Here is a 53,153-nt window from a genome sequence, read left to right as displayed (position 1 = left end):
AAATCCCGTGCTACAGGTTGCTCGCTGGATTGGGTCATTCAACCAAATGATTTAACGAATACAAATCTCGGGTTTGGTTTGATTGCTTTCTTACTTCTTCGAGGGCTCTAGCTTCGCTAATTTCAAATAAAATATTGATCAGGCGATTGAAGTGGTAGTGCATGGCTTGTCGTGCTTCTGCTGAATCGTGCTTTTTTAACGCCAGAAAGATTTTACGATGTTCTTCCAGTCGATCAGCATCGCTGCGATTGCACACATTGTTATACACATTGATGATCTCAGGTTCGGAATCCCGTAATTGCCAGAATTTTTCTACTGACATGGAAATGGCGTTGTTGCGTGTGGCTTTCGAGATGATTAGATGGAATTCGCGATCGGCCTTTTCAGGTTGAATGCCATTCTCCATTGCAATCAGTGTTGCTTCTAGTTGTTCCAATTCATCATCGGTGATTGAAATCGCCGCAAGCGCCGCGGCTTCTCCTTCAACCAATGCTCTTGCTTGGGTTAATTCAAATGCACTTACTTTGGCATCTTTTGAAGAGGTATGAGGATTTTCTAAAACGTAAACGCCAGAGCTGGTTTTAACATCTACCCGTTGTCGCACTTCTAAAGCGATTATGGCTTCTCTAATAGTTGGGCGGCTCACATTAAAAGTTTCAGCCAATTCGCGTTCTGGCGGAAGTCGACTTCCGGGGGGATATTTTCCTGAATCGATCAAAGCTTCAATTTTTTCGACAATTTGCCAAAACATGCGGCGGTTTTTCATCTTTCGACCTCTTACGCAAATATAACTTCTTAGTGCCAATATTTCGCTTTTAGGTTTCTTTTAACTTACACTTTGGATTATAAAACCATGTTGTTTGGATAAACCATTTGCGATGTTTACACTTGTTTAACATTTTTTTGATTTGCCCTAGCATACACCTCCCAAAAATTATTACCAATAAAATTTAAATTGGTAACAACACAAGCCCATTAATGGTTGACAATATTTGATTAAATTGCTTATATACCGGCATAAAATAAAGAGGAAAGACGATCATGAACCACAGCGAAGCATTTATTTACGGTTACAAACAACCAATTGAAGATATCGGTAATGGTATGAAGCGCCAATTAATGGGCTTTAATAACCAAATCATGATGGCTAAAATATGGTTTGAAGAAGGTGCAATTGGTTACGTCCACGCGCATCATCACGCTCAAGTTACTTATATTGAAAGTGGTGAGTTTGAAGTGCAAGTAGGTGAAGAAAAACAATTGTTAAAGACTGGCGATTGCTTTTTTATGTTACCAAACGCTGAGCATGGTGCGGTTTGTAAGAAAGAAGGCATACTTATCGATGTATTCAGTCCTTTGAGAGAAGATTTTTTATAAGCATTGCTTAACTAGAGAAACGATGAATGTCACAACAAACAAGCGCCAGCACTTTGAACACTACTGCTGATATATTCACTAAGATAAACGGCCCGTTAGTGTTTGCCGGTGAGTGCATGCTCGAATTAGTCAACCAGAGTGAAACTCAGCTCGGCAAATCTTTTGCCGGTGACTTGTATAACTCTAGTGTGTATTTAAAACGAGCATTTCCGGCGATTAATGTGGAGTTCATGTCTTGTATTGGCAACGACATGCTTAGCTCTGAATTGTTGGCTCGGTTACATGCTGAAAAGATTAGCACGCAGTTTCTTCCACAAATATCTACTCACCATCTGGGTAGTTATATGGTAGTGACTGACGAGTTTGGTGAGCGTTCATTTATCTACTGGCGCGGTGACTCTGCCGCGAAGCGCATGGTTTCTGCGTTATCTGCTGAACAATCATTGTCGTTAGACGATTCAGGCATGTTTTTCTTTTCAGGCATCAGTATTGCGATCTTATTAGATGAAGAAAGAGAACTGTTTTGGCAAAAGTTAGAACAGATGCAGCAAGCTGGTGTAGTCATCGCGTTTGATCCTAATTACCGGCCTCAATTGTGGCGCTCAGCAGAGATTGCAAAGCTTAATATAGAAAAAGCGTTTCAATTAGCTGACGTTCTTCTGCCCGGTGTGGATGATTTCCAAAAGCTTTATGGAATAAGCGATGTAGAGCAATGTATTGAATTGTGCATGCAATACAATCCACAAGAATTAGTGATGAAGCAAGGCGAAAAGAACGTCTTGATTGTTAATGCTCAAGGTAGAGAAGTCGTTCCCATAGTACCGAATGATAATGTGGTAGACACCACATCAGCGGGTGACGCTTTTAATGGTGTGTACATAGGCGCTCGAGCATCTGGTTTTGCGCCCAAAACAGCCGCATTGGCTGCCAGTGCCGCCGCAAGTAAAGTTATTGAAACACCTGGGGCTATCATGCCTAAAGAGTTGTTTGACAATTTTTGGAAGTCATACAATCTATAGGATGGGCTTTAGCCCATTGATTATCGAAGCATGCCATGGGATAAATCCCATAATACATACTGTCTCAGATTCCCACACGATATCCCCTCTGTAGGTGGGGCTTTAGCCCCGCGAGAATATCAAAACCCACCATGGGTAAATCCATTCCTGCATAATTTAATTCGTGTATTTTTTCAACAATCACGGTTAACCAAAAAAATATAACAAAACCTTAAAATTGGTCTTACATTATTGTTGGAGTATTATTTTTTTTGCACATATAATCCAACTTCATTAGTCACACTATTTTTACATTTTGAGGAAATTCGCATGTATCAAATGCAATCACTGCACCGTTTCAATAACCGCTGGTCTCGCAGCATTGTAGCGGTGTCCATATTGACAGCATTAACTGCATGCGGCGGAGGTGGTGGCGGAACCAGCACGACGCCCCCAGTGCCCCCGCCTGTCGTTGTAGATCCAGGCCCACTTGAATGTGAAAACGAAGTTTATTCAATTGTCTCCGCAACAGATGATGGAAGTTTTGACCCGGGTTTTTCACCTGCCAATGCAATAGACAACGACACGACACCTCTGTCTAGATGGTCTAGCGAAGGGGCGAATAAGGCTCTTACGCTCGATTTAGGGAGCACAAAGACTGTAGGTGCGTTAACCATTAAATGGTTCAACGGCGCTGAAAGAGTGGCGAATTTTTCTGTAGAAACGTCAGAAGATGCAACCACATGGACAAACGTATTAGACAATGCCGAATCAAGCGGAAGACATAGCGGATTTGAACTGGTTAACCTGACTGAATCGGCGGCTCGTTACATAAAGATTATTGGCTTAGGTAACAGTGAAAACGATTTTAATAGTATTGTTGAAGTAGGCGCACACAGTTGTGAAGACGCAACTGGCGAATACGCTGATAAGTTTCCTAATGAGTTGGGAATTGAGCTTGTTGATTGGTATTTGAGTGTTCCCACAGACGAAGACAATAGTGGCACCTCGGACTCAATATCTGAAACGGATTTAGCAAATGGATATACCAATTCTGAGTTTTTCTACGCTTCGGCTGATGATGGTATAGTGATGCGCTCTCCGAGTTACGGATTTAAAACGTCTACGAATACAAGTTATGTGCGCGTTGAACTCAGAGAAATGTTACGTCGAGGCAATCGCTCGATTAGCACACAAGGCGTCAACAAAAATAACTGGGTATTTGGCAGCGCGTCAGCTCAAGGACAAGCTAATGCTGGGGGAGTTGATGGTGATCTTCGAGTTACATTAGCTGTGAATAACGTTACAACTACGGGTGAAAACTTTCAAATAGGTCGGTTGGTAATTGGCCAAATACATGCCAATGATGATGAGCCTATTCGCCTTTACTATCGTAAATTACCTGGCAATGAGCTAGGTTCAATATATTTTGCGCATGAGAGCCGCGTAGAGGACAGTAGCGGCGATAATATCGAGACATGGGTGGAAATGATTGGTTCACGAAGCAATACCGCGAGCAATCCTGCTGATGGCATCGCGCTGGATGAGAAGTTTAGTTATCACATTAGTGTTAACGTGAATTTGCTTACTGTGACGATCAGTCGAGAAGGCAAAAGTGACGTGGTTGCCAACTACGATATGAGTGAAAGTCTATTTGATCAAGACGGGCAATATATGTATTTCAAAGTGGGGGTTTATCACTTGAATAATTCAAGTGATCCCGATGAATATGCCCAAGCCACATTTTATGAAATCAAAAATAGTCACACAGGTTACGCCGCCAGCGAATAAGTTCAGCGGTATTGAATAGGTAGCAGGGGCTCTGGCCCCTGACTCCAACACCCCATCCTGTAGGATGGGCTTTAGCCCATTGATTATCGACGCATGCCATGGGATAAATCCCATGCTACATTCTACTGATTACCGAACAGGCCATGGGATAAATCCCATGCTACATTCTACTGATTACGGAACATGCCATAGGATGAATCCCTTGCTACATCCTACTGACTACGGAACAGGCCATGGGATAAATCCTATGCTACATCCTACTGATTACGGAACATGCCATGGGATGAATCCCATGCTACATTCTGCAGATTACCGAACATGCCATGGGATAGATCCCATGCTACAGATTAAAAAAGAACGGGTAGCAGGGGCTTTAGCCCCTGTATTTTGAGGAGGTGTTTTAGTGCTGATTATCTAAATGATAAAATGTGGCTTGGACGTAATCTTTGGGCTCTCCACCATTATTTTGGTTGTAGACGCCTGCTTTGAAATACATGTATTGGTTATTCTTGTTATAACCACTTTCACTCATATCGTAGGATTTGGTGATGTTGGGCTTGCCTTCACGTATAACCGTGACGATAAGCACATCATTTTCTACACTAATTTTGTAGCTAAACTTTTCGTTTAAGGCAATGCCGTCTTCGGGGTTTTCCAAGGTGTGCGATCGACTACCGATGAGGTTGATCCAAATATCGTCGCCACCATTGATTTCATGGGCAAAATAGATAGCCCCTTTTTCGTTGTTGGGTAACTTGCGGTAGTAAAGACGAATAGGTTCGTCGTCGGTCGCATGGATCTGGCCGATGATAACGCGTCCAACCATCTTTTCATCACCTGTTGTCGACACACGATTGACTGCCAGTGTCGCTTCCAAGCTCCCTTCAATTGCTCCGGCTTTGCGTTTAACGGAACCATGTGCTGAACCAAACACCCAGTTATTCCCAGTAATACCTTGGGTTTTTTCGCGGGTATTACCACGACGCAACATTTCGCGAAGTTCAGTACGAGCATATTTGGTGTTCTTTGACGTTTTGGCTCCAACATTAGGACAAGCGAAGACCATTCCGCCATCTTCCGCAGTATAGAAAAGTGGCTTTAACTCAAAACCTTCACTTAAAGGCTTTTCATAAATCATGTCGGCCTTAAGATCTTTGTTCAAGTCTGTTGGTAGCGTAAGACTCCAATCAATCAGTTCGAAGTTTTCACTTGGCTTTTTAGTGGGGTCGAGCTTTTCTGGGTTTCCCAATAACACGCCATCAGCTAAGGCCCGATGGGATTCAGGAATGGAGCTTTGCTCATCCGCAGCCGCACTATAAGCGTATGGGGCTGCGCAAGCAGCCACTGCAATCAACGAAATAGAAATTGCTTTATAAAAAGGTTTCACCGTACCCCCACTATTAAATTAACAAATTAACGCTTGGCTTGTACCGGTTCAATTTTCGGACACAATACAAGCACGCTTAACATCGCGATAATCGCTAGTGCAGCACCGATTGCAAATACAATAGAATAGTTACCATCAGCCGTTAATGCAGGTACTGCATAAATAAGCATCCCCGCCGCTAATTTAGCCGCCATCCCAGCAAAACCAGACAATGAACCGACTGATTTACCACCAAACAAATCACTTGGAAGTGTTTGCACATTACCGATCGATGTTTGGAATCCAAACAAGATTGTAGCCATGATCAATACTGCCGCTACTTCACCACCTGGGTTAGCTAACAACAACAATGAAGGCAACATAATCAAGCAACCCAGTGATATAACCAACTTACGTGTTTTGTTGACTGTCCAACCTGCTTTTAAACGGTTTTGCGCCAGCAAACCTCCAAACCAAGCACCCAGCATTGCACCTACATAAGGAACCCAACCATAGATAGCCAAGCCTTTAACATCCATTTGATACACTTCAACCAAATAAGTTGGGATCCAGACGATAAACAACCACCAAATTGGGTCGATTGCAGCTGTAGCAATAATTACGCCCCAGCTTTGTTTGTGAGATAACATTTGTCCGGTAGTGGGCGTGTATTCTGCAACGGCGTTAGTACCTTCGCATTTAACTTCATTTTTTTGACCAGTAAGAATATATTCTCTTTCTTCTTGGGTAATCCAAGGGTGATCACCAGGAGGTGACTTAACCACGATTAACCAAGGAATTAGCCAAAGTAACCCGGTACAACCAACAATCACGAAAATCGCCTGCCAGCTAAAGAACAAAGCTAAATAAGCGATAAGTGGAATTGAAATAATCCCGCCGATAGCTGCACCGGAATTAAATATCCCCTGAGCTAGCGCTCTTTCGCGAGTGGGAAACCATTCTGCATTCGCTTTTGCCGCACCAGGCCAGTTACCTGCTTCAGATAAACCCAATATCGCTCTGAAAATACTGAAGGTTAATATACCTTGAGCAAATGCATGTAAGATGGTGGCAAGAGACCAAATACCGATAGAAAGCACGAAGCCGATACGGGTACCAACCCAGTCGAATATTTTACCAAATAATGCCTGGCCAAACGCATAGGCAAAAAGGAAAACAATACTGATAATGCCGTATACTTCTTTGAGCTCTGCGTCGCTTTTTTCTGGATAAATCTCTTTACCCATAAAAGGCCACAGTACACTTAAAGATTGTCTGTCGATATAATTAATGACTGTTGCCAAGGCAACGAGCGCAATTACCCACCATCTTAAATTCTTCATGTTTTGTTTACCTATACCTGATGCGTTTAGTTTTATTCTTTTAGTTACTCACTACGATTGCTCGTAAACTGATAGAACCTTAGTTAAAGACGAAATAGTTGGGCATTACCCTGAATTACATACTCTTTGTCAGAATACATGAATGCTGTTTTGGCATTTTTGTCAGTTGCGTCTTTTGCAATCGCTAACAAATAAGTCACACCTGTTTCAAACGTCGCTTTTATCAACGTGATGGCGTCATCATTAGATTGCGAACTGACATTTTCTAAGCTGCTCAGTTGGCTACCACTATCGATTGTATACTCACGACTGCCATTATACTCACCGTGCACTTCTAACATATTCAAAAATTGAACGTTTCCAGCTGTGTTAACGCGGTTAATCAATGCTTGTTTAGCAATTAGATTAAAGTTCGGGTCATTTGCGCCTATTCGTACCATCAACAGTTCTTGATCAAGTTGTTTATTCGACGAGTTGATAACAGTACTGTGGGTATAAAAGGTATTTTTATTTAACCAAGTTACTTTGGCTAAATTGTCAGTCACTTTCCCTTGAGCTTGCAGCCAAAGGTATTGGTAGCCATTTTTTTCGCCTAACGCACTTTGCGATTTGTTTTTGCCGGTAAACGCTACACTTGATTCGATGAATTGACCGTTAAAATGCACCGGCAAGTCAAGTTGATGTTTTCCTTCTGTTTCGACATCAAGAATATCGATAATAAACACGTGACCTTCATCACTATTTACTAAAGCTTGGGTACGACTAAATACAACATCATCATAAGCATCTTTCATTATTGCCGATGAAATTTGCATCTGTTCATCAAATTCGGAGAAAAGCACTTCAGGATGACGCTGATTACCTACTTTAGTATTGCCTTTAAAGTGAGTGGTTTCGTCTACAATTAAAGTATTGTGAGCGATAGTTTGTTTTGCGTATGCATCATTTTCAAATAAGTAGTGACCGCCATATTTCGCTTCAATGTTTAGAAAACGTGCTGCGCCATAGTCATACACCACTTCTTCACCATCGTTAAAAAACAGCCAATTTAATTTGTCGAAGTGACCATGTCCTAACCCCTGCGAGGTTGCTTTGAATACCAAGGTTTGGTGGTCAGCCGCTTGATTTTGACGCATGACAACTAGAGCACCTTCATCACCTTTTATGCCGTCACCATAAACTTTAGAAACAAACGGATAAGGTTTTGCCAAACCTTCATCAAGAGCGTTCGCTACTTCTAAACCATCACCGGTTAATAATATTTGATTCTGTTCTTTGGCGATTGTTAACAGACCCTTTTCGCCGGTTTTGTTGTACGCAATGGTAACGCCGTGAACAAGTTCCATTGTGTCGATGCCTTTGTCTTTAATCGCATCGTTAATGCCGAAAAATAAACCGTCGTAACTTAATTCAATTGTTGTGGTAATTGCTTTTAACAATATACCGTCGCGGTATTCAAAGATGTTGCGGTCTGGATCGTTAACGTCGATAGCTTTGGCAAATAATGCAAAAGGCAACAAGGCAAAACGCTGATAATAAGGCCCTTCGTTGTAATAGCCTTCTGGAGAAAACAACTCGTCAAGTTGGCGCATAAAGCCACCTTTACCTGATTTGTCTAATCCGTACAATGATTTCTCAACCCATTCAGGCTTATCGATAACGTAACCAGTCATACCCACGGCTGCAACCGCCCAAGTACCGTGATTGTGGATTTTGTCGAAGGTTTCTGGTGATTCATCCGACAAATAAGTAGCCATTGGAATAAACACGCCGTTTTCAATACGCTCACGTTCTTTTTGGGTTAATGCAGACTTAACCGAATCATAACCTTGAATGCTGTAAACCAACCACATAGCTTCGTTTAAGCTCTGCCAAAACAGCTTGCCTGGCGACTGTTCTTTTTGCTTAGGGTGTAAAGGCAAAGTTGGATACATATCGGCATATTCGAACAAAATATCACGTACTAAATTAGCGTATTTTTTGTCCTGCGTGATCATATACAAACGACCCGCATCGCGCATCATTGCATAGTTTCTTTTATGTACTTCGTGTGTATACCCACCTCCAGCATCAGCTGGAAGAGGAACATTAATCTTTTCAGCCATTGCCAAATCGACTTGCGCTTTGCGGCGTTGAAATTCGCGAGCAAAAGAACCTGAGCTATTCGCCGCTGCTTGCATTGCATCGACTTGCTGTTCTGTTTCTAGCAAATTGTTAGCTGTGCAATCGAAGGTCGCGAAAGATACCAATGCTAAAATAATATGCGTTATTTTCATTTTGAATTATTTCCTTTCACCACAGCGGTTGACGGTCCTTTGGCATAAGTCTCAGTTACTTTAGGCATGGGCGTAGCAATAAATGTATTGTCTAGAATTTGCGTTCTAGGCTCGCCCACAGTGTGATCAATCGTCACAACTTTGCTCTGGTTAAACTGATTGTCTTGCAACAAAGTTTGTTGCACACCTAATAGGAATATAGACGATTCTGTCTTATTACGCTTGCCGCCACCCACATTGCTGATTTCACTATTGGACATTCTGAAATGTGGGCCAAAAGTACTCTCATCTGTGCCGCCTCGATAAATTTTAGCTACAGCGCCTTCAATATTGGAGAACGTAGAATTTTTGATAGTGACATATTCAGCATTGTAAATACCCAAGTCATCTTGCTCTTTATCTAAGCGTAAAACGTCGCCCGTGATATTTTCAAATGTGCTATCGGTGATCAATATGTGATCAGCCATTGCACGATAACCAGAGTCAATGACGTGTGCTGAGTGATTCACGTTTAGATCTGTTATTTGCGTATCATTGATGTGTAATTGATAGTTAAACAAGGTTGGTAATTTGGTATTGCGAATCAATACGTTACCCGCGCTATCTGGCGATTTGCTGCCAGAAATATTTAGACCGTCTAGTTTTAAACTACCACCATCTTCAATTTCAAAGGTCAGCGAGCGCATCGGATACAAAGTAACCGAGCGAGGTTCAGCTGCCTTAATAGTAACCACTGTTTTAACTTGTAGTTGCTTATTAAGCGAGTAATCACCAGGTTGAAGTAAAATAACAGAACCCGCAGTCGCATTGGCAACTGCATCTGTTAACTGCGCCGCTGATGACACCTTAACAACATCGCCTGAATCAAATTCAACGCTTGGAGATGCTTTTGGATACCAACTAACACCTGTTTGCTCTTTAGATATAGGGTTTAACGTTGCAGGAGCGCCAACATTTGCTTGTTGTGCACTAGCACTTTGCAGTAAACCATTCTCACCACGTACTAAATCATTAGACGTTTGCGAAAAGCCTGGGGCTATCTCTTGCTGAGTGTCGATATTGGTTAGATTGTTCGCAAACGAAATACCTGACACATCGTCAAAAATTTTGAATGGGTTTTGGTCGCCTGCATTAAACACTAAGTTATTTGAAAAACTACTGTCGATTGGAACTGCGGTACGTTCGCTATCACTTCCTGCTGCCAAATTTATATTATCAACGTTAATGATAGTGTTATTTTCAATTTTACTATTTTTAACCTGATGGTAGCGATTGATTCGAGAGTTAGGAACACCATTTAGGATCGTGAAGCCGCCACCGAAACGAATGCCGGTTAAGCCTTCCATATAGTTATAACGAATAGTCTGGTCAGCATTGATAACACGAATGCCGCCAGTGTGGTCTTTTCCATTACCGAAGAAAACGTTACCTTCGACTAGGTTGCCATTGCCGTGACGCAAAGTCAGGGTGCCGCGACTCTCAAAGAACACATTGTTTAAGAACTGATTTTTACCTGATTTATTAGAAATGATTTCCACTTCACCATTGCAGCGCTCAAAATAATTATTTTCAACAATAGTAAATGAATCACTTAGGGAATATTTGCTGGTACCGATGCGCAGTGTTTCACCGCCGTTTGAACCAAGGATAGGACGAGGTCCAAAATAGTTGTGGTCAATGCGGTGATGATTCTCTTGGCTCGCTTCCGAGTTGAGTCTAACAGCCATAGTAACACCAGCGTTGTTCTTACCCTCTAAATGGTTGTGATCGAAGCGATTATTTTTTCCATAAAGCACGACCCATTTGTCTGAATTAAATTTGTCTGTGTTACTAAAGCCATCAATCACGACTTCTGTCACTCTAGAATTGTTTGCTAGATTTTCGTCATCTTCTCTAAATGATATGACTTCACCTGTTGGGCTATATCCGTCTTTAAATACAAGCCCTTCAACAACTAAATACTCACCAGATAAACGCAGGTTGGATAAGCCAGTCAATATGACTTTACCTTTGGTTTGGGCTTTTAGGGTGATGGGTTTATCTGCTGTTCCTTGACCTTTAAACAGTATTTCAAAATCTTTCCACTGTCCGTCAGCTAAAACTAAGGTGTCACCGGCCTTTAACGAGGCTGATTGGGTTAGAAATTGATCTTGGCTGGTGATTAATATTTCATTTAGAGCAAGCGGTTTGCTGCTAGCTTTGGTGGTATTTTCAGTGGTGTTGGAAGGTGCATTACAGCCCGCTAGTACGAGACTGACTGCAACTACTAGGGGAAAAGAAAAATTTTTAGCAAACATACAACACTACCTAATTCCTTAATAAAAAATAAGTAGAGCTCAATCTCTGTTACTGGAATGAGCCCTGGTTGGCTATCATGCATAAAACCACACATGATATATTAATGACCGATATGAAAACTTGTGCATCAATAAGGTTTTTTTAGCCAAAAACCAATTAAACAATCAATAACGGTGTGACAATGTAACCAATTCAACAACATTGTGTCAACCGAACATTAACATTTATTATTACCAATAGTGGATTCTTTGGTCATACCAAAACATAAGCACTTGTTTTGACGGGGATAATATTTGTTGAAAAAAAGGGCCTCTCAGAAAGAGACCCTCATTATAAATATTTGCGCGTTTAAAAGTTATCTACACAACTGTATTGGTTTGCAGCAATTTGTAGTCAAACTTTAAGCGCACGATTGCGCTACGAGAATAGAAGACCACCATTAATATCGACGTTGTTACCTGTCATATAAGATGATTCATCGTCGGCTAAAAAGCCAACCAATTTAGCCACTTCTTCTGAAGTTCCTTCGCGTTTAATACAGGTTGCACCGGCAACATTGGTACGAACCGCATCTGGCGTAAAGGTGTCATGGAAACCTGTGGAAATCATGCCTGGACATACCGAGTTAACCCGAATGTTTGGTCCCAATTCTTTAGCTAGACCACGAGTGAATGTAGATACCGCTCCTTTAGATGTAGCGTAAGGTATAGCGCCACCGCCACCACCATCGCGTGCGGCTTGTGAAGAGAAAGTAACAATCGTACTACCCGGCTTCATGTGCGGGATAACTGCTTGCGACATTAAAAACAAAGAGGTTAAGTTAACATCCAGTACTTTTTTCCAATGGGCTAGGTCCATCTCAACAATCTTTTTACGCTCCACTAGACCGCCAGACACATGCACCAAACAATCAATTGCACCATATTCGGAAAGCGCTGCATTTACCGTTTTATCGATACCGCTTTGCTCAGTTAGATCCGCTTGAATTGCTTTGGCTTTGCCGCCCGCAGCTTGAATTTTTGCAACGGTTTGTTCTGCTGTAGCTGCACTTGCATGGTAAGTAAGTAGAACACTAGCACCTCGCGCTGCTAATTCTACTGCACACGCAGCTCCAATATCTCTACCGCCACCAGCTACAATAGCTACTTTATCTGTCATTGACATTGTTTATTCTCCAAAAGTACTCGTTGTTGTTTATCAGCTGGTATCTGTGCCCTTTTCAATGTCAAATTCGCTATGTCGAATACCAAAAAGGGAACAAACGCGGCTGCCGTAGTAACTAAAGATTTACGGTAACCAACACAAAACTCATTGTCAACCAATAAAATAAAGAGTCTATTACCAAAAATAATTACCAAAAAAACACGCTGATATTTATGTTCCTTTTTTACCTCGCTAGTGAAATTAAGAGGCAGATAAACGTGAATTGATAGAGGTAATCGTTTAAAAAGTTTAAGCGCAGAGGGGCGCAGTGACAGATGTTATCTTCAATAAAAACAATAAAGTTGTCGAAATTTAATCATTTAATTAACTTCCCGTCTCTGCTAAATCCCAGCTAAGTAGAGTTAAAACGTGTCGTTAAGTGCCATCTTTGAGTCTAGTATTTTCAACATTTTTTCGACTACTTCTGGATGTTCTGATGCAACATTTTTTGTTTCTTGTTCATTACTAGAAAGTTCGTACAGTACATGTCCTTTGTTACTAAAACGGGTTAACCTAAAATTCCCCATGCGTAAAGTCTGGTTTTGCTGGCGATAGGCATAAGCTTCATGACCTTGTTTATCACTATCGTTAATGTATTCAAGTAGTGATCTCCCGTGTGCATGTTTTGGCTCTGACATTCCCGTTAGTTCTACCAAAGTTGGAAAAATATCAACCGTTTCACACTATACATTTTGTCCAGCAACCCATGCGCTACTCCAGGCCCATTGGAAGTTGTAGCCTCCGAGCCAACCAGTAACATCTACCACTTCGCCAATGAAAAATAGGCGTTCGACATCTTTGGCCATCATGGTTTTCGAGGACAGTTGATTGGTATCAACGCCTCCCAATGTCACCTCGGCAGTTCTATATCCTTCGGTACCGTTGGGTTTTAATTGCCATTGATGGAAGGCTGTGGAAACCTGTTCAAGCTGTTTACCTTGGAATTGTTTGAGGGGTTTATTATCGAGTCCTAAATAGGGTAGCGCCGTCTGAACATAGCGTTTGGGAAAGTGTTTAGATAACGCCGTCGCTAACAAGCTGTCTGGTGATTGCTGTTGGCTTTGCGTCAATTCTTCGAGCAAATCACCATTGGGGAATAGGTCAAACTCCACATGTTCACCCGGTTGCCAAAAAGACGATATTTGCAACACCGCAGGACCGCTTAAACCTCTGTGTGTAAACAAGATATTCTCATTGAAGCTCGTGTTATTGCAGCTTGCTCTAGCGTCCAAAGATATACCGCTTAACTCTGCTAATACGGTTTTGTCATGCTCGTGAAGTGTGAAAGGCACTAATCCTGCTCGAGTGGGTTTTATAGTTAGACCAAATTGTTCAGCTATTTTGTAGCCAAACGGTGAGGCTCCCAACTTGGGTATTGATAAACCACCCGTGGCCACAACCAAAGATTCGCATTGATATTCGCCTTTATTGGTTTGCAGGGTGTAACCTGAGGAGACTTTATCGATGTCGATAATTTCGCATTGGCTGGTTATCGCTGCACCGGCTTTTTCACATTCTTTTAGAAGTAGGTTTAGGATATCTTTGGCGGAGTTATCACAAAAAAGTTGGCCCAATGTCTTTTCATGGTAAGCGATGCCATATTCGGCGACCAAACCGATAAAATCCCATTGGGTGTATCGACTTAGCGCAGATTTACAATAATGTGGGTTATCTGAAAGAAAATTTTCAGGGCTGGCATACATGTTCGTGAAGTTACAACGACCACCGCCAGACATTAAAATTTTGCCACCTAAACGTTTGGCGTGATCGAGTACTTGCACTTTGCGACCGCGTTTTGCTGCTTCGGCTGCGCAAAAAAGACCAGCAGCGCCAGCACCGATCACAATCACATCATATTGTTTCAAATTTTTGTTCCGTTTTTAACAAGGGAATTGTTGCATCGTTTCATTGTGCGGTTTCTACGGGCTAAAGCCCGCACTACAGGTATATCACCACCTGTAGCATGGGATTTATCCCATGGAATTGTTCAACGTTTGCTCCGGGCTAAAGCCCGCACTACAGATATATCACCACCTGTAGCATGGGATTTATCCCATGGAACTGCTCAACGTTTGCTCCGGGCTAAAGCCCGCACTACAGATATATCACCACCTGTAGCATGGGATTTATCCCATGGAATTGTTCAACGTTTGTTCCGGGCTAAAGCCCGCACTACAGGTAACTTGGAATCTTTCCGTCATTTTTTCTAAGGGCTTAAGCCCGTACTACTTTTACTCGTGTTGGGCTCTATAATGCGTCTAACATGGTTTGAGCGTCACTGACTTCAAAGGTGCCTGGCTCTTCTTTGTTCACGATTTTAACCACACCGTCATCTACAAACATGCTATATCTAACGGAACGGTCACCACCGAATGAACCCGTATCGATATTCATCCCAATTGCACAGGTGAAACTAGCGTCACCATCAGCTAACATCAAAATTCCGTCAGCATTATGTTGTTTTCCCCATGCGTCCATCACAAAAGCGTCATTCACTGATAGGCAAATAATGCTATCAATGCCTTTGGCTTTAATTTGGTCTGCAAGCGCGACAAAGCCTGGCAAATGTGCTTCTGAACAAGTAGGCGTAAACGCACCTGGCACTGCAAAAAGTACTACTTTTTTATCTTCAAATAGCTGAGTAGTTGTCAATGTTTCCATTTTTCCGTTTATTCTGGCAGTCAATATAGCTTCAGGCAATTTACTGTTTGTACTGATCATCGTACTCTCCTGTAACATTATAAATTGGTAAAATAGACATCGAAACGAAGCTTTTTACCGTTAATAGACATATCTGGATTTTTACCGTTTAGAAAAGGCGCGGAATCTGGTCTTTTTACTACGACTCGCTGCCCAGCTAAGTTCAATGCAGGTCCCAATAAGTCATCCGCATCATTATCAGCGCCTAAAAATGCTTGAAATAGGCGCATTTCTTTTTTAACCAATGCTGATTTTTTACGATGCGGAAACATCGGATCCAAATATACAACATCAGGTTTAGTGCTCTGCCAATTGGCAAGCAGATTACTTGCTGCCCCATGAAAAAGCGCTGTCTGTTGAGGTAACCAATGACCTAACAATGGATGTAAAGCTGCACGCTTTAATCCATCTTCCAACAGAGCTGCAATTTCTTTTGAGCGCTCAATCATATCCACATGACAGCCAAAACTTGCCAAGACGAAAGCATCTCTTCCTAAACCTGCCGTAGCATCCAATATTCTAGGTAAAAATTGCCCTTTAATGCCTACTGCCTTCGCAATTGATTCTTTTTTAACACTCGTTTGTTGACGTCTAAAGGTCAGCGCATCTGAAGCAAAATCAACAAATACTCCACCTAATTTCGGTTCATCTAATTGTTTTAACGATAAATATTCACAATCTAGAACCAACGCTAAGCCAGAACTTAGTTGATTGTCAATCTCAAAACCCCACTTTTCTTGAAGCGCATTGGCTTGCTGTTGGAGTTCCGGATTAGTTGGCTCAGTTAAAATTAATTTAAGCATGACCGTAACGCTCTTTATACCCTAACCAGCGATTAATAATTGCTTGCGACTTTGCCGGAAAGTGCTGCCACATGTGTGACGCGATGTCTTGCACTTGTGGAATCAACTCTGCATCTCTGATTAAATCCGCTATTCGCAAATCTGCTAATCCGGTTTGCTTCGTGCCTAATAGTTCACCGGGACCGCGAATTTCCAAATCTTGTTGGGCAATATAAAAACCATCATGAGATTCACGCAAAACACGCAATCGTTTACTGGCTGTCTTAGATAATGGGCTTTGATACATGAGTACACAATGGCTTTCTACTGAGCCTCGCCCTACTCGTCCGCGAAGTTGATGGAGTTGCGCTAAGCCAAGACGTTCTGGATTTTCAATAATCATTAAACTTGCATTTGGTACATCTACTCCAACCTCAATGACCGTAGTTGCTACCAATAAGTCTAGCTCACCTTGTTTGAACTGATCCATGATGAGTTGTTTTTCTTGTGATTTCAAACGACCATGAACTAAGCCTACACTAAGCTCTGGCAACGCAGTACGTAGTGCAATAGCAGTGTCTTCTGCTGCTTGGCATTGCAACACTTCTGACTCGTCAATCAAGGTACATACCCAGTAAGTTTGGCGCTGTTGATTGACCGCAGCATTCCTGACCCGTTCAATTACCTCACCTCTGCGAGAATCGGGCAAAACAACTGTGGTTATAGGGGTGCGACCTGGTGGTAGTTCATCGATAATTGAAGTATCTAAATCTGCATATGCCGTCATTGCTAACGTGCGCGGAATGGGTGTGGCTGTCATAATTAATTGATGTGGAAACGCACCTTGTTGCTCGCCTTTTTCGCGCAACGCTAAACGTTGGTGAACGCCAAATCTATGCTGCTCATCCACAATCACTAAAGCCAGTTTGTGATACTCCACGGCATCCTGAAATACCGCATGAGTTCCTACCAGCATGTCAATTTGACCGCTTTTTAGATTGCTAAGGACTGCATCTCTGGCTTTGCCTTTTAACTTTCCAGCAAGCCAACCTACTTGAATATTTAAAGGTGTCAGCCATTGACTGAAGTTACTGGCATGTTGTTCTGCTAATAACTCCGTTGGAGCCATCATTACAACCTGAAACCCAGCTCCGATAGCGGATATTGCCGCCATTGCAGCCACTAAGGTTTTTCCAGAGCCAACATCGCCCTGTACCAGACGCATCATCGGTGAGTCTTGTTGCATATCCTGTTGAATATCCTTGACCACCCGAAGTTGCGCGCCAGTGGGTGTAAATGGCAAAGTCGCGAGAAATTGTTCAATGAGGTCTGTGGCCGCATTGATAGAATAGGTTTGTTGGCGCTTACTTTGCTGTCTCACTTTTAAAACGCTGAGATGATGAGCTAACAGCTCTTCGATAATTAGACGTTGTTGGGCTGGATGCTTTCCTTCTTCCAGTAGACTCAAAGCAACATCTGGAGGTGGTCGATGAACTAAAGTGAGAGCGTCTGCAAGGCTAATTTGAGTGGGATATAAGTTTTCTGGCATCAAATCTGCCAGACCACCTTGCTTTAATTTAGTTAGCGCCTGCTCACTTAGATTACGCAGGGTAATCTGCTTTACGCCTTCAGTGGTTGGGTAAACTGGTGTCAACGATTCTTCAAGCTCACTAACTGACTCTTCGCGTTTCACCTTGTACTCGGGGTGCATCATTTCCAAGCCAAACTTGCCCGCACGTACTTCACCAAACGCCTTGATGATTGTGCCTTTTTCCAAACTATTTTTCTGAGCGGCTGAAAAGTGGAAAAAACGCAATGTAAGCGTGCCTGTTTTATCACTTACCCGCACCACAAGCATGCGTTTGCGACCAAACTGCACATCACAGGACATCACTTCGGCTTCAACACTTGTATGCAAAAAAGGTTGTAAATCACCGATGGGATAAATTCGAGTACGATCCTCGTAACGAAGAGGCAAATGGAAAAGCATGTCCTGAACGGTAACCAGCCCGATTTTTTCGAGCTTTTCAGCAACTTTGCTTCCTACACCTTTTAACTCGGTCAATTTTGTTATTGCCAGAGACTGCATTTAAGCCTATTAATTCAGAACGTAACGACATGTTATTTTGCCCGACATTGGACAGATTACAACTATTCTTAATGCGATATTGTGTAATCTCGATGTAAGCGCTATTTTTGGTAAAGCAATTTATGCCATCAACTGACTATACGAAATGCACGTATTAGTTCATAGTTAGCAATAGAAATTCAACGACGTACGTTTTTATGAACTTAGATCCTATCTTTACCCACGTTAATAAACTTTGGCTGCTAATTCAAAGTGCAATCACTAATCCAAATACCTACGGTCAATTGGCCATTGTTTTATTTGTCTACTTAGTCGCATTCTGGTTAGCTCGAAAAATCCGCAATGCCATTGGTGTAACTCATTACGAACCATCAGAAAGCGCTCATCCTATGCGCAAACTTGCGTATCGCGTTGGCTACTTAGTTTATCCTCTGATCGCATTATTCACCCTCAAAATTATTATTGAGGCGGGTCAAAATGCCGGTTTTTCAGTTTGGCTTTTACACACGGCTTTAACCATTGCGGTGCTGTTGTTTTATTATTCCATGATCCGTGTATTTGTCGTAAACGCGATAGCAGCTAAATTGTTTCTTTGGGTAGGTTTACCCATACTGCTGCTGCATTTAACGGGCAATCTTCCTATTGTGATTTCGGCCTTAGAAGAAGTGTCGTTGAATTTGGGCAACGTCAATATCACGGCTTATGGCGTAGTCAGGGTAATTATATTTGGTGCGGTTTTATTTTGGCTTGGACGTGCTTCTAATAGTTTCGGTAAAGATATCATCCGCAAACAAGAGTCTATCGACATACGTACCAGAGAGGTATTTTCAAAACTCTTTGAAGTGGCCGTATTTTGTATTATCGCTCTACTGCTACTTAACGTTATGGGGATTAACCTCACTGCTTTGGCAGTATTTGGTGGGGCCGTAGGCGTTGGTTTGGGGCTAGGCTTACAGTCCATCGCGTCGAACTTTATTTCCGGCATTATCATCTTACTCGATCGCTCGTTAACCGTCGGCGATTTTGTTGAGATGGACGATGGTAGTAAGGGGTTTGTACGCGAATTTAGAATGCGTTACACGGTACTAGAAACCTACGACGGCAAAGATATTTTGGTTCCGAACGAAAAGTTCATTTCCAACTTAATGATCAACTGGACACATAAAGATCCTAAACAGAGGTATCGTGTTGATTTTTCGGTACCTTACGCCACTGATATCCGTACGATGGTAGAATTTATCAAAGAAGCGGTCGCTGAACATCCTTCGGTAATAAGTGGTGAGGATGTGCCTTTTGAGGAACGTCCTGACTGTGAGATAGATAGTTTCGGCGACTCTGGCGTTAACATGTTCGTGGAGTTTTGGATGGAAGGCATTGATGATGGTAAGAATCGCGTCGGTGGCGACTTAATGCTGATTATTTTTGAAACCTTAAGAGAAAATGGTATCGAGATTCCATTCCCGCAGCGCGAAGTACGTATTTTAAACGAAGAATCGTTAAGCGTTACGACCCCTAAATAGATTTGAAACATCAAAGCAGTGCCCAAACATTGCACTGCTTTGATAATTGCGCGTTACTACAAACTGAGTTTGGCTGCTTGTAGCAATAGTTCTGCAGAAGGTCTTACTTTAAAATTAGGGTTCACATAATTAAATTTAATTAACCCAGTTTTGTCAGTAATAAATATCGAAGGAGCTGGTAAAACGGCTCGATCACTTCCGGCTTCGTCGGTTAATTGAATGTTCCATTTCGATTTATAGGTATTTTTCGTTTCCATTGGCACGTAAAAACCGATTCCAAAGCCTTTAATGGCGTCCAAGCTTTCATCTGACAATAGCTGTACCGCAAATTCAGTCTCTAATTTTTGCTCTTGCAAGCGACTTGGAGATTCTGGAGAGATTGCTAATACTTGATAACCCAAATCGATAAGTTCTTGCTCAATATCCTTTAACTCGGCTAATTGACGACTACAATACGGGCACCACCCTCCCCGATAGAACAGAATAATCGAAGGCTTCTGCATAATCATTGCTTGTAGGCTCACGGGAGCACCCGTCGCTGTGCGCAGTGTAGCAGAAGGTATATTTTGACCATTTAACAATGGCGTAACGTCCTCTGCTGATTCAGCAATAGTTGTGCGATCTAAAGCAAAAGCATTTACCGATAAAAGAGTTATACAAATTCCTAAAATTTTGACAATACGCATAGTAGTTTCCATTTAAATAGTGAGTAGCAACCTAGACCTTAGAATAGCGGAATACATTTCAAAATATTTTTAACGCCCTAACAAGTTATTTTTGAAAATGAAGCATGGAATTTATCCAATGAAGATGTTTGGATTTCCTACTTTCTACGGGCTAAAGCCCGTACTACAGGTGAATCCCACGGAGATCTTTGGATCCCACGGAATGTAGCATGGGATTTATCCCATGGGTTGTTTGGAAATTTCTACTTGCTACGGGCTAAAGCCCGTACTACAGGTGAATCCCATGGAGTTGTTGGGACCTCCATGGAATGTAGCATGGGATTTATCCCATGGGTTGTTTGGAAATTTCTATATGCTACGGGCTAAAGCCCGCGCTACAGGTGAATCCCATGGAGTTGTTGGGACCTCCACGGAATGTAGCATGGGATTTATCCCATGGGTTTTTTGGAAATTTCTACTTTCTACGGGCTAAAGCCCGCACTACAGGTGAATTCCATGGAGTTGTTGGGACCTCCACGGTATGTAGCATGGGATTTATTCCATGAGGGTATTTGGAAATTTCTACTTGCTACTTGCTACGGGCTAAAGCCCGCACTACAGGTGAATCTCATGGAGGTGTTGGGACCTCCAAAGAATGTAGCATGGGATTTATCCCATGGAGTTGTTGGGACCTCCACAGAATGTAGCATGGGATTTATCCCATGGGGGTGTTTGGGTTTTCTACTTGCTACGGGCTGAAGCCCGCACTACAGCCCGCACTACAGCCCGTACTACAGATCATTGAATTGCAATGCTCGCCACCAATCATCGTCGGCGACAATTTTGCCTTCTTCGTTGATGTGGGGATAGGGAAGGTTTTTTTCGTCACAAACGCGACGAAATTGGGGATATCCCCCTTCAAATAACGTTTTTTGACAATCTGATTCGGCTAATTGCTGCACATCATACATACCCGCGATGGTGCGTTGTCTTTGCGCTTCATATAAAACAAGGGCTGCAGCCACACTCACGTTTAGCGATTGGACCATTCCTACCATTGGAATAACTATCTCTTGATCCGCTAAATCGATCGCTTCTTGGGTAGCACCATGTTTTTCTTGTCCTAAAATTATCGCCGTTGGCTTAGAATAATCGACGTCGCGAAAATCTACTGCGCTGTCTGAAAGGTGCGTTACCAACACCTGCATCTTTTGGTTTTTTAGGTGACCAATCGCATCTTCAATGCTGTCGTGGTTCTCGACGTATACCCAGTTTTGGCTTCCCATGGCCGTTCCACCGCGCAAGCCTTTGGTTTTATCATCCCAAACAGCATGCACTTTGTGAATGCCCACAGCATCACAGCTTCTAACCACTGCGGAAACATTGTGTGGCTTATGAACCTGTTCTAAGCACACAGTCAAACTGGGCTGTCGTTTACTCAGAATTGCCCGAATTTTTTGATAACGCTCTGGTGACACCTGAAACTCCTAGTGCTGAAAGTTCACACTCACTCGGGCAATTCCATAATGCCATCAATTTCGATTTGTGCACCTTTAGGAAGTTCTTTCACGCCTATTGCAGCGCGCGCAGGATAAGGTTGTTTAAAGTACTGGCTCATAATTTCATTCACTGTGGCGAAATTAGATAAATCAGTTAGGAAAATATTCACTTTGACCAAGTCGTGTGTATTACCACCAGCGGCTTCACACACTGCCGTCACATTTTCAAACACCTGAATCGCTTGTGCTTTAAAGTCATCTGAAACCATTTCCATGGTTTCTGGAACCAATGGGATCTGACCTGACAAATACACAGTCGTGCCTGATTTAACGGCCTGGCTATATGTACCAATAGCTTGTGGGGCCCGGTCAGTATGAATAACGGACTTTGACATAATTTTTTTACCTTAGTTGTGTCGAATTTGACTATGACGTGAGACTTTTTGCACCTCTGGCATCGAACGTATTTTGCGCATTACCTTTGCCAGATGTACACGATTTTTAGTAGTTAATTCAATATCAATATAGTAGACATTGCTTTCTTTCTCTTCGGTTTGAAGACCAATTATATTGGAATCACATGACGCTACAGCGTTGGTTAATGTCGCCAAGGTGCCTTGGTGATTAATCAATTCAATTCGTACCGATGCTTTAAATTCACCTTGTGCTTTACTATCCCAATTCATGGGCAATACACGCTGCGGCTCTTCCTTACTTAACTTACGAATATTGCTACAACCCACTTGATGGATGACCATCCCTCTTCCTGGGCTTAAAATAGCGATAATTTCATCATCAGGAATGGGGTAACAACACTTTGGATAGGTTACTAATAGTCCCTCCGTGCCGCGAATAGCAACATTGTGACTTTTATCCGGCAACTCTTCAGATTCACCTAATAATCGACGTGCAACAATTGCACTCAATTCATTACCCAAACCGATATCTGACAATAATTCATCGAACGAATTGTGTTTGGTTTCTGCCACGACACGATCTCTATCTGCCTGCGGAATATCGTCTAATTTTCTCGCGCCTAAGGCATGACGTAACAGACGATTTCCCATACTGATGGCTTCTTCGGATTGTTGACGCTTTAGGTAATGGCGTATATTCGAACGCGCTCGTGCACTGACCACGAAATTCAGCCAATTTGCATTTGGTTTTGCTCTTGGTGACGTAATGATCTCTACAGATTGTCCATTTTGCAGCGGTTTATTGAGTGAGTAGTTACGTCGCTCTACACGTACGCCAACACAAGAGTTACCTACGTCAGTATGTACTGCATAAGCAAAATCGACGGGGGTAGCGCCCATTGGTAATTCGATAATTCTGCCATCGGGGGTGAATACGTATATTTCTTCTGGAAAAAGATCGGTTTTTACGTTTTCAATAAATTCAAAAGATGAACTCGCACTTTGTTGCAATTCCAATAACGACTGCATCCATTTACGCGCCCTGACCTGAGCAGTTGTACCCTGCTGTGTTTCGCCATCGTCTTTATAGATCCAATGCGCTGCGACACCTTTGTCAGCCATTTGGTCCATTTCAGCGGTACGAATTTGAATCTCTACCGGGATACCATGGGGACCAATTAACGATGTATGTAACGATTGATAACCATTGGTGCGCGGGATTGCCACATAGTCTTTAAAACGCCCTTCGATAGGCTTGTATAATCCATGCATAGCGCCCAAAGCACGATAACAGCTATCCACAGAATCAACGATGACGCGAAATGCGTAAATATCCATCACTTCGTTGAACAACAGTTCTTTGTTCTTCATTTTTCGGTAAATGGAATACAAATGTTTTTCACGACCCACAACCTGTCCATTCAAGCCATTTGCTTTTAGGCGAGTTTCTACTTCTTCACGGGTGTTTTCGATAATTTCTTTGCGGTTGCCACGAGCTTGTTTCACTGCTGCTGAGAGCGCTCTATGTCGCATCGGATACATAGCTTGAAAACCTAAATCTTCGAGCTCGTTTTTAATATCATGAATACCAAGACGATGAGCAATAGGTGCGTATATTTCTAATGTTTCGCGGGCAATTCTGCGACGCTTATCTGGACGCAACGAACCAAGGGTGCGCATATTGTGCGTTCTGTCGGCTAATTTGATGAGAATGACACGAATATCCTGCACCATCGCCATCATCATCTTTCGAAAATTTTCTGCCTGCGCTTCTTGCTTTGAGCTGAACTGAATCTTATCTAGTTTGGAGACACCTTCGACCAAATCGCCGACCGTTTCTCCAAATTCTCGAACCAAATCATCTTTTGAATAGTGTGTATCTTCGATAACATCATGCAGTAATGCTGATTTAATCGTTTCCTCATCTAGATGCATATCGGCGAGGATACCTGCCACAGCGACAGGATGAGTGATGTAAGGATCACCACTGGATCGCATTTGTCCGTCATGGGCGTCTTTAGCCAAAACGTAAGCAGCCTGAATAGCCTCGACAGAATCGGGCGGCAGGTAATCGCTTAACTTGTGTTTAAGGCCTTCGAATAAATACACGTAACAAATTGCTTTTGCTTAACTTGGTGGTTAAGAATACGGGGATTTTCTGTGCTTGTCAGCCGATAAGTTTATCCTGAGCTCAGAAGAGCTCAGGATGGCCTAAATTTTACTCAGAAAGGATGTTTGCAACTGAAGCAAATTCAGCTTGATCTTCGTCTTGTTGATCACGAATTGCTTCTGCTGCGATAGTTGAAGCATCAACAAAACCTTCTTCAATTTCACGAAGCGCGATAACCGTGGCTTTGTCATTTCCCATAGGAACATGTGCATCTTTGCCTTCGATAGCAATCTGACGTGCACGCTTAGCTGCAACTAAAACTAAATCGAAACGATTGCCAATCTTGTCTACGGCATCTTCTACTGTTACACGAGCCATAATTTTCTCCGTGGTGGTCGGTATTGTCTAAAGGTGTTCAAAAAAAGGTCGAGTAGTTTACGTTTTTATTGGCCTGATGAAAAGATCTTTCACGATCAATAGGCAGTTTATTTTCCAAGTAAATTGGCAAATAAGTTTGCATGACGTATTACTTGCTTCTCTTTTCTTAGTCTGCGAGCACTTACTATCGCGTCTAACTCATTTAAAGCGGAATCAAAATCATCGTTCACAACAATGAAGTCAAACTCATGGTAATGGGAAATCTCGGACACTGCTTCATGCATGCGTTTTTCAATTACCTCATCAGAGTCTTGTTTGCGCTGGGTTAAACGTCTAAACAACTCATCTCTGGATGGCGGAGCAACAAATACTGTAGCAGTATCCGGAATCTGCGCCTTAACTTGACGAGCACCTTGCCAGTCAATATCCAAGAAAATATCAGTTCCTTCTTTTAAGGTTTTTTCGATAACAACGCGCGATGTACCGTAATAATTACCAAATACTTCAGCCCATTCAAAAAAAACCTGTTGTTCAATCAGCTTTTCAAATTCTTCTCTGGAAACGAAATGATAGTGCTCACCATTAACTTCCCCAGGCCTTGGCGCACGGGTGGTGTGTGACACCGACACTTGCATTTTATTGCTATGCATATTGGATTCACTGTGGCGTTCCAACAACGCATTGATTAGGCTTGACTTACCCGCACCAGAAGGAGCGGCCAAAATGAATAAATTACCAGGAGCTTGTGCCATAAATTTTTATAAAATAACTGTCGCGAATTTTCTGCAATGTTAACATATTCTGACTTATTACCTAATTAGCAGATCACATTATGAATGACAGCCAGTATCATCAACTTGTAGAAGACGTATTTATGCAGCTAGAAGAAGCATTGGACGTGTGTGAAGTGGATATCGATTACGAATCAGCAGAAGGAATACTCACTTTAGAGTTCCCGAATAAGTCAAAAATCATTCTCAACAAACAAGCGCCTTTGCATCAACTTTGGGTTGCCACTAAATATAATGGTCATCACTTTAATTTTCAGCAAGACGTGTGGATTGACGAACGCACAGGTGTTGAGTTTTGGTCATTTATCGATGAAGCCGCAAGTAAACAAGCAGAACAACCCGTAAAATTATCTTAATTGAAACGAAAGGAATCAGCTCCATGACAGAACAGATCTTGCCATATGTTGAAGTAAATCCAACCAAACCCCATAATGCCGTGGTCATATGGATGCACGGATTGGGTGATTCAGGTAATGGTTTTGCGCCGATAGTGCCTGAACTAAAGTTGCCAAGCAGCATGGCGGTGCGCTTTGTATTTCCTCATGCTCCAGTAAGACCTGTTACTATTAACAACGGTATGCCAATGCGCGCTTGGTACGATATCAAAACCATGGATTTTAACAATCGTGCAGATGTGGATGGCGTGCTTGATTCCGCTGATAAAGTGGCTGATTTAATAGAAGCTGAAAAAGCCAAAGGTATTCCGGCAGATCGCATCGTGTTAGCTGGATTTTCTCAAGGCGGTGTAATTGCATTGCATTTAGGTACCCGATACCCAGAAAAGCTTGCGGGTATTATGGCGTTGTCAACTTACATGTGTGAACCCGAAAAGTTAGCCTCGCAAGCTCATGACGCGAATAAAAATACTGAGATATTATGTGCACATGGCCAACAAGATGAAGTAGTCCCGCTATTTTTAGGACATTCTGCGTTTAAGGTTTTAGAAGACATCGGTTATCCAGTGAAATGGAAAGAATACCCTATGCAACATAATGTTTGTGTTCAGGAAATTCGCGATATTTCTGAATGGTTGCAAGAGCGTTTAGGTTGATTTTTAATCAATTCAACTTGATCAAGTGACTTGCCAAGGCTGCACCAACGCGCTATATGTTTAAATAGAACAGAAGTTTAATCGGGATAACACGGGTTTTGCTAATAAAAGAAACAAGCGTAAATGCATTCGATGATGCACTCAAAGAATTCATGATGCGCACTAAACCACAGCTATTAAATATGCTGGCCAACATGGTAAATGTGGCTGAAGCAGAAGAAATTTTGCAAGAAGCCTATTTAAAAATTTATTTGTTGGTGAGTAAAAACCCAAATAAACAAAACCCGTTGCAACAACTTTTGGCATTGCAACCGATGTTAATTGCTATGTCGAAAAATATGGCAATCAGCAACTTGCGACATCAGAAGGTTGTTAGTTCACATATTCAAAACAGTGTTTTGATGTGGGTAGAAAGCGATGAAGCGCAGGCATTGAGCTCAGAATCAACGTTGGTGCAAGAAAGTGAACGCGAAATTTTACTGCAAGCGATTAACCAATTGCCTCCCATCTGTCGCCAAGTATTTGTGCAACGAAAACTACACGCTAAAAGCCACGCTGAAATCGCAAAAATGCTAGGTATTTCCAATAAAACAGTAGAAAATCACTTAGCAAAAGGCTTAATGCTTTGTCGTAAATATGTTGCCGAGTTAAATATAGTCGAAAAATCGCAATTAAAGGTAAATGCACGTTGAGTATCGAACAGTGGACGGGTTATGAAGTCTCAGAAGCGACGCTTTTAGAAGCGGCGAACTGGATTGCGTCTTTAGATAGCAACGAGTTAAATGACGACCAACAAATAGCATTTCACCAATGGCTCCAAAGTGCGCCTGAGAATCAGCATGCCTATTTAGAATTGTCTGAACTGTGGGCGAAAACCGCATGTTTGAATAGTATGCATGAGTTTATCGAAAAATCTGTGGTCATTCCTTTCCCTACCGAAAAGCCAGAAGAAAAGCCACAACCAGTAACCTACGCAGCTGGACCAAGCTGGGCTTATTCGCTGACCATAGGCTTGATTTGTTTTGGTATGACATTACCGATAATTCAACATTTCGTTTAGACCTCTTCTTTCGTTTTTCTCCTCATTTCATATTTTTTGTTAAATTAGTGTAAACCTCTGTAGGGGTTTTTTAATGTTCGTGCGTTTATCTGTTAACAATCCAAACAATAACGAGTTTTTTCGATGTTGAGATGGAATGAAAAAAATAATAAAAGCCCCACAAAAACAGGTACACATATGAAACAACTAAAAAACCACAGCGAAAATCGCTTTTTTAAACCCAATTTACTGTCATTTACCATTGCCGCGCTTATGACCATGCCGGTTGCTGCGCAGCAAACCGAAACGGAAGACCCCAAAAACGTTGAAAAAATACAGGTTGTAGGTACTCACATCAAAGGCGGTCAAGTCGCGGAAGCATTGGCAATTTCTGTATTAGATGCGGATGCAATCGGCTCCCTTGGTATAGATTCAATTGATGATTTGCTACAGGTCATCCCTGAAAATGGACAAAACTTTTTTAACGAAGCTGAAAATATCGGTGGAGGCGTCAATGCGGCCCGTGGTGATATTGGTACATACAATTTACGTAATTTAGGTACAGGTAATACACTTGTATTGTTAAATGGCCGACGTTTAGTAAATTCTGCCTCATACCAAACTGAAGAAGTGGGTGGCAGTTTTGTGCCCGTAAACTCGGTCAATGTGAACACCATCCCGGTAGTTGGATTAGACCGTGTTGAAGTGTTACGCGATGGTGCTTCTGCGATTTACGGAGCAGATGCCGTTGCCGGCGTTGTCAATCACGTTCTCAAATCCGATTTTGTCGGTTTTACTATTTCAGGCCGCTGGGCAGAGTATGAAAATATTCCACGCGACACACAAACACTGACCGTGGAATGGGGTAAAGATTTCAACAACGGCAGAACCAATATCAGTGCTTTTGTGAATTATTATGCTAGAGACAGAGTCAATTCACAGGATGATCCACGTTGGGCAAATTCAGATTTTCGCTCACGTATTCCCGAGGGTTCTTTGTGGGAAGGTGATACCGCATTTCGAAATGACACTGCAAATTCTCTGTTTGGCCAATATGATGTGGTTAGTAGCGCATCGGCAGCCGGACTCACCGATATGTTTACCGATAATGCCGGCGAATTTGAAACTTATCCGATTGGCGACGAACGTTGCGAATATGTGATTAACGCAACAACATGTGGCGGACAGGATGGCCAAGGTACATACCGTTTAAACCTTAACGCTGACCGTGATATTAGTTCAGAACTGAAACGCTTTAACTTTTTTGCCTTTATCAATCACGAGTTTGAAAATGGCATGGAAGCATTTACCGAACTTTCTTTCTATAAATCAGAAACTAATTTACGTCGTCATGCCACCGCTCCCTTCACCACCTCAAAACTGAGAGTGGGCGCAGAAAACTATTACAATCCTTTCGGACCTTGTGGCTCACCGAATAGATTGCCTGATGAAATGATCCCCGATGTACCTTGCTCTGGCTTGGAGCTGACAATCGACAACTATCGGTTTGCAGAACTGCCTCGAATCGTTGATAACGACGGCAAAAATTTCCGATTTTTACAAGGATTTAGAGGTGTAATGGGTGACTGGGACTGGGAAACAGCCGTCTCGTACTCGAAAGCAGAAAAAGACGATGTCACCCATAATCGCGTCTCAAACAACCTCATTTCTGAAGCGTTATTTGATTCAACAGAAGCTGCTTATAATCCGTTCAGTGGTGGACTTAACTCAAACATTGAACGCGCGTTAATCGACGTTGTACGATTAAGTGAAACCGAACTAACCACTTTCGACGTGAAATTTTCTCATCCTGAAATATTCACCTTACCCGCTGGACCTGTGGGATTCGTAGTCGGTTTAGAATATCGCGAAGAATCGTTTGTCGATGATCGAGACGATCGTTTAGACGGCACTATTACTTTTACGGATTATGAAGGTGACACTTATCCGTACGTATCTGATGTCGTGAACTCAAGCCCAACGCCAGATAGCTCAGGCGAGCGCGAAGTATCGTCCTTGTTTGGTGAGGTACAAATACCTATCTTTGAAACTCTAAATGCGCAAGTCGCTCTGCGTTACGAAGATTTCTCTGATGTCGGTAATACTACAGTTGGCAAAGTTGCTTTTGGTTGGCGTCCACTTGATGAAGTGTTGGTACGCGGATCTTGGTCTGAAGCATTTCGTGCACCTAACTTGATTACAATTAATGAAAGCATTGTGGCAAGAAACAATACTCGCACGGATTACACCTGTCTGTATGCTGCTGAAAATGGCGGTGATCCTGATCAAGACATCCTTGATTGCACCAACTCGGTACAACGTATTGCCCAAGGTAGCGACAATCTCAAGCCAGAAGAATCAACCAATACGTCAGTAGGTATCGTATTAACGCCAACTGATGAAATTACTTTTACCCTTGATTATTGGTCGATCCAAAAAGAAAACACGATTGGATTGTACGGTGAAGAAAATCATACTTTATTAGATTTGCTATTACGTCTTGAAAACGGCACCGCAAATTGTGGTTCAGGGCAATTCAATTCAGCTGTTTCTCGTCAGGACGCGGATAGTAACCAAACCCCAGTATATGAGGCGGCTGGCATATGTCCGGCAGGCGACATTCAATTTATAGATGATCAATATGCTAATTTAGACGACCGTAATTTATCCGGATTTGATGTCGGTTTTTATTACAATGTGGATACAGAAGTTGGACGCTTCAAATTCAGTTACAACGGTTCATTCATCGATGAGTTTGAACAACAAGCCGGTGGTGATGCAGCACGATTAGTGGAGGCCCAACAAAGTGGATTAATTCCTGCTAGTTACCCAGTTTCTGGATTCGCAGATTTAATTGGTCAGGATGGAAATCAAAAACAACGTCATTCTATGCGTCTTTCATGGCGTGAAGGTGACTTTGGCGCGTCGTTGAGCGGAAACAGAATTGGTAGCTTTTACCAAAGTTCTTTAACGTTAGATGACGGAACACGTTATGAAATTCCTGCTATGACAACGTTTAATGCCACGTTTGATTACACCTTCGATTATCAGGATATAGAAACACGCTTACGATTTGGTATTCGTAATCTTACTGATGAAAGAGCCCCTCTGGCTGACAGATACTTCGGATATTTTTCCGATGCTCATAGTGACTACGGCCGCAGTTTCTACGTGGACTTCAGAACAAAACTTTAAATCACGTCTAATCGGTGGGCAGGCTTGCCCACCTACAACTTTCTCTATGTTAAGGCAGTAATATGAGTAATAGCTTACCGGATATAACCGATCAGCAACGTGGCAAATATCAAAATGTAGGTTTATTGGCTGGTCCAGGTTTATTCGTTCTAATGATGCTACTAGGAACCACTCAAACCACAATGGACCCCACAGCCTGGCGCGTAGCTGCTGTAGGAATTTGGATGGCAGTATGGTGGGCGACAGAAGCTGTTCCTGTACCGGTGACCGCTTTTTTACCAATCGTCACCTTTCCTTTTTTAGATATAACTTCATTGTCTGAAGCTACCTCCGCTTATGCAAATCCGATTATTTATTTGTTTATGGGTGCGTTTATTTTAGCCCTCGCGGTTGAGCGTTGGAACTTGCACAAGCGCATTGCACTGGTGATTTTGTCGTACACCGGCACTGATGGCTGTCACTTAATTGGTGGGTTTATGATAGTGGCAGCGCTATTGTCAATGTGGATGACAAATACCTCTACCACCATGATGTTGATGCCCATCGCATTATCAGTAACCCATGCCATTGCAGAGCACAATCCACATTTAAGTAAACAACAGACTAAGTCTTTCCAAGTGGCAATGTTATTAGGATTGGCTTACGCGGCCACGATTGGCGGATTAGCGACGTTAGTTGGTACTCCCCCTAACGCGCTTTTAGCTGCTTTTTTAGCTGAAAATTATGGGATTAAATTGACGTTTGCTAGTTGGATGGCACTAGGTGTGCCAGTTATGTTACTGATGCTCCCCTTAGCCTGGTGGTCATTGACTCGCTGGAGTTTTAAGATTGATATCCCTGAAAATCCTGTGATTCACGAGCACCTAAACGAGCTGCGCAAGAATCTTGGCCCAATGACCAGCGCCGAAAAGCGCGTCGCAATTGTATTTTCATTGGTCGTATTGTTTTGGATAATTAGACGACCTGTTTCCTCACTTTTCGGGATTGATTTCCTCACAGATACCGGCATTGTCATGACTGCCGCGTTATTACTGTTTTTGTTGCCCAGCGGTGACAAAATTCAATCACAACTGATGATTTGGCATGATGTAAACCGGCTTCCATGGGGTGTGTTGATATTATTTGGCGGCGGTTTAAGTCTTGCTGCCGCAGTATCTTCGTCCGGTTTGGCAACTTGGTTAGGTGGAAGTTTAATGCCGTTGGGCGCATTCGGTGTATTTACACTGGTTATTGCAGCAACCGCGTTAGTTATATTTTTAACTGAATTGACCAGTAACGTAGCTACAGCTGCGACTTTTTTACCCGTCGTCGCCGCAGTAGCATTAGAACTGGGGGTTTCTCCCTTACTACTGTGCATTCCTATCACATTGGCGGCTAGTTGTGCATTTATGCTACCTGTTGCCACCCCACCAAACGCCATTGTGTTTGCGTCTGGCGTATTGACCATCCCGCAAATGGTTAGAGCAGGCTTGGTATTGAATATCGTTGGCTTAATACTTCTGAGTATTGTGTCAATCTGGCTTGCACCTTTAATTTTCTTATGAATAAAGTGAATTCGATGAAAAGCAATTTAATTTTGCCCTTTTTATGGGCCACAGCATTTATATTAACTGCTCCCGTCACCTTGGCGGCCGAAGCAAAATCTGAATTTGACGCATTAAATAATATTTATCTGCCAGATATAACCGAATTTGATTCTCCTAAACGCATACTATTTATTGGCAATAGTTTTAGTTTTTACAACAATGGTATTCACAATCATTTAGGCAGCTTGATTCGATCTGCAGGTGATTGGCAAGCAGGGAAAAATCGTCTGCGACTATCAACGCTTTCCGGCGGACATATATATGAACATTTAACCGATCTAAATTATTACTTAAGTAAACCAGATGAGCACTGGGAAGCCATGGTATTGCAAGGTCACAGTAACGAACCTATTGACGCAAAAAAGAAAGTCTTATTTGAAAAAGCAACTGACAAAGCAATTTCAATGATAAAAGAAAAGGAAATAAAACCGATTTTGTTTATGACTTGGGGGTATAAAGGCGAGCCTGACATGGCAGAAAAGCTTGCCAATACCTATATTAAAATAGCAAATCGGCATGATGTGCCTGTTGTCCCCGTCGGTCTGGCCTTTGCGCAAGCTGAAAAAAGCCTCGCGGACATCGAACTATTTGTGCCAGATGTGTTAGGTGTAAATAACCTTGATCAACAAAACGCGACTTTAAAGTACCGTAAAGTTTGGAAGCATCCTAGCGAAGCAGGGACCTATTTAGCTGCTTGCGTTTTTTATGCTAGTTTATACAAACAGTCGCCCGAAGGGCTGATTTTCCACGGTAAACTTTCGCCACAAGTCGCTGCACAGTTACAGGCCATAAGTTGGCAAGTGACCAGTGCATTTTTAGATATCAAAGATAAAACGTGACCACATGAAAAAAATAAAAAATAACACATTACTATTTTCGATATTGTTACTGGTAGTAAGTAATTACTCTTTCGCTAACACATGTGAATTCAAAGCAGTGAGTTTTTTGACTGATTTTGAAGGGGGAAAACTCTCTAGCTGTGAGCAATTAACAGAAAATCACTTTTTATTGACTACAGATGCAGAGGACTGGCCGATTAATCGCAGCCCTTGGTACGCGTTCAAAGTAAAACTGAAGAAGCCGGGTAAGCCACAGAAACTAAAGTTAACGGTTGCGGCTGTCGATGCGCGTTCTCGCTATATTCCGAAAATAAGCGATGATGGTGATAAGTGGCGAGAAACGTCTTTTACTGTACAGGACGCAAAGTTAAATTTTGATATTGAAGTATCCGACCAAGTTTACGTCGCAGCACAGGAAATTATTGATAACGCTGATTATCAAACTTGGATAGAAAAAATATCAGCGAGCAGTAGTTTCGGGCAAGTTTCGATTGGTGAATCTTCACAAGGAAGAAAAATCGATGGCCTAATTTATCAACAGCCAAACAATAAAGAATGGATACTGATTATTGGCCGGCAGCACCCTCCTGAAGTAACGGGGGCAATGGCGCTTTTGAGTTTTGTCGAAGAAATCGCTGGACAAGTGAGTAACAATGCGAATTTCGCCTCGCGCTTTAATATTTTGGTTATCCCTAATCTCAATCCAGATGGCGTAGCAGAGGGCAATTGGCGACATAATGTGAATGGTATCGATTTGAACCGTGATTGGGGAAAGTTTACCCAAAAAGAAACCCAGATTGTGCAACAAAAGCTAGAGCAGCTTTTAACTGAGGATCAGCGTTTAGTGTTTGCTCTGGATTTCCATTCTACTCAACAAGATATTTTTTACACTATGCCAACGGATTACCATATTGCACCTCAAGAATTGGTTAATAATTGGTTGGCAAAGGTAAAAGAACACAGTCTTTCTTCTTTCGTGGTGCGGCCAAAGCCCGGCACTAGCCCTGGACGCGGCGTATTCAAACAATATATTGCAGATACCTACCATGTTCAGGCTGTGACATTTGAAATAGGTGACAATACGCAACGTGACTTGATAGAACATGTAGGCGTTGTAAGTGCTCACACACTAGTAGATATACTGTTGAAAACACCCAGTCAGGCGTTTATTTACACAGCTCCAAACGCAGAAACAAAGTAGCAAAAGTCATTTTGTGATAAAAACGTGATGAAATAACTTTGTGCTATTTCCGGTTTAATAAGTACCGACTTGATACTTATTAAACTGGAACAACTATGAAACATGTACGCTACTTTTTATTTTTTCTCATTACACTCTTCACTACAGGAGTATATGCTTCTGATCCGATCGAAACTGGCTTTTTTAATAATCATGCTATTTATGGTTATGACACTGTCGCTTATTTCACACAAAATAAAGCCGTAAAAGGCAATAAAAACATCACTACAAAGTGGCGCGGAGCACAATGGCACTTTGCCAATGAACAGCATCGCGACATGTTTATTACCGACCCAGAGAAGTACGCGCCTCAGTATGGTGGTTACTGTGCATTTGCCATGTCAGAAGGACGATTGGTAGGAATTGATGAAGACGCGTTTAGCATCATAGATGGCAAACTTTACCTAAACTATAGCAATAGTATTAAGCGGGAATGGTTAAATAATAGCGCTGAGTTTATTCAACAAGCAGATGAACAATATCCCATTGTTGTTGATTTATAGTCTCACACACTATTTATCTTATGGTTGTATATCAGCAAACTTAATCAGTTTTTTACTGTTAGCCTGTACCAATCCGTGCCGCAAAACCTTAAAATGGTCCCAAATGATTGAACGGATGGTTTATGACACGCTCAGTAATCAAAATCGCTACACGTAAAAGTGCACTAGCACTATGGCAAGCAGAATTTGTTAAAGCAGAATTAGAAAAAGCACATCCCCATATTCAGGTGGAATTAGTGCCGATGACCACCAAGGGCGATGTGATTTTAGATACCCCATTGGCTAAAGTTGGTGGTAAAGGGCTCTTCATTAAAGAATTAGAAGTTGCCATGCAAAAAGGCGAAGCCGACATTGCTGTACACTCTATGAAAGATGTACCTGTCGAATTCCCGCAAGGGTTTGGATTGCACGCTATATGCAAACGCGAGAATCCATTTGATGCGTTTGTTTCGAATAAATTCGAAGATATCGTTTCCCTTCCGCAAGGTGCAGTTGTGGGCACATCTAGCCTGCGCCGACAGGTCCAACTCAAAGCTTATCGCCCCGACATTAAAATTAAAGATCTGCGCGGCAACGTTAATACCCGATTAGCTAAATTAGATGATGGGCAATATGACGCGATTATACTTGCCTGTGCAGGTTTAATTCGTTTAGGCATGGCAGACCGAATTCGCCAAGAAATGAGTTCCAGAGTGTCACTGCCCGCCGTAGGACAAGGTGCGGTAGGCATTGAGTGTCGTACCGACGATGCTGATTTAGTTGCGCTTTTACAGCCGTTGAACCACCCAGAAACTGCCACATGTGTAGTAGCTGAACGAGCTTTAAATGCTAAGTTGCAAGGTGGCTGTCAGGTACCCATCGGTAGTTTCTGTGAAATAGTGGACAATCAATTGCATTTGCGAGGCTTGGTAGGCTCAATTTCCGGAAAGCAAATAATTGTAGCCGAACAATATGGCGATATGTCTGAACCAGAAGCCCTTGGCGTTGCAGTTGCAGAAAAATTGCTGGCTCAAGGAGCCGATGATTACCTAAAAGAAGCCTACGTGTAATCTGAATGACAATTCTATTGTTTCGACCAAAAGAAAAAGTCGCGCAAAGCACCGATTATTTGCAGCGACACGCCATCAATGCTGTGGGTATAGGACTGATTGAAATTGATATTAATCAGCAAAACCTGGTTCATTTTAAACAAGATATTTTAAGCAAAAATGTGAATCAACTTAGTCAATGCAAATGCATATTTGTGAGTACTCATGCTGCAGATATTATGATTGATAGCATCGAAAGTTGGCCAAAGGAAATGTCAGTTTTTGCAGTTGGCCCCAGTACTGGCGAGCGGTTATCTCAATTGACATCACAGGTATATGTACCTGACATGGCAAACTCTGAGGGCTTGTTGTCATTGCCCCAGTTGCAAGATTTAACTGACACGACAGTTTATTTATTAAAAGGCGTAGGCGGAAGAGATATGTTGCCTGCTGAATTGAAGCGCCGTGGTGCAAATGTAGAAAATATCGATTTATATAACCGCCTAGTTTGTTCAAACTATTCGCAAACAGATAATTGGCAGCAACATGATATTCAATGTATTGTGGCGACAAGTGGTGAAATTATCCAAGCTGCATGGGACAAATTTGACCAAAATTGGTTAAAATCTACACCTTGGATTCTGGTTAGTCAGCGTCTAGCCGATTATGCGGCTAAACTTGGTATACAGCACGTATATTTGAGTGCCGGTGCAAGAGACGAGCAACTAAAAGACGCAATCAATCAATTTTTGGAGCGCTAAATGACGGAAAAAGACAAAATCACGGCATTGGAAGAGGAAATGAAAGCCTTGGAAATTGAGAATGCGTCGTACGTCGAGGTCAAAGATGAGCCAGCAAAGGCTAAATCAAAATCTGACAAACCGCCAATCACGCCTAAAACTAAGAGCGCCCCAGTTAAAGAGCCTGCTGCGTATAAAAACAAAGCCAAAACAGGCTTATTGTGGTTCGTCACATTGATTAATTTGTGTCTAATATTAGCACTTGCAGGGGCTGGTTATTGGTTTTGGCAGCAGTGGGAAAACGACAAGAACACTGAAAACACAGAAATCGCTTCGCAAAAAAATGCGATTTCCGCACAAGCGCAAACTATCGACCAGTTACGTCGTTCTTTGGCGGAACAAGAATCAGATCAACAACAAGCAATTGATAAACAGAATGAGCTTATCTCGCAAGCTATAATGCAAGCGCAATCAAACAGTAAAAATTTAGCTGAGATATCAGGGCGACGCCCAGCAGATTGGTTGCTTGCCGAAGCAGACTATCTAGTGCGCATGTCGGGTCGAAAACTTTGGTTAGAAAACGATGTGCGTACTGCAATCGCTATGTTGCAAGCCGCAGATAGTCGACTACAAGATTTAGCCGACCCTTCTTTATTACCTGTAAGGCAGTTTATCGCCAGCGACATACAGAATTTACAACAAGTCAATCAGGTGTCATTAACCTCCATAGCTCTTTCATTGTCAGGCATGGTGCAACAAGTTAGTAATCTGCCATTATCTTTACCTGAAGTGGAAGTGAAAGGATTCGAGCCTCAAGAACTAACCGGTATGGCAAGAGTTTGGGCGTATATCGAAAGCAACTTTAAGTATCAAGCGAACGAAGGCCCAGTAAAACCCTTGTTGTCAGAACAGCAACAATGGTTAGCCAGAGAACAACTCAGATTTGCGTTAATGCAAGCTCAAACAGCCATTATGAAAGAGCAAGACACTTTATATAAACAAAGTTTGCAACGGGCGATTGGCTTATTAGTCGAACATTTCGATCTTGAAACCACTGAGGTCGAGAGCTTATTGGGTGCTTTACGCAATTTGGAAGATACAAATGTTGCTCGTAAGTATCCTCAACAACTCGATTCAGCTAAACCATTGCAGGATATTTTGGAAGATCGAATGAGTGATTCATTTTCAAACGGGAAGTTTGAACTATGAAAAAGATCATTCTACTGTTAATTCTTGTAGGCCTTATTATAGTCGGACTATATGCAGGTCCTGCCCTGATAAATTATCAAGGATACTTTTTAATTGCGTTAGAAAGCGGCACCTACCAAGTGTCTATTTTTGGGTTTATCGTACTTGTCGTCAGTCTGTTTTTTGTAGCTTGGTTGACGTTAATAGTCGTTCGAAAGCTAATAGATATTTTAGCCGGTTCGCAAGATTGGCTATTTGGATTTAGCAGCAGACGTAAACAAAAAGCGTTCACGAACGGCTTGATTTCATTGGCTGAAGGTAACTATTTAGACGCCAAAAAATCACTCGAAAAAATTCGTCGTGAAGATTTTGACGGCATAAATTTACTCGCCCTAGCTGAAGTAGAAGCGCAACTAAATCATAAGTTAGAAGCACGTGAACTTTGGTATGAAGCAGCAGAAAAAGACAAAACCGCGTTAGCCGCTAATTTGTGTCTATTACGTGATTTAATGATCGAAAACAAATGTGAGCAAGTGCTTACACACATAAGTGATTCGTCAGATAAAATTAAAAATGATCCTGACATCATTAAAATTTGGGCCAGAGCATTAGACCAAACGGGTAAGTATTCGATATTAAGAGAGAACGTTAAAAAGTGGAAAAAGCCACTTGGAGATGAATACGACTACTGGTTATTAAAAGCATCGAAAGGTGAGTTTGCTGAAATAGCAAGTAAAGAAGGTGCACTAAAATTAAAGGAAAAATGGCAATCTTTACCAAGAGGCGTGCGTAAAGAACCAGGTCAAATTGCGGCTTATTCTCAGCAATTGATAGATCAAAAAATGTATGAAGAAGCGCAAACTATTTTAGTAAACGGCCAAAAAAGTGGTCCTGTTCCAGTGCTCTATACTTTATATAGACAGCTTAAAAATACACAAACAAATGGTGCTATTAAGCAACTGGAAAGTTGGATTAAAAAGGACGATTCTAACGTTGAATTGTTATCTACGTTGGGTCAACTTGCATATAATTCTGGGGATTATTTACTCGCCGAAAAAGCACTTTCTAGAGCAATTAAACTCGCCAATGAACGTCGAGATGTGCTGTTACTCGCACAAATAAAAGAAGCCCAAAAAGACAATATTCACGCCTTAGAGCTCTACAAGAAAACCGTCTTGAATGAGTCATGAGCGGTTCATTACCGCTCATAAAATCTTTTTTTAGTACCTTACAAAACACCAAAAAGTAGAATTTTTGCTCTTCGAATTTATATTTGTAACACTCACTACATTAAAAACTTTTCAAACTAGTATATATTTTGTATCGATGACTACATTAAACACCAAAAAATCAAATACTCGTCCCAAAGTAAATCATAGTAAAAATACAACAAATAGCCACACGACTTGCTTTTACTGTTTATGTATCGTTTAATACAATAAAAGTATAGGCTTAGAGCACGATATTTGTAATGAATGATACAAAAAATAAACAGACCCGAGGACGACCACGAAAACTCGATGCTGATAATGGCTTAGAGAAAGCACTGACGCTGTTTCAAAAGTACGGATTTGAAAATGTGTCTGTGGCAGAACTTTGTCGTAATTTAGCTGCTACCCCCACATCGTTATACGCAACCTATGGAAATAAACAGACGCTTTTTTCACAAGCTATTGCGCTCTACAAATCAAAGTTTTTCGGAAATCTTGAAACGGTGCTCAAGGCTTCAAACAACTCTAGTGAAATGTTCAGACAATGCTTAGAAATGAGCTTGGAATTTTACCTCAATGACAATCAAAAGTGTGGATGTCTCATATTACAAGGTAACACTTTTTGTCGAAATAAATCGTTACTCTCAGAAATAGAAAACTACCAAATAGCAATCCAGTTATGTCTCAAAAATCGACTGCATGAATTAGGTTCAGAAAGTGCAGAAGAACTAGCAGATGTATTAATGACTCTGATGCGAGGAATCGCACTTTCGGTAAAATCTGAAACTGACGAAGACAAACTTTACACCACATTAGAATTTTTCTGCACCGCGTTTGAGTGCTGATTGTTTTAGTTTGTATTCCTCAAATTAAATTAAATTACTGGATAAGGTCAACTTCGCCTAATGCATTTTTTTAGAGATCATTTTTTACGAGTTTGTAATTAGTTTGATATAGGAATTTTTGTTGATTCTAGTAAGTTAGTACACACTTACATGTTTTAGAAAAAGCCTAAACCAGTCATACCATTTTGATAAGGCGTAGAATCTATTTTAGGGCAATGGACTAACAGAGTTTCGTGTTATGAGCTCTGGGCCGAACAGGTTTTTTATGGGGTTACTTTCTTTGTAAACGGTATTTAGGATGTACTTTGCTGCCATTTCACCCATGTCGTAGATAGGGTTATGTAGCGTAGTCAGCTGCGGATAAAGAAGATGCGCAAGTAAGTCGTTATCGTAGCCGATGATAGAAAGATCTTTTGGCAAATCTAGCCCCATATCGCGAGCACAGGTTATTGCACCAGACGCCATCCAGTCATTGGCGCAAACTAAGGCGGTAAACTCCTTATTGTCTTTCAACAATTCAGTTAATCCGTCAACACCGTCTGACTCCAAATAGTTCCCTTGATAAAATAGGTTTTGATCAATCTTTAGCCCAGCTTCTTTTAGCGCTCGTTTGTGGCCTGCGAGTCGTTGGTTTGCATCAACTTTTGAAGTTGGACCTGCGATATAAGCAATTTTAGTATGACCGGATTCTATAAGGTGGCGGGTACCTAAATAACCACCTAATTCGTTATCCAGACTGATACAGGCTTCTTCCATGCCCGGAACGACTCTATTAATTAATGCGATAGGAGTATTGTCACGATTTACTTTTCTCAGCATATCATCTGTCAGTGCTTCAACATGCAATATTAATGCATCACAATTGCGTCCAATCAGGAAGTCTACCCCTTCTTGTTCTTGCTCTAAATCGTTGTGACCTACGGTAATAATCGAGTGTTTATTGGCTTGCCGCAACGTTAATTCAACCGCAGTTAACATGTTACAAAAGAAGTGACTATTTATTTCAGAAACAAGAATGCCAACACTGTTTGAACGGCTAGATGCAAGTGATCTAGCCACCGAATTCGGGCTATATGAAAGTAGCGATATGGCGTTATCAACTTTTGCTTTGAGTTGTTGATTAACTGTCGAACGACCGTTTAATACGCGGGAAACCGTAGATACCGAAACACCTGCTAACTTCGCCACTTCATAAATTGTTGCCATTACTTCGCTCTTAAATCAAGTTTCTACTTAATTACTCAACCATCACTTATACAGTGCTTAAAATAGGTGCATTGCGACGTTCTGTGAGTTCTTCTAATATTTGTTGTTGCAGCTTTTCAGTTAATGGATAAAAAACCATCAAAATTGCGCCTGCAAATCCGAACGCAGCAGGAATAAAGCTCATGAGTTGCTTCATACCGGGCAAAGCTGCGTTGATTGTACTTAAATCCATGCCATCATAACCATATTTAGCTAAAACCACTAGCACCAATGCTCCTGCAAAACCACCTCCGGTTTTTTGTACAAAAGTTCCTGCGGAATATATTAACCCAGTAGCTCGTCTGCCATTACGCCACTCCGAATAATCCGCGGAATCGCCCAACATTGAGAAAAATAGTGTAGGCATCATGGCTGCAAAAAACTCGGCGCTACAACCTAATACAAAGACCATAGAAACGTCTTTTTCGGGGATCCAATAGAAGCCGCATGTAATTAAGCTGCTGAGTACCATCGCTATAATAAATAAATTCCTGCGACCAAATTTATTCGCTAAAAAACTTGTGCACAAAGCACCTAAAATAGAGACCACTAAAAGACCTATAAAATACTGTCCTACAAGCAATGCATCACCAATATAGTATTTAAAATAGTAAGCAATAACGCCGTATTTGATGCCATTAAACATCATGGTTAAGAATCCCATTCCCAATAGAATCAACCAAGGCTTGTTGGTGATAAGGTCAAGCATGTCTCTTTTAGAGCCTGTGACTTCCTTGTTGTCATCTTTAATCAACCTCTTTATTAAGACGCCTATGACAGCAAAAACCAAAACAAATATAATTCCGCTAATTAGATTTCGATAATAAAAGAAAGCAGTAATGCTAATTAAGGGGGCTAATAAAAAAGGTAAATGTGTCATTAAATCTCGTAGCTCAACTGCCAACCCATTTGACGATTGCTGAACGGGAATAACTCTTTCCTTGGTGGTAAAGACAGTAATTAGCATTAACACGCAAAGTAGCGCAGCAAAGACGTACATTGTGTACTGATAGCCAATAGCATCGTTGCCTTCACCGAAATATTTTACCAAGGTTGGTAAGAACCCCATCACCAGCAGACCACCTAAAAACGCGCCTGCAAAGCGGAAACCTGACAAGCTAGTGCGCTCCTTATCATTTGCGGTCATCACCCCCATTAATGCGGAATAAGGTACGTTATTCATTGTGTAGGCTAACGTTAATCCAATGTAGGTTACGTAGGCGTATATTAACTTTCCGGTATCATTAAAATCAGGAGTGGTGAAACACAACACCATAAAAACGCAAAGAAATGGCGTGGACCAAAGAATCCAAGGACGAAATTTTCCCCATGACGTGTTAGTCCGATCAGCAATCATACCCATAATAATATCGGTAACACCGTCGGATAAACGTACAACTAGAAACAAGATAGCAGCTGCCGATGCTGCTAACCCAAAGGTGTCAGTGTAAAACACTGCGAGATATGCAAGTGCGCCACGCCATACTAGATTAGCCGCAGCATCTCCCATGGCATATCCAACTTTTTCATATAGGGGTAGTTTAGACATAGGGAACAAGTCCTTGTTTACAAATAATGTTTCATGAATTCAACAACTAAACTTGGCGGTCTGCCAACAACGCTTTGTATGCCAAACCACTATGTTTAACTGTTCGTTGTTGAGTTGCATAATCAACATATACTAAACCAAAACGTTTCAGATAGCCTTCAGCCCACTCAAAGTTGTCCATTAGGCTCCATGCAAAATAGCCTTGAATATTCACACCTGCCACAATCGCATTATTAACCGCATTAAGGTGCGCATCATAATAGGCGATACGATCGAGATCGCGTATTTCACCATCCTCTATTTTATCTGCCATTGCTGCACCATTTTCAGTAATGTAGATAGGCGGAAGCGAATAAAGATGATTTAGTCTAACCAAAACATCAGTAAAAGCTTGTGGATATATCTCCCAGCCAATATCGGTTTTGGGTTCTAAGTGAGCATGCTCTGTATAGAATTCGTCATTTTTGGTAGGCGCGGAATAAGTGAGTCTGGTATAAAAATTAACCCCTATAAAATCGATTGGTTGACCAATAATGTCTAAGTCGCCAGGCATAATTTCCGGCCGTTGAGATTCGGGTAATTTTGCCAAAATGTCGGGGTAGGCTTTGTCCATTATTGGCTTGATATACCATTGATTTATATACTGATCGGCCAAGTCTGCAGCCTGCACATCGGCAGCGTTTTCGGAAACTGGATAACAAGGTGTAAAATTCAGCACTATACCGTTTAGGCTATCAGGACTGTTTTTACAGAGCATTTGCATGCCTAAACCATGGGCCAATAAAATGTGATGCGCGGCTTTGCGTCCAAACTCTTTACTCGCTTTACCTGGCGCATGAACGCCAACCTCATAACCTAAAAACGCGGAGCAAAAAGGTTCGTTAAAGGTTGCATAAGAATACACTCGGGAACCAAATGCTTGCGTGATAAGGTCAACATATAACTGATATTGATATGCTGTGTCGCGGTTTAGCCATCCTCCTTGGTCCTCAAGGTGTTGCGGCAAATCCCAATGATACAAAGTGACAAAGGGTTTTATGTTACGTCGATTCAATTCATCTAATAAATTCAAATAGAAGCTCACACCTTCTAAATTTAGATTGCCATCTTGCTTAATCACTCTTGGCCATGAAACCGAGAATCGGTAAGCATCAACTCCTAAGCTTTCAATGAGATCAATATCTTCACGCCAACGATTGACGTGATCACAGGCTATCTTACCGTCTGACGAATCTTGAATTTTTCCAGGAGTGGCACAAAAGGTATCCCAAATACAAGGTAGCCTAGATTCATAAGCCCCCTCAATCTGAAAAGAAGCTGTAGCGACGCCATATAAAAAGTCTTTTTTGCGCATTTTTGATACAGCAGGTAAGTTAAATTTTTTCATGATTATATCTTGTAAGTTAGGTTTTCAATTTAATATCCATTCCAAAAAACGAATGACAAAATTCGATTTGACTGAACTCATTTTACAGAAATCACTTATATGTATAGCACGCGAAACCACATTTAAGAAAGCGCTTTCTTAATAATTTTAACATCCACTTTAAAGCCACTTACGAAAAACATACTTTTAACATTTAATAAAGCACGAATCCTAAAAAATAATTTAAAGTATAAAAAACCCGTTATTAAACAGCGTTATTAACGGAAAAGTCAGTCAGTAAAAGGTTTTTGACGAAATTGAGATAAATTGAATTGGAGAATAAATTAGCAACATTTGTGAAATATTTGTAAATTTTATTTGACGACCAGCAAACTATAAATTACCTTTAAGAAAGCGGTTTCTCAAACGGTCTTTTGTCATACTCGGAAAACGCTGTCTCACTTAACACACAATTTAAATTGCTAGAGAGATAATAAGAGAGAACTAATGTGAAGCATAAAAACTTTATAAGAACACAGCTTGCTACTAGCTTATCGCTAATTTTAGGTTCGGTAACCTTGCCAGCGATTGCGCAAGACGCAGCTCTCACAGATGACACTGAAGTCATTCTGGTGAAGGGTATCCGTGGAAGTATGGTCAAATCAATGGACATAAAGCGCGAATCTGTTGGCATTGTTGATGCCATCACCGCAGAAGACATTGGTAAATTTCCAGACAGTAATTTGGCAGAGTCCTTACAACGAGTTACAGGGGTTTCCATCGACCGCCGTAACGGTGAAGGTTTCCAAGTTACCGTGCGAGGTTTCGGTCCAGAGTTTAACCAAGTAACGTTAAACGGCCGAACTATGCCGGCAGCACAGGTTAATGAAGCCGGAGGATTAAACAGTAGTCGTTCATTCGATATGAGTAATATTGCATCTGAAGGTGTTTCAGGTGCAACCATTTACAAATCTGGTAAAGCGAATATTGCCTCTGGTGGGATTGGTGCAACAGTAGACTTGCAAACTCGCAAGCCGTTCCAAAATGATGGTTTTAGCGCATCAATAGGCGCTAAAGCACTTCACGATACTACTAATCGCGTAGGTAGTGATATCACACCAGAACTATCAGGCTTCGCCAGTTGGTCTGATGACATGTTTGGTGCGTCAATTTCTGCGTCACACCAGCGCCGCGATAATGGCCGGACAGGTGCATTCACAAATGGTTGGAATGATTATTCTGGCGCTTATACAGGTGCAGATTTTATCCCCAATGGCACGACCGACGATGTGGTGATCACAAATGCACCCACCATAGGTACACAAACCAACTTCACGCCCGGTCTAAGATACAATCATTTTGATTTTGAACGTGAACGTCAAAACGCTCAGGTTACTTTGCAGTTCCGCCCCAATGATAATATGGAACTCACATTAGATTATACCTATGCAAAACAAGATATTAGATCGAACCGAAATGAATTGTCTTTATGGTTTGGTGGTGGTGCTTTCCCCACTTCAGCAGTAGAGTTTGATGGCAATACAGAAGTGGCAACACCGCTTTATTGGTTAACGGAAAACTCACCAAATTACGATCCACGCGATGTGAATTTTGGTGTGCAAGGTGGCCATGTAGAAAATAAACTCGATTCACTAGGCTTAAACTTTGAATGGCAGGTGTCTGACGATCTGACTGTCGTATTTGATGCGCATAACAGTACAGCTAAAGCAGGGCCTGGCGGCGATGGTCCGGGTAACTTCTATAACGTGGGCATTGGTGGTCAAGGTACATCAGTTCAAGGTATCGATAACTCAGGTGATTTACCGTTACTTGTAGGGGTTTGGGACGAATACGACGACATTGGTGGTAATGTTCCCGGTCAAATAGATAAAGGCGATTTGAGTTCTACAGTACGTCAAATTTGGTATGACCGTACTGAATCAGACATGACTCAGATGCGACTCGACCTTAACTACAATTTGACCGACGAAGCTTCCATTGACTTCGGAATTGAATCACGTGACATGGAATACACAAACCGCAGTTCATTTGACCAGACTGTGCTAGAAGGGAACTGGGGGGCGTCAAATCCGGGTGATATCCCAGAAAATATGGTTGATGTACTCAACTTTGCATCATTGTTTGATGGTTACTCTTCAGAGATGAGTCCTGGAGCACGTTCATTCTTTGAAAGTGCCTATGGCGGTGAAGCAGGCGGTGAGTTTGTCACCTTTGGACCTACTTCATACATTGGCGACGCAAATGCGTTGGGCCAGTTATTATCAAGTAATATCGGACTTGATTGGGCACCCAATCCAGTCGACAGTACAAATCGTTTAATTGAAGAAAAGATAACCTCTTTGTATACCCAGTTTAATTATTCTGGCGAAACCGAAGACATTACATTCGATTTGATAGCCGGTGTACGTTACGAAAAAACCGAAGTGGCATCGACAGCACAAGTCGCTCAACCAGAAATACTATGGCAAGGCGATAATGACTTCTTGGTGCAAGGTGGAGATGCATCTAATGCCCCTCTCATTTATAAAGAAGCTGATTATGATCACATTTTGCCAAGCGTAAGCTTATCTTTGGGGTTAACTGAAGATATTGTTGCCAAGATGTCGTGGAGCAAAACCATAGCCAGAGCAGACTATTCCGTATTGCAACACGGTGTATCAGGAATTGGCGGACCGATTGGTGGGCCGACAATTTTAGGCGCAAGTAACGGTACAGCAACCAATGGTAATGTGGGTTTAATGCCGATTGAGTCTAACAACTTAGATTTCTCGGTTGAATGGTACTACGGCGAAGCGAGCTATTTATCGGTAGGTTTCTTTGATAAACGTGTGCCTAACTTTATTGGTACCGAAGAAGTAGAAACCATCGCGGATACCACACGCGATCCTTCTAACGGACCGCGGGCTCAGGCAGCGATTGCTGAGTTAGAAGCGCGAGGGTTAGACGTTAATCAGCAGAATTTATTCCGTATGGTCGCGTCATTAGATGATGGTGCCGGTGGCTGTATCGCCAACCCAAATGTCGATGTTAATTTATGTGGCGCAGATTTCGATTCTGCACCTTATGAAGGCGCAAATGGTTGGGAAAATGGCGTGGATATTGTTGCACTGAGTTCTGATCCTTTGTCTGTGTTAGATGCATCAACTCCGGTTAATGCTAATGATGCAAGAATCTCTGGTTGGGAAATTGCAGCACAACACTTCTTTGGTGAGACCGGTTTTGGTATTCAGGCCAACGTCACTTTGGTGAGCGGTTCAGTTTCTTATGATGTTGCTGACACCAGCGGAGCTGCTCAGTTCGCGTTAACCGGATTGAGTGATTCAGCCAACTTAGTGTTTATTTACGAGAATAATGACCTTCAAGCTCGGATAACCTATAACTGGCGCGATGAATTCTTAAACAGTGCCAATGTGGGCGGTAATGAACCGGAATTTACAGAGGCCTATCAACAAGTAGACTTCTCTATCGGTTACAACATTACTGAAGACTGGAGTGTGTCTTTAGAGGGAATTAATATCTTTGAAGAAGATATTCGCCGCTTTGGACGCAGTAAGAGTCAATTCCGTAGCTTAGAAATCTACGGCGCTAGATACGCATTATCAACACGATATACGTTCTAGTTACGTTACCTAGCATAAAAATGCCGCTTGTCTGAGCGGTATTTTTTTTCTAGGCTAGTATTACACATTTCAACAGATGTAAATTAATGGCCAATATACAAGCGTTAAATCCACACCAACATAGTAATATTAGAATCAATAGCGACTTTGCTGATGCCCTAGGACATAACAAAGGAGCGGTAATGGTAATGCCCTCTGAATTACGCGAAGTGCAGCGAGAATATCCCATTTTGTTTAGAAAGCACCCTGAAACCGGACGTTTATTTATCAACGCATTATTGGGGTTTACGGAACATGAAAACCTTTACCTAACGAAAAATAATCAATGGCAAGCCGACTACGTACCAATGGCTTTTCGCAAAGGTCCTTTTTTAATTGGTTTTAAATCCGAAGACAAAAAGAAAACGCCTATCATATCTATTGATATGGATGATCCTAGAGTGGATGAGAAGGGTAAGGAGTGTCTGTTTGTAGATGGAAAAGAGCAAAGTGATTACTTACAAACCGTGAATGACATCCTGTATCAAATGCATGAAAACAATGCCACGCTCATTGCTATGATTAACACTTTTAATGAGCTCAATCTAATCGAACCCCTGACTCTTAATATTAATCTTCACAACGGTGAAGAAGTGAATTTTAGCGGTGCTTATACTATTGCAGAGGAAAAGCTGTTAGCTCTCACAAGTAGCGAATTAGAAAAATTAAATAGTCAGGGCTTTCTGTCCGCGGCTTACTACATTTCAGGTTCACTGAACAATGTGAACAAGCTTATTAAATTCAAACAAGCACAAGCGTCATGAATACAAACACCACACCTGCACGCAAACGCGTCATTGTCGCCGGTGGCGGCACCTCGGGTTGGCTAGCAGCGGCCGCACTAGGTAAGGTGCTAGGTAAACAACTCGATGTCAGCATTATTGAGTCTGAGGCGATTGGTCGAATTGGTGTAGGCGAGGCAACGATTCCGCCTTTACGCACTTTTCATCGCTTATTAGGGATCAATGAACGACAATTAATGAGTGAAATTCAAGCCACCTTTAAGTTGGGAATTGAATTTAATAACTGGGGAAACGAAGGCGATTCTTACATTCATTCATTTGGGGTAAATGGAAAAGATTGCTGGGCATGTGACTTTCAACATTTTTGGTTAGCCGGTCGCAAAAAAGGCTTAAACAATGATCTTATTGGCGCATATTGTCGTGAACTCATTGCAGCAAAACAAGGTAAAGCCATGGGCGGTGACAGCTCAGGCGTTCAATATGCGTATCACTTAGATGCCGGTTTATACGCCGAATTTCTGAAACGCTTGGCAATCGGCAATGGCGTTAAACATATTGAAGGTATCATCACCAATGTTAATACCAACGAGATAAATGGCAATATCGATAGTCTCGATATGCAAGATGGTAGTAAAGTAGAAGGTGATTTATTTATTGACTGCACTGGATTTAGCGGTCGTCTAATTCATGGTGCATTAAATACCAGTTATAAACCTTATGGCCATTATCTCCCCTGCGACTCAGCGGTAGCCATTCAAACCGAAAAAGTAGGCCCTCCTCGCCCGTATACACAAGCAATTGCACACAAGTTTGGCTGGCAATGGCGTATTCCACTGCAACACAGAGTGGGCAACGGTATGGTTTATAGCAGCCGATTTGTGTCGGATGATGAAGCTCTATCGACCTTGTTAGCAAACTTAGAAGGTAAGCCGATTACCGAGCCTCGCGCATTTAAATACGCCACTGGCAGACGCACCAAAGTATGGAACAAAAACTGTATTGCAATTGGTCTTTCAGCCGGATTTTTAGAGCCTGTCGAATCCACCAGCATTCATCTGGCGATGTCATCGATATTACGGCTACTGAAGTTGTTCCCTCAACAAGAGATAAAACAATCTTATATTGATGAATTTAATAAACAATCGATAGAAGAGATGGACCGGGTACGCAATTTCATCATACTGCATTATCACGCCACTGAGCGAAGTGACAGCGCGTTTTGGCGCTACTGTAAAAACATGGAAATTCCCGCTGAGCTTGCCCATCGTATCCAGTTATTTCGCGACACCGGCACAATTCCATTGACCGAAAAAGAACTATTTCGCACCGATTCTTGGAGTCAGGTAATGTTAGGGCAGCATATTATGCCAGAAACCTATCACCCCATTGTGGATATGATGGAAACGGTAGAATTAGAGCGATTTTTAGAAGGTCTAAAAGCGAAAGTTAATCAGGAAGTGGCACAAATGCCGAGCCATCAGAATTTTATAGACCACTACTGTAAAGCAAAACCAATGTGAGCTAATGAAAGTGATGTTTACGCTAACCTTCTCAGCCAAATTTAGGAGCGATTAATGGGCGCTGATCCTATTCAGAATATCGTTATTTTGGGCGGTGGCTCAGCAGGTTGGCTTACTGCGGGGTTAATTGCAGCAGAGCACAACACTTCATCGAACCAAGGTATAAAAGTGACTTTAATTGAGTCAGCAAACGTACCTACTATTGGCGTTGGTGAAGGTACTTGGCCGTCAATGCGAAACACCTTACAACGCATTGGGATCAGCGAAACTGAATTGTTTCGCGAATGCGATGCCGCATTTAAGCAAGGGGCCAAATTTGCCAAATGGGTGACAGGTGCAGAAGACGACTTTTATTATCATCCGTTGGTCTTGCCTCATGGGTTTAATGACAGCGACTTAGTCTCACCCTGGCTTCAGCAAAATCATGGGATGTCGTTTGCAGACGCGGTGTGTTGTCAAAGCCATATTTGTGAAAGAGGCTTAGCGCCTAAACAAATCACCACTCCCGAATATGCCTCGGTGGCCAACTATGCTTATCATCTTGATGCAGTGAAGCTTGGCATTTTGCTTCACAAACATTGCACGCAAAAATTGCAGGTTAACCACATCGTTGACCATGTAATCGACGTTACTTCTACCGAGCAGGGCGATATTAAAGGGTTAATGACACAACAACACGGTGAAATAGAAGGAGATCTATTTGTTGATTGTAGCGGACTGACCTCACTGCTTTTGGGTCAACATTTCAATATTCCATTTATTAGCAAAAAAGAAACGTTTTTTAACGACACTGCGATAGCCATGCATGTGCCCTATCCTAACGAAGAAGCTCCGATTGCCTCACATACCATCTCTACTGCCCACTCTGCAGGGTGGATTTGGGATATTGGACTGCCCACTCGTAAAGGAGTCGGTATCGTATTTGCGAGCGACTACATGGACGATGATTCAGCTGAAAATGCCTTGCGAGAGTATGTCAGAGCTAGTGTTGACGCGGAAACTGAAAAAAATCTTAGTTGCCGTAAAATTAGTTTCGATCCCGGCCACAGAAAAACGTTTTGGCATCGCAATTGTGTTGGCATAGGTTTATCGGCAGGATTTCTAGAGCCACTGGAAGCGTCAGCATTAGTGTTAGTCGAACAATCGGCTAGTATGCTAGTGAATGATCTACCCGCTAACCGCCAAGTCATGGACGTCATTGCTAAACGATTTAACACACGGTTACAGTATTATTGGGACACCATCGTAGACTTTCTTAAGCTCCATTACGTTCTGACAAAACGCACTGATTCACAATATTGGCTCGATCATTGTGACCGCAAAACCTGGTCTGATACATTGAACGAATCACTGGCATTGTGGAAAACCCAAATTCCCAACAAATATGACTTCCCGCTTCGCGAAGAGATGTTCCCTGAAGCCAGCTGGCAGTATGTTTTATATGGCATGGGCTTTAAAACCAATCCGCCAGCAAGTGGATTAAAAGCAGATAAAATCGAAAAAGCGAATCAATATATGCGAGAGTCGGCCCAACTCACCCAACGTTACATCAAAGCACTCCCAACAAACCGAGACTTGATCAAAAAAATTATGCAATACGGAATGCAGAAAGTGTAAATTACGACAAACAATGCAAATCAATCCAAACGCAGAAATTGACATTCAATTCATAGGCATTGAAAAAACGCCAGTTCTGATTGTGGATAATATTTTAATTAACTACAGCGAATTGATTGATACCGCTGTAAACACAACGAACTTTAGAATCATTAACTCATCCATGTATCCCGGAGTACGGGCTATTTTGCCGAAAGACTATGTACTGCAAATATTACGTGCTTTGGCTGAGCCAATTAACAAAATTTACGCGATCCCTAAAAGCAAACAATTAAGACCATTAGGCGCCTATTACTCTCTGGTTTCCATACCAGCAAGCAACCTGCATCCATTACAAATGAAACCGCATTTCGACAGCGATGAACCCTGGTACTTTGCCATGATCCATTACCTGAATCCTAACCCGCACGGCGGAACAGGTTTCTTTCGGCACAAACCCACAGGCTATGAGTGCATCACCAAAGATCGAAAAAATAATTATATTGAATTAATCAAAGGAAGCACCACAAACAATAGCGAAGAAAATGTTGGATATGTTAACCAAACAAACAGCGAATATGAATTGATCCACAGCGTGGATTATAATCCCAATAGGCTGGTTTTTTATCCCGGCAACATACTGCACTCAGGCTTAATAAATGACGAAATAGATATAAGCGACAGCCCCCAAAGCGGCCGATTAACCGCCAATATGTTCATTCACTTCACCTAAAAGCAGACCACGTTTTAGCTAAGTTCTATCAATTTTGGCAAAGCAACTCGCACAACGACCGCTTAGGAAAGACAACAATTACGACTTTTTAACCCAGCGCCGGAAATAACAGTGGAAAAAGCGCCATAATTCATTAGAATCATGCACCCAATCATATCCAATGCATATGCACCCGTAGCTCAGCTGGATAGAGCGCTGCCCTCCGGAGGCAGAGGTCAGAGGTTCGAATCCTCTCGGGTGCGCCATTTTTAAAGGCCTTTTCATTGTAGTGTTCACTAACTAAAAATTTCTGTGACCAGGTTGTGACCAAAAATAAAAAAACTCTATTTTGTAACCACACTAATTTAATTAAAGAGCAACCTAAACTAAGATACTTCCAATTCAATAAAGTACCCTCCATACGTTTTAAAACTATCCAATAATTGGACTTCCAATAGTTTGCTAGACACCAAACAACTTACATTGTAACTTCCAATAAGGGACTTTATTTAAATAAAAGGAGTTATTATGGAATTTGAAGAAGAGTATAAACAACTGTTAGCTATTGATTCTGTAGACTTTAACATTTGTTATTACTGTGGCTGTGAAGCAATTGAAAATGATTATATTCCGCCAATCAAGTATCGGTATAAAGTCCAAGACACCCCATTAACT

At 41.8% G+C, this 53,153-nt stretch carries 47 protein-coding genes and 1 tRNA gene; 28 read left to right on the top strand and 20 right to left on the bottom strand.

The features are described 5' to 3' along the window. Positions 1-34: 34 nt before the first annotated feature. Positions 35-766, bottom strand: a complete 732-nt coding sequence (locus GLIP_RS13260; RefSeq protein WP_008845153.1) for a FadR/GntR family transcriptional regulator — start codon at positions 764-766, stop codon at positions 35-37. A gap of 275 nt (positions 767-1,041) precedes the next feature. On the opposite strand from GLIP_RS13260, the gene GLIP_RS13255 reads away from it, so the two are divergent. From GLIP_RS13255 to GLIP_RS21940, 4 genes are all read left to right on the top strand, one after another. Then, positions 1,042-1,377, top strand: a complete 336-nt coding sequence (locus tag GLIP_RS13255) for a cupin domain-containing protein (RefSeq protein WP_008845152.1) — start codon at positions 1,042-1,044, stop codon at positions 1,375-1,377. Positions 1,378-1,403: 26 nt separating this feature from the next. Further along, positions 1,404-2,396 carry a sugar kinase gene (locus GLIP_RS13250; RefSeq protein WP_008845151.1) on the top strand — a complete coding sequence of 331 codons (993 nt, stop codon included), beginning with the start codon at positions 1,404-1,406 and terminating at the stop codon, positions 2,394-2,396. 309 nt (positions 2,397-2,705) lie between these two features. Further along, positions 2,706-4,166, top strand: coding sequence for a polysaccharide lyase family 7 protein (locus tag GLIP_RS13245; protein ID WP_008845149.1), 1,461 nt, complete (start codon positions 2,706-2,708; stop codon positions 4,164-4,166). A 112-nt stretch (positions 4,167-4,278) separates the two neighbouring features. Next, positions 4,279-4,557 carry a hypothetical protein gene (locus GLIP_RS21940; RefSeq protein WP_153886338.1) on the top strand — a complete coding sequence of 93 codons (279 nt, stop codon included), beginning with the start codon at positions 4,279-4,281 and terminating at the stop codon, positions 4,555-4,557. 9 nt (positions 4,558-4,566) lie between these two features. Here GLIP_RS21940 and GLIP_RS13240 read toward each other — a convergent pair whose 3' ends face one another. From GLIP_RS13240 to GLIP_RS13205, 7 genes are all read right to left on the bottom strand, one after another. Next, on the bottom strand, positions 4,567-5,553 hold the full coding sequence (locus tag GLIP_RS13240; RefSeq protein ID WP_008845148.1) for a polysaccharide lyase family 7 protein: 987 nt from the start codon (positions 5,551-5,553) through the stop codon (positions 4,567-4,569). Positions 5,554-5,579: 26 nt separating this feature from the next. Next, a complete protein-coding gene (locus tag GLIP_RS13235; RefSeq protein WP_008845147.1) occupies positions 5,580-6,875 on the bottom strand; it encodes an MFS transporter in 1,296 nt (431 codons plus the stop codon). Between the two features lie 83 nt (positions 6,876-6,958). Further along, a complete protein-coding gene (locus GLIP_RS13230) occupies positions 6,959-9,151 on the bottom strand; it encodes a heparinase II/III domain-containing protein (RefSeq protein ID WP_008845146.1) in 2,193 nt (730 codons plus the stop codon). Beyond that, positions 9,148-11,448 (bottom strand): polysaccharide lyase 6 family protein, encoded by a 2,301-nt coding sequence (locus tag GLIP_RS13225; RefSeq protein ID WP_008845145.1) that lies wholly within the window; start codon positions 11,446-11,448, stop codon positions 9,148-9,150. Before GLIP_RS13225 ends, GLIP_RS13230 begins: the two co-directional genes overlap by 4 nt. A 418-nt stretch (positions 11,449-11,866) precedes the next feature. Then, positions 11,867-12,613, bottom strand: coding sequence for an SDR family NAD(P)-dependent oxidoreductase (locus tag GLIP_RS13220; protein WP_008845144.1), 747 nt, complete (start codon positions 12,611-12,613; stop codon positions 11,867-11,869). Between the two features lie 401 nt (positions 12,614-13,014). Further along, a complete protein-coding gene (locus tag GLIP_RS13210) occupies positions 13,015-13,290 on the bottom strand; it encodes an alkaline phosphatase family protein (RefSeq protein WP_008845143.1) in 276 nt (91 codons plus the stop codon). Positions 13,291-13,335: 45 nt separating this feature from the next. Beyond that, the gene (locus GLIP_RS13205) at positions 13,336-14,517 is read right to left on the bottom strand and encodes a BaiN/RdsA family NAD(P)/FAD-dependent oxidoreductase (RefSeq protein ID WP_008845142.1); all 1,182 of its coding nucleotides are present in this window, start codon (positions 14,515-14,517) and stop codon (positions 13,336-13,338) included. Between the two features lie 30 nt (positions 14,518-14,547). On the opposite strand from GLIP_RS13205, the gene GLIP_RS21935 reads away from it, so the two are divergent. Further along, positions 14,548-14,862: a hypothetical protein gene (locus tag GLIP_RS21935; protein ID WP_153886337.1), complete on the top strand. Its 315-nt coding sequence runs from the start codon at positions 14,548-14,550 to the stop codon at positions 14,860-14,862. 37 nt (positions 14,863-14,899) lie between these two features. Here GLIP_RS21935 and GLIP_RS13200 read toward each other — a convergent pair whose 3' ends face one another. From GLIP_RS13200 to recG, 3 genes are read right to left on the bottom strand one after another with little or no spacing between them, the layout of a single operon-like run. Beyond that, entirely contained in the window at positions 14,900-15,373 is a 474-nt protein-coding gene (locus GLIP_RS13200; protein WP_008845141.1) for a peroxiredoxin, read from the bottom strand. Positions 15,374-15,390: 17 nt separating this feature from the next. Then, a complete protein-coding gene (locus tag GLIP_RS13195) occupies positions 15,391-16,155 on the bottom strand; it encodes a class I SAM-dependent methyltransferase (RefSeq protein ID WP_008845140.1) in 765 nt (254 codons plus the stop codon). After that, positions 16,148-18,223, bottom strand: coding sequence for an ATP-dependent DNA helicase RecG (recG, locus tag GLIP_RS13190; RefSeq protein WP_008845139.1), 2,076 nt, complete (start codon positions 18,221-18,223; stop codon positions 16,148-16,150). Before recG ends, GLIP_RS13195 begins: the two co-directional genes overlap by 8 nt. 197 nt (positions 18,224-18,420) lie before the next feature. Between recG and GLIP_RS13185 the strand changes: the two genes are divergently transcribed. Continuing rightward, positions 18,421-19,743: a mechanosensitive ion channel family protein gene (locus GLIP_RS13185; protein ID WP_008845138.1), complete on the top strand. Its 1,323-nt coding sequence runs from the start codon at positions 18,421-18,423 to the stop codon at positions 19,741-19,743. Positions 19,744-19,799: 56 nt separating this feature from the next. Here GLIP_RS13185 and GLIP_RS13180 read toward each other — a convergent pair whose 3' ends face one another. Next, positions 19,800-20,429, bottom strand: a complete 630-nt coding sequence (locus GLIP_RS13180) for a peroxiredoxin-like family protein (protein WP_008845137.1) — start codon at positions 20,427-20,429, stop codon at positions 19,800-19,802. A gap of 283 nt (positions 20,430-20,712) precedes the next feature. Between GLIP_RS13180 and GLIP_RS13175 the strand changes: the two genes are divergently transcribed. Together GLIP_RS13175 and GLIP_RS13170 are read left to right on the top strand one after the other, a co-directional pair. Continuing rightward, entirely contained in the window at positions 20,713-20,901 is a 189-nt protein-coding gene (locus GLIP_RS13175) for a hypothetical protein (protein WP_040522935.1), read from the top strand. 23 nt (positions 20,902-20,924) lie between these two features. After that, positions 20,925-21,167: a hypothetical protein gene (locus tag GLIP_RS13170; RefSeq protein WP_040522934.1), complete on the top strand. Its 243-nt coding sequence runs from the start codon at positions 20,925-20,927 to the stop codon at positions 21,165-21,167. Between the two features lie 32 nt (positions 21,168-21,199). On the opposite strand, the gene trmH is transcribed toward GLIP_RS13170, so the two are convergent. From trmH to gmk, 5 genes are all read right to left on the bottom strand, one after another. Further along, positions 21,200-21,886, bottom strand: a complete 687-nt coding sequence (trmH, locus tag GLIP_RS13165; RefSeq protein ID WP_008845136.1) for a tRNA (guanosine(18)-2'-O)-methyltransferase TrmH — start codon at positions 21,884-21,886, stop codon at positions 21,200-21,202. 29 nt (positions 21,887-21,915) lie between these two features. Further along, entirely contained in the window at positions 21,916-22,302 is a 387-nt protein-coding gene (locus GLIP_RS13160) for a RidA family protein (protein WP_008845135.1), read from the bottom strand. Between the two features lie 12 nt (positions 22,303-22,314). Next, positions 22,315-24,432 (bottom strand): bifunctional GTP diphosphokinase/guanosine-3',5'-bis pyrophosphate 3'-pyrophosphohydrolase, encoded by a 2,118-nt coding sequence (spoT, locus tag GLIP_RS13155; protein ID WP_008845134.1) that lies wholly within the window; start codon positions 24,430-24,432, stop codon positions 22,315-22,317. Positions 24,433-24,541: 109 nt separating this feature from the next. Beyond that, complete coding sequence (gene rpoZ / locus GLIP_RS13150) at positions 24,542-24,811, bottom strand: DNA-directed RNA polymerase subunit omega (protein ID WP_008845133.1); 270 nt, start codon at positions 24,809-24,811, stop codon at positions 24,542-24,544. A 107-nt stretch (positions 24,812-24,918) separates the two neighbouring features. Next, positions 24,919-25,563: a guanylate kinase gene (gene gmk, locus GLIP_RS13145; RefSeq protein ID WP_008845132.1), complete on the bottom strand. Its 645-nt coding sequence runs from the start codon at positions 25,561-25,563 to the stop codon at positions 24,919-24,921. An 80-nt stretch (positions 25,564-25,643) separates the two neighbouring features. On the opposite strand from gmk, the gene cyaY reads away from it, so the two are divergent. The 14 genes from cyaY to GLIP_RS13075 all read left to right on the top strand — a co-directional run bounded on the left by cyaY (position 25,644) and on the right by GLIP_RS13075 (position 40,067). After that, positions 25,644-25,958 (top strand): iron donor protein CyaY, encoded by a 315-nt coding sequence (cyaY, locus tag GLIP_RS13140; protein WP_008845131.1) that lies wholly within the window; start codon positions 25,644-25,646, stop codon positions 25,956-25,958. A 23-nt stretch (positions 25,959-25,981) separates the two neighbouring features. Then, positions 25,982-26,653, top strand: coding sequence for an alpha/beta hydrolase (locus GLIP_RS13135; RefSeq protein WP_008845130.1), 672 nt, complete (start codon positions 25,982-25,984; stop codon positions 26,651-26,653). A 98-nt stretch (positions 26,654-26,751) separates the two neighbouring features. Continuing rightward, the gene (locus GLIP_RS13130; RefSeq protein WP_008845129.1) at positions 26,752-27,345 is read left to right on the top strand and encodes an RNA polymerase sigma factor; all 594 of its coding nucleotides are present in this window, start codon (positions 26,752-26,754) and stop codon (positions 27,343-27,345) included. Continuing rightward, entirely contained in the window at positions 27,342-27,713 is a 372-nt protein-coding gene (locus GLIP_RS13125; protein ID WP_008845128.1) for a FecR/PupR family sigma factor regulator, read from the top strand. The genes GLIP_RS13130 and GLIP_RS13125 overlap by 4 nt, the downstream gene beginning before the upstream one ends. A gap of 177 nt (positions 27,714-27,890) precedes the next feature. Continuing rightward, on the top strand, positions 27,891-30,887 hold the full coding sequence (locus GLIP_RS13120) for a TonB-dependent receptor domain-containing protein (protein ID WP_008845127.1): 2,997 nt from the start codon (positions 27,891-27,893) through the stop codon (positions 30,885-30,887). A 62-nt stretch (positions 30,888-30,949) separates the two neighbouring features. Beyond that, on the top strand, positions 30,950-32,431 hold the full coding sequence (locus GLIP_RS13115; protein ID WP_008845126.1) for an SLC13 family permease: 1,482 nt from the start codon (positions 30,950-30,952) through the stop codon (positions 32,429-32,431). A gap of 14 nt (positions 32,432-32,445) precedes the next feature. Next, positions 32,446-33,312, top strand: a complete 867-nt coding sequence (locus GLIP_RS13110) for an SGNH/GDSL hydrolase family protein (RefSeq protein WP_008845125.1) — start codon at positions 32,446-32,448, stop codon at positions 33,310-33,312. A gap of 4 nt (positions 33,313-33,316) precedes the next feature. Further along, positions 33,317-34,513, top strand: a complete 1,197-nt coding sequence (locus GLIP_RS13105) for a M14 family metallopeptidase (protein ID WP_040522933.1) — start codon at positions 33,317-33,319, stop codon at positions 34,511-34,513. A 95-nt stretch (positions 34,514-34,608) separates the two neighbouring features. Continuing rightward, entirely contained in the window at positions 34,609-35,055 is a 447-nt protein-coding gene (locus tag GLIP_RS13100; RefSeq protein WP_008845123.1) for a YHS domain-containing (seleno)protein, read from the top strand. Between the two features lie 122 nt (positions 35,056-35,177). Then, entirely contained in the window at positions 35,178-36,104 is a 927-nt protein-coding gene (gene hemC, locus GLIP_RS13095) for a hydroxymethylbilane synthase (RefSeq protein ID WP_008845122.1), read from the top strand. A 5-nt stretch (positions 36,105-36,109) separates the two neighbouring features. Further along, the gene (locus GLIP_RS13090; RefSeq protein WP_008845121.1) at positions 36,110-36,844 is read left to right on the top strand and encodes a uroporphyrinogen-III synthase; all 735 of its coding nucleotides are present in this window, start codon (positions 36,110-36,112) and stop codon (positions 36,842-36,844) included. Further along, on the top strand, positions 36,845-38,032 hold the full coding sequence (locus GLIP_RS13085; protein WP_008845120.1) for a uroporphyrinogen-III C-methyltransferase: 1,188 nt from the start codon (positions 36,845-36,847) through the stop codon (positions 38,030-38,032). Then, positions 38,029-39,201 carry a heme biosynthesis HemY N-terminal domain-containing protein gene (locus GLIP_RS13080; protein WP_008845119.1) on the top strand — a complete coding sequence of 391 codons (1,173 nt, stop codon included), beginning with the start codon at positions 38,029-38,031 and terminating at the stop codon, positions 39,199-39,201. Before GLIP_RS13085 ends, GLIP_RS13080 begins: the two co-directional genes overlap by 4 nt. A gap of 281 nt (positions 39,202-39,482) precedes the next feature. Further along, the gene (locus GLIP_RS13075; protein ID WP_008845118.1) at positions 39,483-40,067 is read left to right on the top strand and encodes a TetR/AcrR family transcriptional regulator; all 585 of its coding nucleotides are present in this window, start codon (positions 39,483-39,485) and stop codon (positions 40,065-40,067) included. A 207-nt stretch (positions 40,068-40,274) separates the two neighbouring features. Here GLIP_RS13075 and GLIP_RS13070 read toward each other — a convergent pair whose 3' ends face one another. Genes GLIP_RS13070 through GLIP_RS13060 form a run of 3 tightly spaced genes read right to left on the bottom strand, consistent with a single transcriptional unit; the run spans position 40,275 to position 44,248 of the window. After that, entirely contained in the window at positions 40,275-41,273 is a 999-nt protein-coding gene (locus GLIP_RS13070) for a LacI family DNA-binding transcriptional regulator (RefSeq protein WP_008845117.1), read from the bottom strand. A 46-nt stretch (positions 41,274-41,319) separates the two neighbouring features. Next, positions 41,320-42,861 carry an MFS transporter gene (locus GLIP_RS13065; protein WP_008845116.1) on the bottom strand — a complete coding sequence of 514 codons (1,542 nt, stop codon included), beginning with the start codon at positions 42,859-42,861 and terminating at the stop codon, positions 41,320-41,322. A 46-nt stretch (positions 42,862-42,907) separates the two neighbouring features. After that, positions 42,908-44,248 (bottom strand): GH1 family beta-glucosidase, encoded by a 1,341-nt coding sequence (locus GLIP_RS13060; RefSeq protein WP_008845115.1) that lies wholly within the window; start codon positions 44,246-44,248, stop codon positions 42,908-42,910. 488 nt (positions 44,249-44,736) lie between these two features. On the opposite strand from GLIP_RS13060, the gene GLIP_RS13055 reads away from it, so the two are divergent. From GLIP_RS13055 to GLIP_RS13030, 6 genes are all read left to right on the top strand, one after another. Beyond that, positions 44,737-47,868: a TonB-dependent receptor gene (locus GLIP_RS13055; RefSeq protein WP_008845114.1), complete on the top strand. Its 3,132-nt coding sequence runs from the start codon at positions 44,737-44,739 to the stop codon at positions 47,866-47,868. Between the two features lie 86 nt (positions 47,869-47,954). Further along, positions 47,955-48,671 (top strand): SapC family protein, encoded by a 717-nt coding sequence (locus GLIP_RS13050; protein ID WP_008845113.1) that lies wholly within the window; start codon positions 47,955-47,957, stop codon positions 48,669-48,671. Next, entirely contained in the window at positions 48,668-50,170 is a 1,503-nt protein-coding gene (locus tag GLIP_RS13045; protein WP_008845112.1) for a tryptophan halogenase family protein, read from the top strand. The genes GLIP_RS13050 and GLIP_RS13045 overlap by 4 nt, the downstream gene beginning before the upstream one ends. Positions 50,171-50,224: 54 nt before the next feature. Continuing rightward, positions 50,225-51,787, top strand: coding sequence for a tryptophan halogenase family protein (locus GLIP_RS13040; RefSeq protein WP_008845111.1), 1,563 nt, complete (start codon positions 50,225-50,227; stop codon positions 51,785-51,787). Between the two features lie 13 nt (positions 51,788-51,800). After that, on the top strand, positions 51,801-52,499 hold the full coding sequence (locus GLIP_RS13035; protein WP_008845110.1) for a DUF6445 family protein: 699 nt from the start codon (positions 51,801-51,803) through the stop codon (positions 52,497-52,499). A gap of 168 nt (positions 52,500-52,667) precedes the next feature. After that, positions 52,668-52,744, top strand: a tRNA-Arg gene (locus GLIP_RS13030). Positions 52,745-53,153 lie beyond the last annotated feature (409 nt).

The organism is Aliiglaciecola lipolytica E3 (assembly GCF_000314975.1).
Taxonomy (GTDB): Bacteria; Pseudomonadota; Gammaproteobacteria; order Enterobacterales; family Alteromonadaceae; genus Aliiglaciecola; species Aliiglaciecola lipolytica.
Note: the sequence above shows the minus strand (reverse complement) of the source record. Positions and strands in the feature narration are given on the sequence as shown.

Bases quoted from the DNA above. Each gene is read 5' to 3' on its own strand.
- GLIP_RS13080 (WP_008845119.1), top strand. From the start codon at position 38,029: ATGAAAAAGATCATTCTACTGTTAATTCTTGTAGGCCTTATTATAGTC.
- GLIP_RS13200 (WP_008845141.1), bottom strand. From the start codon at position 15,373: ATGATCAGTACAAACAGTAAATTGCCTGAAGCTATATTGACTGCCAGA.
- GLIP_RS13135 (WP_008845130.1), top strand. From the start codon at position 25,982: ATGACAGAACAGATCTTGCCATATGTTGAAGTAAATCCAACCAAACCC.
- GLIP_RS13170 (WP_040522934.1), top strand. From the start codon at position 20,925: ATGGAGTTGTTGGGACCTCCACGGTATGTAGCATGGGATTTATTCCAT.
- GLIP_RS21940 (WP_153886338.1), top strand. From the start codon at position 4,279: ATGCTACATTCTACTGATTACCGAACAGGCCATGGGATAAATCCCATG.
- GLIP_RS13120 (WP_008845127.1), top strand. From the start codon at position 27,891: ATGAAACAACTAAAAAACCACAGCGAAAATCGCTTTTTTAAACCCAAT.
- GLIP_RS13040 (WP_008845111.1), top strand. From the start codon at position 50,225: ATGGGCGCTGATCCTATTCAGAATATCGTTATTTTGGGCGGTGGCTCA.
- GLIP_RS13050 (WP_008845113.1), top strand. From the start codon at position 47,955: ATGGCCAATATACAAGCGTTAAATCCACACCAACATAGTAATATTAGA.
- GLIP_RS13070 (WP_008845117.1), bottom strand. From the start codon at position 41,273: ATGGCAACAATTTATGAAGTGGCGAAGTTAGCAGGTGTTTCGGTATCT.
- hemC (WP_008845122.1), top strand. From the start codon at position 35,178: ATGACACGCTCAGTAATCAAAATCGCTACACGTAAAAGTGCACTAGCA.
- GLIP_RS13250 (WP_008845151.1), top strand. From the start codon at position 1,404: ATGTCACAACAAACAAGCGCCAGCACTTTGAACACTACTGCTGATATA.
- cyaY (WP_008845131.1), top strand. From the start codon at position 25,644: ATGAATGACAGCCAGTATCATCAACTTGTAGAAGACGTATTTATGCAG.
- GLIP_RS13090 (WP_008845121.1), top strand. From the start codon at position 36,110: ATGACAATTCTATTGTTTCGACCAAAAGAAAAAGTCGCGCAAAGCACC.
- GLIP_RS13110 (WP_008845125.1), top strand. From the start codon at position 32,446: ATGAAAAGCAATTTAATTTTGCCCTTTTTATGGGCCACAGCATTTATA.
- GLIP_RS13245 (WP_008845149.1), top strand. From the start codon at position 2,706: ATGTATCAAATGCAATCACTGCACCGTTTCAATAACCGCTGGTCTCGC.
- GLIP_RS13160 (WP_008845135.1), bottom strand. From the start codon at position 22,302: ATGTCAAAGTCCGTTATTCATACTGACCGGGCCCCACAAGCTATTGGT.
- GLIP_RS13175 (WP_040522935.1), top strand. From the start codon at position 20,713: ATGGAGTTGTTGGGACCTCCATGGAATGTAGCATGGGATTTATCCCAT.
- rpoZ (WP_008845133.1), bottom strand. From the start codon at position 24,811: ATGGCTCGTGTAACAGTAGAAGATGCCGTAGACAAGATTGGCAATCGT.
- GLIP_RS13075 (WP_008845118.1), top strand. From the start codon at position 39,483: ATGAATGATACAAAAAATAAACAGACCCGAGGACGACCACGAAAACTC.
- GLIP_RS13105 (WP_040522933.1), top strand. From the start codon at position 33,317: ATGAAAAAAATAAAAAATAACACATTACTATTTTCGATATTGTTACTG.
- GLIP_RS13225 (WP_008845145.1), bottom strand. From the start codon at position 11,448: ATGTTTGCTAAAAATTTTTCTTTTCCCCTAGTAGTTGCAGTCAGTCTC.
- GLIP_RS13185 (WP_008845138.1), top strand. From the start codon at position 18,421: ATGAACTTAGATCCTATCTTTACCCACGTTAATAAACTTTGGCTGCTA.
- GLIP_RS13180 (WP_008845137.1), bottom strand. From the start codon at position 20,429: ATGCGTATTGTCAAAATTTTAGGAATTTGTATAACTCTTTTATCGGTA.
- GLIP_RS13210 (WP_008845143.1), bottom strand. From the start codon at position 13,290: ATGTCAGAGCCAAAACATGCACACGGGAGATCACTACTTGAATACATT.
- GLIP_RS13235 (WP_008845147.1), bottom strand. From the start codon at position 6,875: ATGAAGAATTTAAGATGGTGGGTAATTGCGCTCGTTGCCTTGGCAACA.
- GLIP_RS13045 (WP_008845112.1), top strand. From the start codon at position 48,668: ATGAATACAAACACCACACCTGCACGCAAACGCGTCATTGTCGCCGGT.
- GLIP_RS13115 (WP_008845126.1), top strand. From the start codon at position 30,950: ATGAGTAATAGCTTACCGGATATAACCGATCAGCAACGTGGCAAATAT.
- GLIP_RS13230 (WP_008845146.1), bottom strand. From the start codon at position 9,151: ATGAAAATAACGCATATTATTTTAGCATTGGTATCTTTCGCGACCTTC.
- GLIP_RS13065 (WP_008845116.1), bottom strand. From the start codon at position 42,861: ATGTCTAAACTACCCCTATATGAAAAAGTTGGATATGCCATGGGAGAT.
- GLIP_RS13260 (WP_008845153.1), bottom strand. From the start codon at position 766: ATGAAAAACCGCCGCATGTTTTGGCAAATTGTCGAAAAAATTGAAGCT.
- GLIP_RS13060 (WP_008845115.1), bottom strand. From the start codon at position 44,248: ATGAAAAAATTTAACTTACCTGCTGTATCAAAAATGCGCAAAAAAGAC.
- GLIP_RS13195 (WP_008845140.1), bottom strand. From the start codon at position 16,155: ATGCTTAAATTAATTTTAACTGAGCCAACTAATCCGGAACTCCAACAG.
- GLIP_RS13220 (WP_008845144.1), bottom strand. From the start codon at position 12,613: ATGTCAATGACAGATAAAGTAGCTATTGTAGCTGGTGGCGGTAGAGAT.
- gmk (WP_008845132.1), bottom strand. From the start codon at position 25,563: ATGGCACAAGCTCCTGGTAATTTATTCATTTTGGCCGCTCCTTCTGGT.
- GLIP_RS13100 (WP_008845123.1), top strand. From the start codon at position 34,609: ATGAAACATGTACGCTACTTTTTATTTTTTCTCATTACACTCTTCACT.
- GLIP_RS13085 (WP_008845120.1), top strand. From the start codon at position 36,845: ATGACGGAAAAAGACAAAATCACGGCATTGGAAGAGGAAATGAAAGCC.
- GLIP_RS13035 (WP_008845110.1), top strand. From the start codon at position 51,801: ATGCAAATCAATCCAAACGCAGAAATTGACATTCAATTCATAGGCATT.
- GLIP_RS13255 (WP_008845152.1), top strand. From the start codon at position 1,042: ATGAACCACAGCGAAGCATTTATTTACGGTTACAAACAACCAATTGAA.
- recG (WP_008845139.1), bottom strand. From the start codon at position 18,223: ATGCAGTCTCTGGCAATAACAAAATTGACCGAGTTAAAAGGTGTAGGA.